General features: G+C 48.7%; 49 protein-coding genes, 1 tRNA gene and 1 riboswitch (1 of these 51 running past the window's edge). Of the genes, 18 read left to right on the top strand and 32 right to left on the bottom strand.

Annotated elements, in window-relative coordinates; all coding sequences use genetic code 11:
• On the top strand, nucleotides 1-160 hold the 3' end of the coding sequence (locus tag HMPREF9141_RS01550) for a CPBP family intramembrane glutamic endopeptidase (protein ID WP_007366642.1). Its footprint begins 668 nt before the window's first position; the window shows 160 of its 828 coding nt (coding positions 669-828); its start codon lies off the left edge, out of view; its stop codon occupies nucleotides 158-160.
• Between the two features lie 1346 nt (nucleotides 161-1506).
• Here the strand turns inward: HMPREF9141_RS01550 and HMPREF9141_RS01540 are convergent.
• From HMPREF9141_RS01540 to HMPREF9141_RS01530, 3 genes are all read right to left on the bottom strand, one after another.
• Entirely contained in the window at nucleotides 1507-1692 is a 186-nt protein-coding gene (locus HMPREF9141_RS01540) for a hypothetical protein (RefSeq protein WP_007366640.1), read from the bottom strand.
• A 33-nt stretch (nucleotides 1693-1725) separates the two neighbouring features.
• Entirely contained in the window at nucleotides 1726-2085 is a 360-nt protein-coding gene (locus HMPREF9141_RS01535; protein ID WP_007366639.1) for a four helix bundle protein, read from the bottom strand.
• Nucleotides 2086-2271: 186 nt separating this feature from the next.
• Nucleotides 2272-3462, bottom strand: coding sequence for a phosphoribosylaminoimidazolecarboxamide formyltransferase (locus HMPREF9141_RS01530; RefSeq protein ID WP_257009566.1), 1191 nt, complete (start codon nucleotides 3460-3462; stop codon nucleotides 2272-2274).
• Between the two features lie 273 nt (nucleotides 3463-3735).
• Here HMPREF9141_RS01530 and HMPREF9141_RS01525 point away from each other — a divergent pair, with 273 nt between their 5' ends.
• Nucleotides 3736-4110, top strand: a complete 375-nt coding sequence (locus HMPREF9141_RS01525; protein WP_007366637.1) for a RidA family protein — start codon at nucleotides 3736-3738, stop codon at nucleotides 4108-4110.
• 159 nt (nucleotides 4111-4269) lie between these two features.
• Here HMPREF9141_RS01525 and HMPREF9141_RS01520 read toward each other — a convergent pair whose 3' ends face one another.
• Nucleotides 4270-4902: a hypothetical protein gene (locus tag HMPREF9141_RS01520; protein ID WP_007366636.1), complete on the bottom strand. Its 633-nt coding sequence runs from the start codon at nucleotides 4900-4902 to the stop codon at nucleotides 4270-4272.
• Between the two features lie 433 nt (nucleotides 4903-5335).
• On the opposite strand from HMPREF9141_RS01520, the gene HMPREF9141_RS01515 reads away from it, so the two are divergent.
• On the top strand, nucleotides 5336-5620 hold the full coding sequence (locus HMPREF9141_RS01515) for a hypothetical protein (protein ID WP_007366634.1): 285 nt from the start codon (nucleotides 5336-5338) through the stop codon (nucleotides 5618-5620).
• 99 nt (nucleotides 5621-5719) lie between these two features.
• Here HMPREF9141_RS01515 and rplS read toward each other — a convergent pair whose 3' ends face one another.
• A complete protein-coding gene (gene rplS, locus HMPREF9141_RS01510) occupies nucleotides 5720-6088 on the bottom strand; it encodes a 50S ribosomal protein L19 (protein WP_040554333.1) in 369 nt (122 codons plus the stop codon).
• A 293-nt stretch (nucleotides 6089-6381) separates the two neighbouring features.
• Here rplS and HMPREF9141_RS01505 point away from each other — a divergent pair, with 293 nt between their 5' ends.
• Together HMPREF9141_RS01505 and HMPREF9141_RS01500 are read left to right on the top strand one after the other, a co-directional pair.
• Entirely contained in the window at nucleotides 6382-7146 is a 765-nt protein-coding gene (locus HMPREF9141_RS01505) for a 5'-nucleotidase C-terminal domain-containing protein (protein WP_040554129.1), read from the top strand.
• Between the two features lie 20 nt (nucleotides 7147-7166).
• A complete protein-coding gene (locus tag HMPREF9141_RS01500) occupies nucleotides 7167-8006 on the top strand; it encodes a bifunctional metallophosphatase/5'-nucleotidase (protein ID WP_007366631.1) in 840 nt (279 codons plus the stop codon).
• A gap of 485 nt (nucleotides 8007-8491) precedes the next feature.
• Here the strand turns inward: HMPREF9141_RS01500 and porT are convergent, their stop codons facing one another.
• Nucleotides 8492-9238, bottom strand: coding sequence for a type IX secretion/gliding motility protein PorT/SprT (gene porT, locus HMPREF9141_RS01495; RefSeq protein WP_040554128.1), 747 nt, complete (start codon nucleotides 9236-9238; stop codon nucleotides 8492-8494).
• Nucleotides 9239-9444: 206 nt separating this feature from the next.
• Here porT and HMPREF9141_RS01490 point away from each other — a divergent pair, with 206 nt between their 5' ends.
• On the top strand, nucleotides 9445-11040 hold the full coding sequence (locus tag HMPREF9141_RS01490; RefSeq protein WP_007366628.1) for a capsule assembly Wzi family protein: 1596 nt from the start codon (nucleotides 9445-9447) through the stop codon (nucleotides 11038-11040).
• Nucleotides 11041-11073: 33 nt separating this feature from the next.
• Nucleotides 11074-11523, top strand: a complete 450-nt coding sequence (locus HMPREF9141_RS01485) for a lipocalin-like domain-containing protein (protein ID WP_040554331.1) — start codon at nucleotides 11074-11076, stop codon at nucleotides 11521-11523.
• A 386-nt stretch (nucleotides 11524-11909) separates the two neighbouring features.
• Here the strand turns inward: HMPREF9141_RS01485 and HMPREF9141_RS01480 are convergent, their stop codons facing one another.
• The gene (locus HMPREF9141_RS01480; protein ID WP_007366626.1) at nucleotides 11910-13049 is read right to left on the bottom strand and encodes an MraY family glycosyltransferase; all 1140 of its coding nucleotides are present in this window, start codon (nucleotides 13047-13049) and stop codon (nucleotides 11910-11912) included.
• A 175-nt stretch (nucleotides 13050-13224) separates the two neighbouring features.
• On the opposite strand from HMPREF9141_RS01480, the gene HMPREF9141_RS01475 reads away from it, so the two are divergent.
• From HMPREF9141_RS01475 to HMPREF9141_RS01465, 3 genes are read left to right on the top strand one after another with little or no spacing between them, the layout of a single operon-like run.
• Entirely contained in the window at nucleotides 13225-13680 is a 456-nt protein-coding gene (locus HMPREF9141_RS01475) for a DUF3990 domain-containing protein (RefSeq protein ID WP_040554329.1), read from the top strand.
• The gene (locus HMPREF9141_RS01470; RefSeq protein ID WP_007366624.1) at nucleotides 13677-14150 is read left to right on the top strand and encodes a hypothetical protein; all 474 of its coding nucleotides are present in this window, start codon (nucleotides 13677-13679) and stop codon (nucleotides 14148-14150) included. Before HMPREF9141_RS01475 ends, HMPREF9141_RS01470 begins: the two co-directional genes overlap by 4 nt.
• A gap of 37 nt (nucleotides 14151-14187) precedes the next feature.
• Complete coding sequence (locus HMPREF9141_RS01465) at nucleotides 14188-14946, top strand: glycosyltransferase family 2 protein (protein WP_174256059.1); 759 nt, start codon at nucleotides 14188-14190, stop codon at nucleotides 14944-14946.
• Nucleotides 14947-15225: 279 nt separating this feature from the next.
• Here the strand turns inward: HMPREF9141_RS01465 and HMPREF9141_RS01460 are convergent, their stop codons facing one another.
• From HMPREF9141_RS01460 to HMPREF9141_RS01395, 14 genes are all read right to left on the bottom strand, one after another.
• Nucleotides 15226-17037 (bottom strand): aminotransferase class I/II-fold pyridoxal phosphate-dependent enzyme, encoded by a 1812-nt coding sequence (locus HMPREF9141_RS01460; RefSeq protein WP_007366621.1) that lies wholly within the window; start codon nucleotides 17035-17037, stop codon nucleotides 15226-15228.
• A gap of 12 nt (nucleotides 17038-17049) precedes the next feature.
• Complete coding sequence (locus tag HMPREF9141_RS01455) at nucleotides 17050-17751, bottom strand: LicD family protein (protein ID WP_007366620.1); 702 nt, start codon at nucleotides 17749-17751, stop codon at nucleotides 17050-17052.
• Nucleotides 17752-17774: 23 nt separating this feature from the next.
• Complete coding sequence (locus tag HMPREF9141_RS01450) at nucleotides 17775-18701, bottom strand: hypothetical protein (protein ID WP_007366619.1); 927 nt, start codon at nucleotides 18699-18701, stop codon at nucleotides 17775-17777.
• Between the two features lie 19 nt (nucleotides 18702-18720).
• Entirely contained in the window at nucleotides 18721-19866 is a 1146-nt protein-coding gene (locus HMPREF9141_RS01445) for a glycosyltransferase WbsX family protein (protein WP_007366618.1), read from the bottom strand.
• A 29-nt stretch (nucleotides 19867-19895) separates the two neighbouring features.
• A complete protein-coding gene (locus tag HMPREF9141_RS01440; RefSeq protein ID WP_007366617.1) occupies nucleotides 19896-20528 on the bottom strand; it encodes an acyltransferase in 633 nt (210 codons plus the stop codon).
• A 2-nt stretch (nucleotides 20529-20530) separates the two neighbouring features.
• Nucleotides 20531-21826 carry an O-antigen polymerase gene (locus tag HMPREF9141_RS01435; RefSeq protein ID WP_007366616.1) on the bottom strand — a complete coding sequence of 432 codons (1296 nt, stop codon included), beginning with the start codon at nucleotides 21824-21826 and terminating at the stop codon, nucleotides 20531-20533.
• Nucleotides 21819-23372, bottom strand: a complete 1554-nt coding sequence (locus HMPREF9141_RS01430; RefSeq protein ID WP_007366615.1) for an MATE family efflux transporter — start codon at nucleotides 23370-23372, stop codon at nucleotides 21819-21821. The genes HMPREF9141_RS01435 and HMPREF9141_RS01430 overlap by 8 nt, the downstream gene beginning before the upstream one ends.
• 14 nt (nucleotides 23373-23386) lie before the next feature.
• Complete coding sequence (locus HMPREF9141_RS14025; RefSeq protein ID WP_040554127.1) at nucleotides 23387-24454, bottom strand: Wzz/FepE/Etk N-terminal domain-containing protein; 1068 nt, start codon at nucleotides 24452-24454, stop codon at nucleotides 23387-23389.
• 95 nt (nucleotides 24455-24549) lie between these two features.
• The gene (locus tag HMPREF9141_RS01420; RefSeq protein ID WP_007366611.1) at nucleotides 24550-24786 is read right to left on the bottom strand and encodes a hypothetical protein; all 237 of its coding nucleotides are present in this window, start codon (nucleotides 24784-24786) and stop codon (nucleotides 24550-24552) included.
• Nucleotides 24783-25256, bottom strand: a complete 474-nt coding sequence (locus HMPREF9141_RS01415; protein WP_007366610.1) for a DUF3990 domain-containing protein — start codon at nucleotides 25254-25256, stop codon at nucleotides 24783-24785. The genes HMPREF9141_RS01420 and HMPREF9141_RS01415 overlap by 4 nt, the downstream gene beginning before the upstream one ends.
• Nucleotides 25253-25465 carry a DUF3791 domain-containing protein gene (locus tag HMPREF9141_RS01410; RefSeq protein WP_007366609.1) on the bottom strand — a complete coding sequence of 71 codons (213 nt, stop codon included), beginning with the start codon at nucleotides 25463-25465 and terminating at the stop codon, nucleotides 25253-25255. Before HMPREF9141_RS01410 ends, HMPREF9141_RS01415 begins: the two co-directional genes overlap by 4 nt.
• Nucleotides 25466-25565: 100 nt before the next feature.
• The gene (locus HMPREF9141_RS01405; RefSeq protein ID WP_007366608.1) at nucleotides 25566-27104 is read right to left on the bottom strand and encodes a PD-(D/E)XK nuclease domain-containing ATP-binding protein; all 1539 of its coding nucleotides are present in this window, start codon (nucleotides 27102-27104) and stop codon (nucleotides 25566-25568) included.
• 18 nt (nucleotides 27105-27122) lie between these two features.
• Complete coding sequence (locus HMPREF9141_RS01400) at nucleotides 27123-29744, bottom strand: SLBB domain-containing protein (protein ID WP_007366607.1); 2622 nt, start codon at nucleotides 29742-29744, stop codon at nucleotides 27123-27125.
• A 6-nt stretch (nucleotides 29745-29750) separates the two neighbouring features.
• Nucleotides 29751-30371: a sugar transferase gene (locus tag HMPREF9141_RS01395; protein WP_040554325.1), complete on the bottom strand. Its 621-nt coding sequence runs from the start codon at nucleotides 30369-30371 to the stop codon at nucleotides 29751-29753.
• Between the two features lie 149 nt (nucleotides 30372-30520).
• Between HMPREF9141_RS01395 and dinB the strand changes: the two genes are divergently transcribed.
• A complete protein-coding gene (dinB, locus tag HMPREF9141_RS01390) occupies nucleotides 30521-31615 on the top strand; it encodes a DNA polymerase IV (protein ID WP_007366605.1) in 1095 nt (364 codons plus the stop codon).
• A gap of 542 nt (nucleotides 31616-32157) precedes the next feature.
• Here dinB and HMPREF9141_RS01385 read toward each other — a convergent pair.
• Nucleotides 32158-33564, bottom strand: coding sequence for an ATP-binding protein (locus HMPREF9141_RS01385; protein ID WP_050788037.1), 1407 nt, complete (start codon nucleotides 33562-33564; stop codon nucleotides 32158-32160).
• Nucleotides 33565-34141: 577 nt separating this feature from the next.
• Nucleotides 34142-34217: transfer RNA gene (locus HMPREF9141_RS01380), tRNA-Lys, on the bottom strand.
• Between the two features lie 479 nt (nucleotides 34218-34696).
• On the opposite strand from HMPREF9141_RS01380, the gene HMPREF9141_RS01375 reads away from it, so the two are divergent.
• The 4 genes from HMPREF9141_RS01375 (at nucleotide 34697) to HMPREF9141_RS01360 (ending at nucleotide 39979) form a co-directional block, all read left to right on the top strand.
• Nucleotides 34697-35947 carry a phosphoglycerate kinase gene (locus HMPREF9141_RS01375; RefSeq protein ID WP_007366600.1) on the top strand — a complete coding sequence of 417 codons (1251 nt, stop codon included), beginning with the start codon at nucleotides 34697-34699 and terminating at the stop codon, nucleotides 35945-35947.
• 691 nt (nucleotides 35948-36638) lie between these two features.
• A complete protein-coding gene (locus HMPREF9141_RS01370; protein WP_503121327.1) occupies nucleotides 36639-37721 on the top strand; it encodes a cyclically-permuted mutarotase family protein in 1083 nt (360 codons plus the stop codon).
• 28 nt (nucleotides 37722-37749) lie between these two features.
• Nucleotides 37750-38976 (top strand): MFS transporter, encoded by a 1227-nt coding sequence (locus HMPREF9141_RS01365; protein ID WP_007366597.1) that lies wholly within the window; start codon nucleotides 37750-37752, stop codon nucleotides 38974-38976.
• An 85-nt stretch (nucleotides 38977-39061) separates the two neighbouring features.
• Nucleotides 39062-39979 (top strand): dihydrodipicolinate synthase family protein, encoded by a 918-nt coding sequence (locus HMPREF9141_RS01360; RefSeq protein WP_007366596.1) that lies wholly within the window; start codon nucleotides 39062-39064, stop codon nucleotides 39977-39979.
• Nucleotides 39980-40266: 287 nt separating this feature from the next.
• Here the strand turns inward: HMPREF9141_RS01360 and HMPREF9141_RS01355 are convergent, their stop codons facing one another.
• A complete protein-coding gene (locus tag HMPREF9141_RS01355) occupies nucleotides 40267-41307 on the bottom strand; it encodes an asparaginase (RefSeq protein ID WP_007366595.1) in 1041 nt (346 codons plus the stop codon).
• Nucleotides 41308-41937: 630 nt separating this feature from the next.
• On the opposite strand from HMPREF9141_RS01355, the gene HMPREF9141_RS01350 reads away from it, so the two are divergent.
• Both HMPREF9141_RS01350 and mnmE read left to right on the top strand, forming a co-directional pair.
• Complete coding sequence (locus HMPREF9141_RS01350; protein WP_007366593.1) at nucleotides 41938-42813, top strand: nucleoside phosphorylase; 876 nt, start codon at nucleotides 41938-41940, stop codon at nucleotides 42811-42813.
• Nucleotides 42814-43138: 325 nt separating this feature from the next.
• Entirely contained in the window at nucleotides 43139-44590 is a 1452-nt protein-coding gene (gene mnmE / locus HMPREF9141_RS01345) for a tRNA uridine-5-carboxymethylaminomethyl(34) synthesis GTPase MnmE (protein WP_007366592.1), read from the top strand.
• 80 nt (nucleotides 44591-44670) lie between these two features.
• Here mnmE and HMPREF9141_RS01340 read toward each other — a convergent pair whose 3' ends face one another.
• The 8 genes from HMPREF9141_RS01340 to HMPREF9141_RS01295 all read right to left on the bottom strand — a co-directional run bounded on the left by HMPREF9141_RS01340 (nucleotide 44671) and on the right by HMPREF9141_RS01295 (nucleotide 56751).
• On the bottom strand, nucleotides 44671-45438 hold the full coding sequence (locus HMPREF9141_RS01340; protein WP_007366591.1) for a thiamine diphosphokinase: 768 nt from the start codon (nucleotides 45436-45438) through the stop codon (nucleotides 44671-44673).
• Between the two features lie 136 nt (nucleotides 45439-45574).
• Complete coding sequence (gene pnuC / locus HMPREF9141_RS01335) at nucleotides 45575-46156, bottom strand: nicotinamide riboside transporter PnuC (protein WP_007366590.1); 582 nt, start codon at nucleotides 46154-46156, stop codon at nucleotides 45575-45577.
• 105 nt (nucleotides 46157-46261) lie between these two features.
• A complete protein-coding gene (locus HMPREF9141_RS01330; RefSeq protein WP_007366589.1) occupies nucleotides 46262-48646 on the bottom strand; it encodes a TonB-dependent receptor in 2385 nt (794 codons plus the stop codon).
• A gap of 25 nt (nucleotides 48647-48671) precedes the next feature.
• Nucleotides 48672-48771, bottom strand: a riboswitch (TPP riboswitch).
• 206 nt (nucleotides 48772-48977) lie between these two features.
• Nucleotides 48978-50384, bottom strand: a complete 1407-nt coding sequence (gene dnaA, locus HMPREF9141_RS01320; protein ID WP_007366588.1) for a chromosomal replication initiator protein DnaA — start codon at nucleotides 50382-50384, stop codon at nucleotides 48978-48980.
• A 373-nt stretch (nucleotides 50385-50757) separates the two neighbouring features.
• The gene (locus HMPREF9141_RS01315; protein ID WP_007366587.1) at nucleotides 50758-51738 is read right to left on the bottom strand and encodes an MlaD family protein; all 981 of its coding nucleotides are present in this window, start codon (nucleotides 51736-51738) and stop codon (nucleotides 50758-50760) included.
• Between the two features lie 10 nt (nucleotides 51739-51748).
• Nucleotides 51749-53002: an N-acetylmuramoyl-L-alanine amidase gene (locus tag HMPREF9141_RS01310; RefSeq protein WP_007366586.1), complete on the bottom strand. Its 1254-nt coding sequence runs from the start codon at nucleotides 53000-53002 to the stop codon at nucleotides 51749-51751.
• 264 nt (nucleotides 53003-53266) lie between these two features.
• Nucleotides 53267-53641, bottom strand: coding sequence for a dihydroneopterin aldolase (folB, locus tag HMPREF9141_RS01305; protein WP_040554320.1), 375 nt, complete (start codon nucleotides 53639-53641; stop codon nucleotides 53267-53269).
• Between the two features lie 512 nt (nucleotides 53642-54153).
• Nucleotides 54154-56751: an adenosylcobalamin-dependent ribonucleoside-diphosphate reductase gene (locus HMPREF9141_RS01295; protein WP_040554319.1), complete on the bottom strand. Its 2598-nt coding sequence runs from the start codon at nucleotides 56749-56751 to the stop codon at nucleotides 54154-54156.
• Between the two features lie 96 nt (nucleotides 56752-56847).
• On the opposite strand from HMPREF9141_RS01295, the gene HMPREF9141_RS01290 reads away from it, so the two are divergent.
• Nucleotides 56848-57585: a nitroreductase family protein gene (locus HMPREF9141_RS01290; RefSeq protein ID WP_007366581.1), complete on the top strand. Its 738-nt coding sequence runs from the start codon at nucleotides 56848-56850 to the stop codon at nucleotides 57583-57585.
• The last annotated feature ends 86 nt before the right edge of the window (nucleotides 57586-57671 follow it).

Raw genomic sequence — 57671 nt, 5'->3', positions numbered from 1 at the left:
CCTGATGTTCAATTTCATGCCGCAGATGAATGACGGAAAACTCATCGACCTCTTCCATGGCAGCGAGCGGATGATGTACGGCGGACTGTTCTTCTCGCTCTGTATCCTCATACCATCACTCTTCCAGCTGGGAATGCGGATGAAGAAAGTGAAAAGATGAAAAAGCTGGAATGACAGAACTGGATCCTCGACACACCGACTGTCGCATTCTATAAAATCTTCCGATAACGGATGTGTTTTTTGAGCCTTAAAGCCATTCTTCGGAGTCTCTCGGCAGAACTTCTCTGTAAGGGGACAATAGGAGATACAGCTTGTTGAGAATCAGCAACGGGTCTTTTGAACGGATGGAGTCTTGAAGATGGTCTTTTGTTGGTTGTTTCCTCTTCGCCCTGGCTGTTTCAGGGGGGATATGCTGCTGCCCGTCTTTTCCCATCTTTCAATACTGGACGAAAAGGGTACTGCTTTGTGGCGGAGTATTGTTGTATATCATAATGACGTTAGGAAAGGCGGTGATTAGCGATAGGACTGCTTAGCCATAACCATTTTGGGGTTCTTCCGTTAAATGCGTGGATGCTTTTCGTATAGCTTAACGGAAGAGCCGAAGTGATTCATTCAACAAAAACATAGCTGAGGCCGTCAGCTGTCTATCCTGTTCTCATCCTCCGATACAAAGGCCTTTTCGTTTTAATACGTTGAAATACAGACAAGGTTCTGAAAAACCATTACATAATTTCAAATCAATCATCTGCAAATAAAGAAAACACGTGCAAAAAGCAAGTTTGCAACCGGCAGTAAATCAGTTGGTTATCAAGCCGTTTGGAAAAGGTGCTCGATTGTGCTTCAAAAGGGCGTTGGTAACACGCTAAAAGAGCACCTGTTGCAAGTCAATCAGGCATCATTCAGAAGCCAGAAGGGCATGTGTCATCTTGGGCTGCATGAAAATGGTTTACAAACACCGATGATGTGGGAATAAGTTGGTTGTAGAAGACGGAATGACGTGCTGATGGACAGGCATCGTATCAATTTGCGTTTTTGCTTTTATCTTGTAGTTTATCCTCCTTTGAAGCCCCTCTGATTCTTGACGGTCATACCCTGCAAGTGTATAAGCCTTTATTCTATTTCCAATCTATGTATTTAACGGAAGCCCCCGTCTTTCCCATCTTTCAATATTGGACGGAAAGGCTACTGCTTGTGGCCGTGGTATTGTTCTATGTCATAATGAGGTGAGGGAAGGGTGGGGGATTAGCGATAGGACTGCTTATCCGTAACCGTTTTTTGATAGCGCACCCTATAGGAGTTGCTCGAATGCCTTACAGTTTACAACGAAACAACAGGAAAAGCCCATTTCAAAACTCATTTGTGAGTGGAGAAATGGGCTTTCCCTTTCTTTCAGAGAATCTCAACTTACAGATTGGAAGCTGTCAGGCCGCTGCTCCTGTCAGTACAGAGCCACATTTTCCTGTCCATGGCTCGTACTCCCGGACTTCCAATGTGGGGAAACGGATTCTATTTGTGCCGGTTGGCACGTTGCTGGCGGTATTTAGCCTTCTGTTTTGCACTGCCAGAACCGTGTGCACCGGTAACATACTTCTTCTTCTTGGCTTTGGTCTTCACTTTGTCATCTTCCTTTTTCGGTCCTGATGATCCCTTGAAGCTAATGCCATTCTCTAATATACTTTGAAAATCATCCATGAGGTTTGAGGTTTGAGGTTTGAGAATTGAGGTTTATTCTTTCGGAATTTTCGTTGCTTTGACAATTTTAACGAGTACTGCCTTAACTCGGCTGCAGTCCGCATATAGTGATTCGTATGCCTCTTTAGAAATGAATGTTGCTTCTTTCAGTAAGTCAATCCAATATTCAGATTCTGTAGCTTCTTTCAAAGCTATGTTCATTTTAGAGGAGAAATCAGCCCTGCTTTGTGCATTCTTCGCTTCATGTACGTTTGCCCCGATACTTGTTCCGGAACGAAGTAATTGTTTTGATATTACATTTTCTCTTTTCTCATTGGTTAAATATCTATATAAATGGATTATCCTTAAAGCAAAAGCCTTGGATAAAACGTATATGTCATTTTCTATTTCCATATTGATTTGAGGTTTGAGGTTTGAGGTTTGAGGTTTGAGGTTTGAGGTTTGAGGTTTGAGATTTGAGGTTTGAGGTTTGAGGTTTGAGGATTGAGGATTGAGATTTGAGGTCTGAAAATTGAGCCTGCATTATCCCGTAGGCATAAACCTCAAACCTCAAACCTCAAACCTCAAAGCTCAAACCTATCAGTGGTGGAATAAGCGGATGCCTGTAAATGCCATTGCGATGTTGTATTTGTCGCAGGTATCAATGACATGGTCGTCACGTATGCTGCCGCCTGCCTGTGCAATATATTCCACGCCGCTCTTGTGCGCACGCTCAATGTTGTCGCCGAATGGGAAGAAAGCATCCGAACCGAGTGCGACACCCGTATTCTTGGCAATCCACTCCTTGCGTTCCTCACGTGTCAGAGGCTCTGGACATTCCGTGAAGAACTGTTGCCATACGCCATCCTGCAGCACATCTTCATACTCGTCAGAAATATAAACGTTGATGGTGTTGTCACGGTCGGCACGGCGGATGCCTTTCTTGAACGGCAGGTTCATCACCTTCGGGCACTGGCGCAACCACCATTCGTCAGCCTTGCTGCCTGCCAGGCGTGTACAGTGGATGCGGCTCTGTTGTCCGGCGCCGATGCCGATGGCCTGTCCGTCTTTCACGTAGCAGACGGAGTTGCTCTGTGTGTACTTCAGTGTAATGAGCGATATGATAAGGTCACGCTTAGCCGCCTCGGTAAAGGTCTTGTTCTTTGTCGGGACGTTTCCGAAGAGTGCAGGGTCGTCGAGCTTCACCTCATTGCGCCCCTGTTCGAAAGTGATGCCGAACACCTGCTTATGTTCAACAGGTGCCGGGACATAAGCCGGGTCAATCTTTATCACGTTGTAATTGCCCTTGCGCTTGGCCTTCAGAATTTCCAAGGCTTCAGGTGTATAGTCAGGTGCAATCACACCGTCGCTGACCTCACGCTTGATGAGCAGTGCCGTCTCCTTGTCGCAGGTGTCGCTGAGGGCACAGAAGTCTCCGTAGGAGCACATACGGTCGGCACCGCGGGCACGGGCGTATGCACTGGCAAGCGGCGTAAGCTCAAAGTCGACATCATCGACGAAGTAAATCTTCTTCAGCGTGTCGCTGAGCGGCAGACCGACAGCAGCACCGGCCGGACTGACGTGCTTGAACGAGGCTGCGGCAGGCAGACCGGTTGCAGCCTTCAGCTCCTTTACAAGCTGCCAGCTGTTGAGTGCGTCGAGGAAGTTGATGTAGCCCGGACGGCCACTGAGCACTGTGAGGGGAAGTTCGCCTTCTTCCATGTAGATACGTGAAGGCTTCTGGTTCGGATTGCATCCGTACTTGAGAGCTAATTCTTTCATATAACTTATGTGGTATATGTAATTGAGTAGTGCAAATTTACATAAAAACTGTGATTTATAAGCCAGTTGGATAAAGAAAGTGTTTTTTCTTCAGAGGAAAAATAATGGAATATGATGGCACGTTCGTTGTTTTTAAGTAAATTAGCGGTATAGGTTTGTTTCTTTTGAAGAAAAGCAGTACTTTTACACTCGAATAGAAATGAACATTGGAGCGTATAGGGGGTGTCTCGCCGTCGGCCCGGCTCCCTGTAACTCCTTTAACTCCTTTAAATTCTTAAAGATATGCACGCATTACACACAGACAAGGCTCCTGCGGCAGTAGGTCCTTACAGTCAGGCTGTCGAAGCCAACGGTTTCATCTTCGCATCAGGTCAGCTTCCCATCGATCCGGCTACCAATGCCTTTGCCGAAGGCGGTGTGAAGGAACAGACCCGCCAGTCGCTCACCAATGCACGTAATGTACTGACATCAGCGGGTGTGGACCTTTCCCACGTCGTAAAGACAACTGTCTTTCTCTCCGACATGAACAACTTTGCTGCAATGAACGAAGTCTATGCCGAGTTCTTCCAGCAGCCTTATCCCGCCCGCTCGGCCTTTGCCGTCAAGGATCTGCCCAAGGGCGCATTGGTAGAAGTGGAGTGTATTGCGGTGAAATAGACTGCTGGCTTCTACCGGGACAAAGAATCCCTTTATAATGGAGGTACATAAGTGGAACTCCATTATAAAGGGATTTCTTCTTGTAATAATCAGTATCGGAGAAAGATTCCGGAGGATTACGCTGTGTCTGCTACAGACCGTGTTGCCTTCTTCGCTCTGTTATTTGTTATTCAGCAGTACTTTCTTGCCATTGACAATGTACAATCCTTTCTGCGCTCCTTGTGTCCGGTGCCCATGCAGATTGTATATTACATCCTTGTCGTGCCTGGCTGATAAGGAATTGATACCGCTCGTACCTAACTTTTTCCCTTTGAAAACATGCTTTACTTTCCTTTTAGGGTTTGTGTAGATTTCAAAAGTGAAATCCATGGTCCCGTTTTCGTAGACAAAGCAGTAATCATCAATGGGATTCCCCCATAGCTGTATGGTGTAATTGTTGTCTTTTGTCCTGAAATATTTACCTGAAAGGGGACCGGTGAAGAAGTTCCAGCCTTTCTTTTCCGGTTGGTAATACTGATCGAAATTGTCAAATACAATCTCTTCAAATTCGTAGTTGCCTAATTTGTAATCCTTTAATATCAGCTTCGTGTCATTAGCTCTTTTCACAATCTCTACTTGGAATTTCCTTTCACCAGGTTGTTTCATGCTTCCACCTGCTGTTTCGATTTCTGTCGTGGCTTTTCCGATATATACTCCGTAAATCCTGGTAAGATCGTCTTGTGCCTTTAGCGTGACAGTCTGCAGAAACAACATGGATAACAGCAGAATGGACTTGATGTTTACTTTCTTCATACTTCTTGTTTGATATTAAAATTAATAACTCAGATATTTCTCTTTTCCTGATTGAATATAAAAATCAGCAACTCAGATAATTCCTCTCTTAATAATGATGACCGTTATCAGGTTTGTTTTACTGTCCATAAAGTGATGGATGTCTTTTGCAAAGTGGGACTGAAGACATCATTTGGGCTGCAAAGGTAAGACTTTTCTGTTGTGCTTTCTGTGTATAGAACTTATTTTTGTGTTCTTTTGATTTATTTACGTTTTCTACAAGTCGTTCTGTGAATGACATTTTGGGTGTTTCGTATGTGTTTTTCCCCCTTTTCATCATTTAGGGCAAGGTAAGATTTTCTATAATCTTAACGAAGAAAACCAGTTGAACCTTATGTGGTTACGCAATCTTTTATTACTTTTGCATCACATTAGTATTTGTCGTAGATGAGAGATGAAAAAGAGCTTTAAAAGCATTATTGAGGAGCTGGGTCGTAAAACGCAGGTGCGGAAAGATCTGGCTTCCGACTTGGAGAAGTTGTCAGGTAAGTTGGCTGTCCACCACATTCATCTGGAAACTTCATCACTGAAGAGACTGACAGGTTATTTCAGGGGAAAGGAGAGACCGTCTAAAAAGACGCTGGACCGACTGGCACTCTTTGCCGGCTTTCAGAACTGGAAAGACCTGAGTGCCGCCTTGCATGGGAACAGTGACGCCAGACTGAATTATGAGGATTGAAGTCTCTGCCTCTTCTGCAAGGATTCAGCACGTAGGGAAAAGCAAAAGTCCGGGACCGTCAAGGGTCTCGGACTTTTGTTTTCCTGGATTTCCAAGGGTTTACTTCTCTGCAACAGCAGCAACGGTTCTCTTTTCCTTGATGCGTGCCGCCTTACCCGTGAGCTTGCGCAGGTAGTAAAGCTTGGCACGACGAACCTTACCGCGTTTGTTCACCTCGATAGAATCGATGTTCGGTGACTCCAGCGGGAAGATACGCTCGACACCGACGGTACCGGACATCTTGCGAACTGTAAAGCGCTTCTTCTCGCCATGCCCTGAAATCTTGATGACTACGCCACGGTAGAGCTGAATACGCTGTTTGTTACCCTCGACGATTTTGTAAGCGACAGTGATGGTGTCTCCAGCTTTGAATTCTGGAAACTGATTGCCGGTTGCAAATGCTTCCTCAGCAACTTTAATTAAATCCATTTTCTTGTTAATTAAATATTGTTTGTCGTTCCCATGCAACATAATCCATGACTCTTCCACGATCAGCGGTTACACCGGAAAGCGGCTGCAAAGTTACGGCTTTTTTCCGAACCGGCAAAGCTTTCCGCAGATTATCTTTACAACCTGCTTGGGCAGCAGCCTGTGCGACATTTCTCCTTTTTCCTGTTTAGGTAAGCGGCAAACCGCCCTCTGTGGATAATTTCATGCAGCAGACAGGTGTCCAATCATTTTTTTTTCTTACTTTTGCAACAATCAAAAGTCATAATATAAATATGTATAGAAAAATATTCTATCTGGCGGGATTGTCGGTGTTGCTCACGGCGGGCGGCTGCGCTTCTCATTACGAGCTGGCAGGCATACAGCGCACACGTGTACTGGTTGACAGCCGGTATGACGCTGCCCCTGATGCTGAGGCGGCAAAGTTCATGGAACCTTTCAGGCACAAGGTAGACTCGGTGATGGGACCCGTTGTGGGCGAAGTCGACCACGACATGGTGGCACACCGTCCTGAGAGCGATCTCTCCAACCTGCTGGCAGACATCATGGTGTGGGCTGCCCGGGACTATAATGAGAAGGTAGACTTCGGGGTGTATAATATGGGCGGTATCCGTGCGGCGCTCTCGAAGGGGAAGGTTACCTATGGAGACGTGCTTGACATTGCTCCTTTCGAGAACAAAATCTGTTTCGTTACGCTGACAGGCGGGAAGGTGCTCGAACTGTTCTCGCAGATGGCCCATACCGGTGGCGAAGCTGTCAGCCATGGCGTTCAGCTCGTCTTCACGCACGACCACAGGCTCAAGTCGGCACGGCTGAACGGAAAGGAGATAGACCCCAAGGCCTCTTACCGCATCGCTACGCTCGACTATCTGGCACAGGGTAATGACAAGATGGAGGCTTTCAAGTCGGCCACGGATGTCGTATCACCGCAGGAGATCAGCAACAACACACGTTTCATCATCATGAATTACTTCAAGGAACAGACCGCACAGGGCAGGGTTGTCAATGCACATACCGAGGGTCGCATCCGTGTGGAGTAACCCGTTAACGAAAAAGGAATATGAAAAGAAAGATATTACTGGCAGTGTTCTGCCTTCTGGCTGTTGTCGCTTTCGGACAGGACAAGCAGCTGGTCATTTTGCATACCAATGATGCGCACAGTCAGATTTACCCGCTCAATACGAACCTCGCCGATACGATGAAGGCCGGACGTGCCGGCTTCCTCCGCCGTATTGCCATGCTGAAGGAGGAACGCCGGAAACATCCTGACCTGCTGCTCTTCGACAGCGGCGATTTCTCGCAAGGATCACCTTATTATACAATGTTCAAAGGGGATGTCGAAGTGGGGCTGATGAACCGGATGCATTATGATGCCGCTACGATCGGCAATCATGAGTTCGACTTCGGCCTCGACAATATGGTACGTCTCTTTCGGATGGTCAACTTCCCGATTGTCTGTGCCAACTACGACTTCAGGGGAACTGCACTGGAAGGCCTGGTGAAGCCTTACATCATCCTGAAACGCAACGGATTGAAAATAGGTGTCTTCGGACTGGCCCCTCAGCTGGACGGTCTGGTCGTCAAGGCGAACTATGGGAAAATCGTCTACAACGATCCTGTATCGTGTGCCCAGAAGGTTATCGACGAGCTGAAAGCGAAGAAGTGCGACCTGATCATCTGTATTTCCCACCTCGGCTGGAACATCGAAGGAGTCAGCGACGAGGAGGTCATCGCCGGCACCCGCGGTCTGGATCTCGTCCTTGGCGGGCACTCTCATACCTATCTCACGAAGCTGGAATATGTGAAGGACCTTGACGGCAAGTGGGTCGGCGACGACCAGAACGGCAAGCATGCCATCTTTGTGGGGAAACTGGTGCTTGACCTGAAGAAGAAAAAGTAAAGCATACTTGTTCCCAACGCCTGGGAACAGTGTTCCCGACCGTTTGGGAATCCTGTTCCCGGTGCTTGGGAAGGGGGTTCCCGAGCGGTCGGGAAGTGTGTTCCTTTGTGTCCAGTTCGATTGGGTGGATGCAGTCTGATGTGTCATAATGTATCTTTTACTTTGCATGAATGCGAAAATGTGTTTAATAAATGATACATTACGCTGATTTTTTTTTGTAACTATCTGATTATCTCAGAATGTTTTTTCCGGTATTTTCATTGATGATAGGTCTGCCTTTCACGTAGTGCCGACGGGTCTGATGAATGCGAGATCCCCCGTGCGATGATGAATGGTGAACTTGCAGTCAGGGGTGTAGAACAATGTCTTTAAACAAAAAATCCATGTGACCTTGGGATTGAACTCCAAGGTCACATGGATTTCACGTTGTCTCTGTAAAGACCTTTCTCGGTCTGTCATCAGACAGTAGTTGTTGTTGGGGAGGTTTATTCAAAGTAGAAGGTCAGTGCAATCATCTTTGCCCGTGTTTCATCGACCGAATTGGTGTACATAAGCATGTGCTTGTCGCGCAGGTTCTTGGCGTGGCTCTTGTCGAGGCTGTTCGTAAGGCTGTACATGAACTTCAGTTCCGGACGCAGCTTGAAGTAGGGGAGATAGAAGTCGCAGCCCAGACCGATTTCCAGAAAGACATCACTCCGCTTCAGCTTGATGTAATCATTGTCCTTGCCCGAAAGATTCAGCATCGGATTGATGCCCAGCATCACGTATGGGCGGTGGTTGTTGAAGCGGGGAGCAGCGGCAATGAGGTCGAAGGCGCAGGAGACGTAGGCGGTCTTCAGTTCCTGCACCTGTTCGGTAGGCTCCCCCTGTATTGTGCGGTCTGTGAGATTGCGGAAAGTAATGTGGCGTGTGCCGAAATACATGGCCGGCGCCATACGCAGCTGGAGCGTCGAGTTGAGGCGCAGCTCGCCCAGGACACCCACCGTGAAGCCGGCATCCCACCGGTCCTGATCGGCTGAGACGGTCTTCTCGACAGGTCCGTTGCCGTCGTCAAGGTCAATCATCTGTGGTCCTACGTTGTTGAGTTCAAGGTCCTGCAGATGTGTCCCGACGAGCACTCCGAAATGGAACTCACGCAGATCCGTATAGGGACGGTTCTGCACTCTTCGCTCCTGTGCCGGGCATACGAGTGCGGCTGTCAGCAGGGTTAAGGTGACGAATATTCTGTTCATAACATCTTTCAAACGCATTCTGTCCTGTTTTATTGTCTGCCGGTTTTCCCTTTTACCGGCACGAGTCCGAAATCAAGATGCCTCTGTACCTTCTTCTTCCTCTCTGTCCGGAAGCGGAAGACGGCCCGGGCGGGCCGTTGCCTGGCTGTTCGTTTGCATAGAAGCACTTTTTTTACTAACTTTGCGCCTGATATTTACGTGATGATATGAGAAAGTTTGTTTCAGTTCTGGCTGCCTGGTGCATGGCTGCGGCAGTGCATGCCCAGTATCAGGAACCTTTGCGGCGAGACACGTCGGGATGGCAGCCGATGAAAGGTCTGGAGTACAGGGTGGAGATGCAGGGCGGTCTCTCGAAGGGGCGGACGCCCCTTTGGCTGAATGCCAACAGGTACGGACTAAGCTCGTTGGAAACGGCGAACGGCTATGTGCGAGGCGGAGTGGTGCGCCCGTTGAGCACCGACGACGGACGCAAGTTCGGACTGGGCTACGGACTGGATGTCGTCCTGCCGGTCCACTATACCAGCAAGGCGGTTGTCCAGCAGGCGTATGTCGAAGGGCGGTGGTGGCATGGAACGCTGACCGTCGGTGCCAAGGAAGAGCCGATGGAACTGAAAGATAACCGTCTGAGTTCCGGTGCGCAGACACTCGGCATCAACGCACGGCCGGTTCCCCAGGTGCGCCTGGCATTGCCCGATTACTGGACCTTGCCCTTTGCCAACGGATGGCTGCATCTGAAGGGACACATTGCGTACGGCGTGATGACCGACCAGAACTGGCAGCACGGCTTCACCCGGTGTCAGTCAAAGTATGCCGACCGGGTGCTCTATCATTCCAAGGCCGGTTATCTGAAAATCGGAAATGACGAGGTGTTCTGCCCTTGGTCTTTGGAGATGGGACTGGAGATGGTCTCTCTCTTCGGCGGTACGGCCTATCGTCCGGACGGTGCCGGAGGCATGGAACAGTTGAAGGGCGGGAAAGGTGTCCGCGATTTCTGGAATGCATTTCTTCCCGGCGGTGCTGATAACGGCGAGACGACTTATCAGAATGTAGAGGGCGACCAGCTGGGCAGCTGGTTGATGCGGCTGAATTACGACGGCGACTGGCATGGCTTTTCTCTCTATGCCGACAAGTTCTTCGAGGACCATTCTTCAATGTTCCAGCTTGATTATGACGGTTACGGGGAGGGCGACGAATGGCAGGTGAAGAAGCGACACCGCTATCTGCTCTATGACTTCAAGGACTGGATGCTGGGTCTCGAGTATCGTTTTAAGCCCGATAACTGGCTGAACAGTATTGTCTTTGAATATCTTTACACGAAATATCAGAGCGGCCCGATCTACCACGACCATACCCTTACCGTTCCTGACCATATCGGCGGAAGGGACGACTTTTACAACCATTACATCTTTCCCGGCTACCAGCACTGGGGACAGGCGATGGGCAATCCGCTCTACCGGTCGCCGCTGTACAATGAAGACGGCACGGTTGAATTTCAGGACAACCGTTTCGCTGCCTTCCATATAGGACTGGGCGGCCATCCCTCCGACTATGTGAAATGGCGTTTCCTCGGTACGTGGCAGGAGGGACTGGGAACATACGAAAAACCTTACACGAAGAAGCATCATAACGTCAGTCTGATGGGCGAAGCCACCTATACGCTGCATGGGGGGAGGCTGCCGGAGTGGTTGAAAGGTGTTGATGTCCGGATGGGAGTCGGCGTCGACTTCGGTGCCATCCTCCGCGGAAACAATTATGGCATACAGCTGACTGTCTGTAAACGGGGCTTGCTGGAAAAGCTTTAGCCTACTATATTATTATAGGATATGAATCAGAAAATGAACAGAACAAAGGTGTTGTCTTTCGTCTTTCCGCTGCTGGCACTTCTCTTCTCCTCATGTTCGTTGGAGACGGATAACGATGCCGGCAGAATGGAAGGAATGTGGCATCTTGTGCGTATCGACGATCTGACAGCCGGAACGACAGAAGACATGAGCAGTAAGACGGTCTTCTGGTCTTTTCAGGCAAGACTCCTGCAACTGGAGGAAAAGAAAGGTACACACAGCAGTTATCTTTATCGCTTCAGTATTGACGGCGACCGTCTTACCCTGTCTTCCCCTTATCTGTACGACCGTGAGAACGGCGACCGGCCGCTTTCGGTCTATGAACCTGCATTGGCATTCTTTGGCATCAGGACACTTGTCCCTGCGTTCAGGATAGAACGGGTCCGGAAAGGAGAAATGGTGTTGAATGATGGCAGTGCAAGACTCTGTTTTGACAAGTTCTAAGCTGATGCTGCCCGGAAGTATCTCCTCACGTAAGTTGATTGCAGACAGGTTCTGAAGATTCTCTTTGATGTCTTCTTTTTGTTTTTGGGGCTGGCAGATAGAATAACGTTTCATCTTTTTACTTTTCCGACAAACTCTGTGCTCTCTGTGTGAGAATAAATCCTTACGGAAGCGTCATCTTTCGGTATGTGTTCTCCCACGGAGTCACGGAACCCACAGAGCCTTTAATGGGAATCAAAGCACACAGAGAGACCTGAGGGTCAGGAGAAAGATGAGCCGGAAAGTTTACCGGTGTCCAAGGGTCCCGATAAAAACAGAAGAGCAGGAGTAACTATAGGGCAGGACTGAGAAATGATAGAATAATGTTTACCTTTTTGTTTTTACCCTTACTTTTCCCCTTTTACTTTTTTACTTTTATATTGCTCTGCAAAGGGAAGCAAGCCGTTTTTTCTGATATGGAAATCGATTGCATAATGGAAAATGGCATATAAGAGGATGTCTGTCGAGATGATCCATGTGACAGACAGATGGTTGAACAGCAAGACATTGATGAGGATGAAGCAGAACGACAGCAGGATGATGCAGAGCAGTGCCTGATGCTGTGTCAGTCCTGCCCGCATCAGCTTATGGTGAATATGGTTCTTGTCCGCGCCAAAGACCGGACGGTGGTGCAGCAGCCGGACGATGATGACCCGGAAGACATCGAAGGTGGGGACCATGAGCAGGGTTGCGGAGAGCAGGATAGAATCTTTCTGATAAGCCATGACGTGCGGATTGTACATGCAGAATTTGACAAGCAGGACACCGAGAATATAGCCGAGGGTCAGGCTGCCCGAGTCGCCCATGAAAATCTTGCGGTTATTCTCCGCCTTGCCCCAGATGTTGTGATAGAGGAACGGAACCAGTACCCCCATCAGTCCGGCGATGAGAATGCAGTAGACCCCTATCTGCTCACGGAGGAAGATGTAGTAAAGACCGGACAAGGCGATGAGTACCAGGCTGGTGGACAGGCCGTCGATACCGTCAATCAGATTGATGGCATTCATTGTGAAGACCAGGATGCCGACCGTCAGCACCATCCCCACAGACACCGGAATCTCATGGATGCCCAGAAAGCCGTAGAGGTTGTTGACATAGAGATAGGACAGGGGCAGGAGGCCGGCAACGACAATCTGCATGAGGAGTTTCACTCTTGCCCGCAGGCCGAAGACATCGTCGGCAAGCCCCGTCACGTAGATGACCGTGATGCCCACACCGAAGAAAATGCTCCAGGGGCTGACCGCGATCTTGCTGCCCTTGCTGGTGTACGACCAGACCAGCAGTGCCACGATGGTGGCTATAAGCATGCTGGGCAGGAACGATACGCCTCCCAGCCGCGGGACGGCATCCTTGTGTACTTTCCGGGCGTTCGGAGTGTCATAAAGTTCCCGCTTCCTGCAGAACGAAAGTATCTGTGGAATCATGATGAATCCGCAGGCAGCACTCATCAAGAAGGCGAACAGGCTGATCAGAATGTATGTCAACATATATCGGTAATCAATTCTTTTCTTTAACAAAACTCAATTTTTGTAATAATATTGTATTTGGATGTCGGAAAAGTGCGGCTGTACTTTCTGAAGCACCTGCTTTGTGAAATCTTCTTACCCATCATGGTTAGAATCTCGTTTTCTTTTTGTAAATTTGTGGCTAAAGAACATGGATATGGCAGAGATTTATCATGGCAGCAATGTGAAGGTGGAACGGCCGAAGATACAGATTACAGGATACAGTAAAGATTTCGGTTATGGTTTCTACTGCACGGATATAGAAAAGCAGGCACGACGCTGGGCGATGACCAAGCGTCCGGAGCACATCGTATCTGTCTATGATTACTTTGAGGATGAATCCTTGGAAAGAAAGGTGTTCCCTGATATGAGTGAGGAATGGCTGGACTTTATCGTTGCCTGTCGCAGGGGGATAGACCATCCCTATGATATTGTCGAAGGTCCCATGGCCGACGATCAGATATGGGACTATGTGGAGGAACTTGTGCAAGGACGCATCTCCCGTGAGGCTTTCTGGGTGCTGGTGAAGTTCAAATATCCAACACAACAGATAGTTTTCTGTACGGACAGAGCTTTGGAGTCCATCACCTTCAAACGTAGCTTTAGCTTATGAGAAACGTTTTTTTCAAAGAGGAATTCATTTCTGAAAACGACCTGTATTTTGTCTGTTCGATGATAGAACGCATCGCCCGGATGATAAAACAACCGAACAGGTATGTCGTCAACAAACTGGGTTATCGGGCACTGGCCGAGAAGCTGTCCTTGGCGAATGTTCTTCATGCGGAGAATCCGTTGGCTGTGGCTGATGACTGGATAGACTGTTACGGGCTGCAGTCCGGCAGCCATGACGTTACTGCCGTCAATCCCGACTATTGTTCGTCAGTTCCTACAGAGCTGCAGATGGGGAAAGTCTATATGCGTCTTATCCTGATGACGATGGACAGCGGGGAAGATTATGCCCATGCAATCCTCCGTGTATACAACAATCCCATCTGCGAAATCATCGACGATTACAATTGCAGTGCTTATTACGAACCGTCCCCTTTCATTGCCCGCAGCTATTATGCCGGGAGTTTCAATTAGGATCAATTCAACGGTGCAGAAGTCTGATACATTTTCAATGAAGATATCAATTATAACGGCGACTTATAACAGTGCGAAAACACTGCGGGACACTTTGAATTCCGTCTTGCGGCAGGATTATTGCGACATAGAGCATATTATAGTCGATGGCGGGTCGACGGATTCGACGGTCGGGATGATCCGTGAATATGCCGCTGCTGCAACCCGACATACCGTGAGATGGGTCACGGAGAAAGACCGTGGCATCTATGATGCCATGAACAAAGGCATTGCGATGGCGACGGGCGATGTTGTCGGCATCCTCAATTCAGATGACTATTTCACCGCCGGTGATGTCGTGTCGAAGCTGGCAGAACCTTTTTCCGACACAGCTCTTGAGGCGGTGTATGGCGATATTCATTTCATTCATGACGGCGAACCCGATAAGATTACTCGCTATTACTCTTCCAGGATATTTTCTCCTTTCTGGGTTCGTTTCGGCTTTATGCCGGCCCATCCGTCTCTGTATGTACGCCGGGGAGTCTATGACAGGGTAGGCCCCTATAAACTTGATTACAAGATCGGCGCCGACTTCGAGATGATCGTCCGGATGTTCTGTGTGCACAAGATAAAGGCACAGTATCTCAAGATGGACTTTGTCACCATGCGCAACGGCGGAGCAAGTACGAACGGTGTCCGTAGCCACCGCCTCCTTTTGCAGGAAGACACCCGGGCGTGCCGGGAGAACGGCATCTACAGCAATCAGTTCCTAATCTCTCTCAAGTACTTTTATAAGATCTTTGAGTTCAGATTCTAAGAAGTCGTTGCTTGCTACTTTGAACAAATTATACCTTTTGATATAGACAGATTTTTGGTAATTGGCTGTTCGACTCCATGTATGTCTGTTTATTGAAAAGATATTATCTGTTTTCAAAGTTGCTGTCACTCCTGTCACATAAATATACTTTGTAAACTTCTTATAATAAGGATATTATGTAAAATATTAAAAGTGACAGCAACTTGAATGCTCTCTGATAAAGGTTTTTTATGAGGAAACCTTAGTATGTTATTGTATTTTGTAGGTCGAATAGAATGCCTAAATACTTTTGAGTGCGGCAACTAACCTGTTGTTATCTTCTTTGGTTCGGATGGCAATGCGTATATAGTTCTTCCCTTTTAATCCATCTTTGTTGTCACAGTCTTTAATGAGAATATTATACTCATTAAGTAGTTTCTGGGTTAGCTGCTTTGATGTGAACCGACTTGTAATTTCAGTTAAGAAATAATTGGCCTGTGATGGAATAACATGTATGAAAGGTATCTGATCCAATAATCTTTTAAAACGTCGACGCTCTATGATGAACTTCTCACAAGCATGTTGGTAATCTTTGGTATATTTACCAAAGATTTGCATGTAAAATTCTGCAAAAGAATTAATATTCCATATTGCTACATCTTTTTTGACAGCATCTATTAGGTCGGAATCCGAAGAAGCCATGATTCCAAGACGTAGTCCAGGTACGCCATAACTCTTTGAAATGCTCTTTATGACTATAAGGTTAGGGTTAGATTTTAATATATCATCATGGCAAAGGCTGTTTTGAGAATAATCATCAGTAAAATCTACGAAAGATTCATCTATTATAATCCGTATGCCTTTTTCTTTTCCCCATTGAATAAGATTGATTATATCGCTGATTGGTATAAAGTTGCCAGAAGGATTATCTGGGTTGATTATAAGCAGACTGCTTATTTCCTTATGGGCAAAGAAAGCCATCAAGTCATTTATATTGTATGACATGTCCATGTTCTGAGGAAGATATGCAATTATATCATCTTTGTTTTTTCTATTAGGGTATTCCATGAAAGTCGGGTAGACAACTCCAATTTTCCCATTTATCATCCCCATCAAACTTTTGATTAATTCTGCTGCACCATTCCCTACAACTATATAACTCTGACGAATTCCCAAATATTTACCTGCCAACAGAGAGTTAACATACATTCCCGATGGATACTCTGTCAGTAGAGTGTCAAAATTGGCACGTAACTCGTCCTTCATTCGTTGTGGAGGGAAGAAAGGATTAACTAAATAGCAGAAATCTAATAATTTAGGGAATCTCCAATAACCTCCGTAACGCATCTCATATCGGGATAGGCTTTTTTCTTTTGGGGCAAAGATTGTTTCTGCAATATCAAGATCCTGTATGTCATCAATTTCATACCACTTTCTGTCTCCGATTGGTAATGCCTTGAAGTCTGAACCGTCAAGGAAAGTGATGATACGTAGTACTTGTTCATAGTATTCGTTGTTTCCTATAGCTTCGCAGTAGGCTTTGAGGAAAGGAAGAAACCTATGTTTGGAAAAATCTTTGCTGAACTTATAAATGTTTACAGTTTTGTAATACTGGTCTGCCTCCTTGTAGTTGAAGGCTTTTTTCGGAATAAAGTTTATAATATTGTTTTCGTCATCTATGCGGACGACAGTTCCATCCATCCAAGATTCCCATTTTGCGACAAGGGCAAGATTAGGGAAAGGATTATCTATGATCATTTGCAATAAACTTTCCTCGTAGATGAGATCTGATTCCAATAGAATCGTATCATCTTCAGATATTCTGTCTTGAGTAAGTGCAAGAGAATAAATATTGTTCGTCTTTTCGTAGACTGGATTGTCGATGAATTCTATTTTTAATTTGTCATTATAGCGCTGTCCTATGTGGGCAATAAGATTCTGCCCTTGGTAGCCGACTACAATGATAACACGTTTAATCTCCAGATGGGAGAGCATTGTTAAAGTTCTGTCAATCAGTTTGACACCATTGACGGACAGCATACATTTCGTATTGTCCTTTGTGTATTCTCCAAGTCGCCTACCCATTCCAGCAGCTAATATGATTGCTTGCATATTTCAATATGATTATTTGTTTAGTATAGTGTATGCTTTTTGTTTAAAGAAATTTATTCTTTTTCTACTTTTAATGTCTTGAATGAATTCTGTCATCGTATGTGGCAGTAATGCCTTGATATATTGTATAAGAAAGGCTTTTGTTCTTTCTGTCTTGCTCATTTTAAAATTAAACATGGGGATAGGGGTGCGCCAATCCTTTCCATAAAGGAAGTTTAATAAAGCTTCACTTTCTTTCGGTACAGTATAAGATTCTCCTTGGAATTCTATTTGAGTCGTATTGTTTATATATTTTACTTCGCAAAGTTCACATATACAAGTAGCTAATCTTCTGTCTTTTGCATAGGGCGTAAAAAAATAGATATCAATATATTCTCCTTTACGCATTATTGACATAAATCCTCTCCTCTCAAAACGCACGACTTCAAAACCATTTTCTCTCAATATGAAAAGTATGTCTTTAAAACGTTCTAAGTCTGTAATTGGAAGTACGATATCAATATCTTCATCATGAGAAATAAAATCATGTTCTCTCACTGCTCCTAAGAGTGTACCAAAGAAAAGAATAAATTCTAAGTTGTGTGTATTGCATATGCGTTTTAACAAAGAAAGATTTTCTTTCGCCCTTTCTTTGTTAATAGGCTTTATGCCTGGATAGATGGGCACAAAGCGATAAGAATAATTACCTTTTGATGTTGGAATATTTAATTTCATATTTATTTTCTATTATTAGTATTTTATCCTCTGATCCATTTCTTTAGTATTGTTTTTAGACTGAATGGAATGAGTTGTAGTATAGTGTTCCTAAACGTATTGTTGCTCTTGTAAAAGCCTTGTTCAAAGTCTTCGTAAGGTACAACATATTTAGGGTGTCGTAGGGGAAATTCTAATTGTCCTTCGGCTTTGGATTGTAGCTGTTTTGCTCCCGCGGTAGTATGTGTAGCATCTTTACCGAATCCAATGTTGCTTATGAGACCTATGCGTGGATAGATACTTAATTGATTATAAGCCGATAAAGTAAAGAACCATTGCCAGTCCCAGGCACTGACATAATTATTCTCAATTGCCTTTATGCGGTATCGCCAATAGTTTTTATCTTTACCATTGTAGCCATTATTATTTATGATAGATTCATAATATGGAGTGTTTTTCCAATCCATATTTAAATCCATATTTTTCCAGACACGCCTCCATGTTGCCCATCCCCATGTTGCTTTATACCTGCTAAAGCCATAAGAATCCGGGATATTAACTCCAGAAATATAATTGGGAGCTCCTATCATGCCTATCCGTTCGTCATTTCTATATTTATTTAGCAGCTCCTCTGCAAATGGGAAAAATGAAGATTGTAAAACACAATCATCTTCTATAATAATTCCTTCTTCTTCATTTTCAAAAAACCAATTTATAGCAGTGTAAACTCCTTTACCGCAACCTAAATTCTCTTTTTGGAATAATGTTCTAACATTACATTCCCAATCTATTTGTTGGAGGATAGAATCTTGAGTTGCTTTCACTAATTCGGCTTCTCCTTTAACATTTTCACGTGCGCCATCACAAGCAATGTATAGCTTGCTTGGCTTTACTTGTTTAATACGCTCAAAACTTTGTAATGCAATGTCTTTGCGTCGAAATATTATAAATAGAATAGGAATGTTATACATGTGTTGTTTCTATTATTGATTAAAATACAGATGTCTTGATTGCTTCGAGGAACTTGTGACCATATTTTAGATCAGGCTCCACATAATTGCCTTCTCCCCATTCGTTCCATGAACGGAGAAATAGTATCTTATGTTCATTTGGTTTGTCATTTATTACTTCTAATGCCTCTTCTATATGCTTCTTAAAGTTTTCAGGGGTTGAATTGATGTAGATTCCTTCATGCTTTCCTGCCCTCGGAGTTCTGTCCCATTGTGGCATAATAGTGGGGTATACGTTATCCCATCTGTCTTCGGGAGAGAAGAAATGTTTTGTTACTTTTGCATAATCATACTTAAGTGGGGGAAACCAAGATATGTTTTTTTGTAAAAGGAATCGTACTGTTCGTCTAATTCTACCTAAGGCAAGCATCTCACCTCGTGATTTCCCAAAAGAATTTAATCCATCAAAACCTAATGAAAGCATTTCTTTATACACTTCGGCACTGCTATTGGTATTTGGCAGAACCCTTTTTATACTTCCATCTGCAAGCCTTTTCATTGTTGAGGTGTTGTTGCATATAGCTATAAAATGAATTCCTTTTAACCCATTTTCTTTTGCTAAGTTTCTCCACACTTCAATAAAGTTTCTTATATCTTTAAATGAATAAGGGTCGAATATTGCGAATAAAGGTTTTCCATCAACTGTGATGTATCGATGGTCTTTAAAAGCAGGCAATACAGTGTGGAAGTGTTGTCTATAATCTTCTTCACCTGGATATAGTTGTTTTGCTATCATTGCAGGTTTACCATTATTTTTCCATGTCTTTGTGGTCCAGTCATGGTTTGCCCATGCTAAGCAGAAAGGAAAGTCTGGTTTGCCAGAGTTTAAAACTTCCTGGAAAGGTCGCTCCAATAGTCTCTTGTTATTTCCAAACCAGTAATGCCAATAGCAAAATCCCTCTATCCCAGCTTCTTTCGCCATTCGTGCTTGCTGTTCTCTTACCTCAGAGAGGCGCAAATCGTAAAATCCCAAATCAGCAGGTATTCTTGGTTGGTAATGACCCTTGAACTGAGGTTTAGCACTTGCGACATTCGTCCATTCGGTAAAACCCTTCCCCCATGCCTTATCATTTTCAGGAATAGGATGGAATTGTGGTAAATAATATGCTATAACTCTTGCTTTCATTTTTTCTATTTACCGTAACGTAATAGGTGTTATAATATGTTGTTTTGTTTGATAATTTTCGCAGGAGCACCTCCCGCCACAGAATATGGTGGAAGGCTGTGTGTAACAACACTATTGGCACCAATGACACAACCGTTTCCGATAGTTATTCCCGGAAGGATACATACATTGTTGCCAATCCATACATTATCACCAATCTTTACATCTCCTTTTGAGATAATTGGACGTTTTAATGGTGCTTCTTCTAATGAGCTTTTATCAGTGAAGCCATGTGAGTTATCTGTAATAAAAACATTTGTTCCAGTGAGGAGATTGTTTCCAATAGTAATTTTATGAACGGCCGTGATGTGTGCATCCCTACGGAAAAGACAGTTGTTGCCAATTGTGATAATAGGATCGTCAGAAACATCTGCCCATGTTGTTAGTTGTAGCCCTGTTTCAAATGTACAATTTTCCCCAATAGAAATATTTTCTAATCCATGCAGGTGGTAAGCTCTCCAAAGGAAAATACTGTTAGGACCTATTTCTCTGAACTTTCCATGCAGCAGCCCTGTATAGATATGATTTCTAAAAAAAGAACATATAAGTGCAAGTTGTTCGGCTCTTATTAGGCTAAGAAAATTTCCTAAACAATGGAGAATGTAAGTAAGTACTATTTTCATCTTTAGTTGTTTTTCTGTGAGGGGAAAGCACGTGAGAATTGCTCGTGATACCTAAGGTAAGCATACAATAGCAGGCAGTTGAGCATACGAAGATTGCCACTGACATCTGAGTAAGAGAACAAGGTCATTCCCCCTTGCAAGCTTACGCATAACGCAAAGTAAAGCAGTAATAACTTATAAAGTTTTATCTGCTGTTTTCTTTCTCTTGTCAGTCTTATGAGAGATGAATAGAATATAACAAAGATGAAGAATGCGCCAGCTGGTCCGAAGTCTAAAGTAAAGTCACCTACAAAGGTGGAAAATAGATTATCATTTATTTCCATGTTGTGATATTTGTCTCTTCGCTCCATGAAGTTTTGGGATGTGCTTGGATCTATAACTCGTTTAAAGAGGTTTATTGTCCTGTCACCATTCCTACAGCCACCTGGGGTAAGTCCATAATTGTTAAAATAGAGACTTCCTTGGCCGATATACCAATTGACAAATCCACCTATGCCACCAGTTTCACCATCAAATCTACTGACTGTAATGACAATTATAGGAAAGGATATTAATAAAGACAAGAACAATCCAATATGTCTTGATATCTTCTTGATTCTTTTTGACATGTATTGTTTGAGAAGCATATATCCTCCAGCAAGTGTAAGCAAACTTGTCACTAACCCTCCTCTCTGCCCCTGTGAAATACATATAAGGAAGTTTATGATGAAAGAGAAGATCAGTCCTGATAAAATCCATATGTTTTTTTTCTCTAAAGTAAGAAAGTAAAAGAATAAAAACACGGTGACGTCTGTGAGTGAATTAAAGATAATTGCTGGTAGGTTCCTGATGGTACTTCCAGAATCTTCTACTCCCTCTACCTGTTCTAAGTAGGCCTCTTTTCCTGCGGATGAGTCTGTAAAAATACTGATTAAACCGCTACCTGTACCTGAGATTAGGCCGGGAATGAGCATAATAGAGCTGATAATGATGATGAAAGTCAGAATGTATAGGATTTTTGTATGGGGATTTTCTATTTCTGAAGTATCAGAGCAATGATGTACTATGATGGGTGATAATGCAATTATCATCATAGAATAAAGATAAATGTATGGAAACAGCTTTAATTGATTGAAAGCAATAGAGAAGAGCGGGTCATTGAGCGTCATTATTGCAAAAACGGCATAAATGATGTATAATACAATGACAAGACTTCCTCCATCCCATCGGTTTTTAATCATTTGGTATCCGATAAGTGTTATAATCCACAAAAACAGGAACCCCAATGAGAGAATATTATTCAGAACAATTTCAGACATGTTTTTTAGAGAGGAACGAAGTTATAAATCTTTTTAATAAAATCTTTTCATTTTTGCTTATCCCAATGTTATATGCCGTCAGAAGAATGAGGGATGGTATAATTAAGAAAATGAGTATAAAGCATATGCTTAAATTTATGATATTCTTTTTTAAAAAGAAAGTGCATCCAATTGCAAGGGTTGTGATTCCTATTGCTGGCAAGAGAAAGTCTCTGATATAGTAAATATAATCGAAAGGCAGATAGTAATGTCTCAAACAAATGAGCCGAACAATGTGGGCGATAACGCAAGTTGATACCATAGCGATGAATACAGTATAACTTGGGAAATGGAGTTTAAATAGAATCCAAGTGAGTGGTAGAGTACATAATGTAATGCTTTCTACGGGAAAATGATATTCCTTGACATGTCCTGAAGCCTGCATTATTATGGTTATAGGGTTACTAATGGCAGAAATTACAATATATATAATAATCAACCTGGAAAACAAAATGGTCTCCTCATTAGCTGTGCCCAACCATATTTTCAGAATGCAATCCATTTCGGCAATGATGGGTATTGCAATGCAGATAAGCAAGTAAAATATGAACTTATTGCTTATATAAAATAGTTCATTAACATAATAATGCTTGCTTTCTGCATAAGAACGTATCATAGCCGGTCGGAAAGATAGAACCATGCTGTTGCTTAGGGCATTAAAGGCATTGCTTATTTGCATCGCAATTGCAAATGCCATGTTAGAGACAGGACCAAAGAAGAGGTTTATAAGAATTGTGTTTCCTTGGTTCATTCCCATATTGGCTAATGAGCCAAACATAGTCCATCCTGAAAACTGAAGGAGATGCTGGTAAAGAATTTTATCTTTTGTCTTCGTATAATGACACTCTTCGTATTTCCCTCCTTTCCATATATAGAGAAGTGAAACAACACCTGATTCTACAAGCAGGCCAATACTGTAAAATACAAGATGGTCAATAGATATTTTTGTTATAATAACAGCCAGTGCTAAACGCAATAAGCTGTCAACCGTCGATATGATAGCGTACACCCCCATATCCTCATGAGAAAAGATAATAGCTGTGAAAGGTATCTGTAATAAGGAAAAGAAAAAAACGAAGATGGAACATTGATATAAGCTGATGGCGGTAGTCATCCTCTCTGCGGGTATGGTCATCTGTGTGCTGACAAACCAAAGTCCAACGGTTTCAAACAGAATGATTATTGTTATGCTTAGGATAATTATTATATTCAAACTGGCAGAGAAAATAGTCTTTAATCGTTCTTCGTCTTCTTGTCCTAATGCAATAGAAAAGAAACGCTGAATGGATAAAGCAAGGACGGCACTGATGAAACTTGCGGAGGTAACAACGCCTGCAACAGCGTTGAATATTCCATAGTCGATGACTCCTAACCCTTTTAGAACAAATCTAACGGTATACAGATTTATGATGGTAAGTAACAGCATACGTAGAAACATAAGGGTAGTATTTTTGGCTATCCTTTTATTTCTTTTTTCATTGTTACTTTTCCTATCAATAATGGCCATAGATTGTCAGAGGTTTATTGTTTCCTGTTCTGTGTATGTGTAATGGTACGGAGCACATAAATTGTTGTCAAAATGAAGGAGAACAAGACTGTACCCAGTAAGAATAACATTCTTTTAGGACCTGTTGGCTTTATAGGGACGGCCGCCCCTTTAATCTGAGTAAATACGGGTGTACGTTCACGTAGCTTTGCAAGGGATAGTTGTAATTGACCTTTCAGCTGACTGTAATTGTTATACCTCAGCTGCATTTCATTTTCCATGTCTTCACCTTTCGACTGGACACTAGGTAAAGAAACATCTGTATTAGAGTCGGAGAACTCGCCGTATTTCAGTCTTTGATGCTCATAGGACGACTTTGCCTCATCCGTCAACTTTTTGTAATACTCAACGTCGCGCCGTGCCTTATCAGTACGGTATTTGGTAATGAAATCTTTCAATAGTTCTCTCGTTGAATCAGCAATTGTCTTTGCAATAAGAGGATCCTGATCTTCCGTATTGATAGTTATGGCACCAGTCTTCTTGTCAACCTTGATGGCGATCTGTTTCCTTATACTTTCGATGATGCTATTGTCCAGTTTCGTCAAATGGTAGGCATTGAAAGGAGTTCCCACTTCATATTTCCCCTCTTCAGGTTTTTTACTTGATATTCTCGTAAGCAGGCCATTTGCCAGTTTGTTCCACCATGGCACCTTTGTTGCCGTGCGTTTATAGTCATAATAAGTTCCCTTAAAAGTACTGTCACCGGTCTGCACGTGTATGGGAAGCAGCATGGATATAAATCCATTGTCATCTATAAGATCTGGATAAAGCATTGGGGTGATAGCATCTGAAGATTCCAGCGTGGACATATCTATGCCGAATGTAGAGGCAAGCGATCCTAATGTCCCTCCACCTGGAGTCTTGCTGTCCACCTCAGGGGCAATTTCCGTGCTTGAGGAATATGTCCTTGGTAAGCTAAAAATATATAGGCTGGCAAATAAAATAGTAAAGGATAAAACGGTGAGATACACCATTTTCTTCTTCCATATTGCATGGAAGACAGCAGTGTAGTCTATACCTTTATATTCATCTTGATTGTCCATAGAATGTTTCTGTTTAAAAAATATCTTTCTATTTATTGGCTTGAGATTTTTTATTTAATTCTTTTCATTCTGTAGCAAATTATTCACTTTTTATTTTATAGCCCGATAGCATCTAACTGTTTCAACTCTTCTTTCAAATAGGGATAAATATATTCAGGACTTTGAAGGTATAATCCTGTTCTTACATTTAGGAGACTCTGGTAAGTTTTTGAATTATAGACATGGTCGAATGCTGCTGCCAAAGGCATCTGACATTTCTTCTGTAGCATGGAGACGAGTTCTTCCACATCGCTGTTGATAATGAAATCAAGTTGTCTTTTGGTTATCTTCATACTCTTTGAAGTGTAGCTATTGCTTCTCCTGTCAAGAAACAGTATTGATTGTTTAATTTCTTATAAGTCAGTTCCCGTACCAATTGCTCTATCGTGATTAGCTGTTGGCGGAATAAGTTGAGCTGATACACAACGCCGTCGTCAGCGACAGGTCCGACAACGATGTCATATTCCTTTTCGTTTCTCTTTTTACCCAGCCTGTTGTCATATATAAACTGTGCCCATTCTTTACTTACGCCATCAAAGATCTTCACGTTTAATGACTGGGAAGACAAAAATGCTTCATTGAAATCATACGTTTGGACAATCGGTGTCCCTTTTTGGGTGAAGGCACATCTGCGGATTGCCATCAACAGTGCTTGTCGTTTTATCTCTGTCAAATAGAATCCTTGCCCAAAGTCCTTGTTGGGCCTGCAGACAGATAGATTAATATCTGTAAAGCCAATATTTGTCCCATGATAGAGTTTCATTCGACAGTACCTCCGTTTCTTTTGCAGATACTTATGAGGTCATTGATGGCATCGTTCAGGGAAAGTTGATGTTCGGCCTCATAGTATCTATTCAGGAAATCAATTCCTTTGTATTCTTTTAGATAATTGAATGCAATGTGCGGTTCCATACCGAACTTCTTCCCAAATTCGGTAATGCACATATTGATATATCTAATTTTATTCATCATTTTTTCCTCCTCTTATTGTATTGTGGCGTAAGAATTGGCAATGATCCTCCTTGATAGAGGATGCCCGTCTTCCAAGTGTGCCGGAGATACTTTCATGCGTCTACTGAATCTTATAGCTTTCAATTCCTCTTGTCTTCGTGGAGAAGTTGACACCTATCTTGAAGAGCTTCCTCCTGTCCATGGCGAAAGGCCGGGCATAGGCGTTGTCCTCTATCTGCCGGAGGGCTTCGTCAGCAGTCTTGTCCAGTTTGCATTCGATGATGTAGACATAGTCGTCGGTCTGGATAATGGCATCCATACGCCCGTTGGCAGTCGGGCGTTCCACCTGGATGTAGAAACCCATGATCTTGAAGATGAGATAGAGGACGTTCTGGAAATACAGCTCTGCGTTGCCGACAATTTTGTAGTCGGTATCGGCAAAGAGCGTATGTAGCCGTTCCATGAACTGCTGCGGGTTGCCTGTCTCGACATCGTTGACGAACTCGATGATGTCGAATTCGCTCTTGGCTTCGACAGGTGCATAGCTCGGTAACAGGAAGTTGAGGAATCCCTCCTCAACCTCTTTGTTGGGAAATCCCAGCCGGTAGCGTTTGAACCGTTCATTGTAGCCGGTGATGGTCAGGTAGCCGCTTTGATAGATGATGGGGACAGGATTCAGCGAAGTGGAATCGATGCTGTTCAGTACGTCTGCCGTGACCTGTTCCTTCGTGAGGTCGGGCAGCCGGTACTGGAAGTTCTTCAGCATCTCTGCGAGGAAAGTCGGTGTGCCCGTCTCAAACCAGTAGTTGTTGAACTCCTGTTTGCTGAACGTGCAAAGCACACTGAACGGATTGTAGGTGCCAGCCGAGGTGGGCGTGAAGTGATAGCCGTCGTATAGATCTTTCAGTCTGGCTCTCGTCTCCTCAATGGTAAGGCCGTTTGTCCTGGCAAGTTCTTCCACGGAATCCTTGAAGCAGGTGTCTATCTCTTCCTCCGTGATACCGCAGATCGTGGCATAGGCACGGTCCATCGAGATGTCGTTGAGGTTGTTCAGGTCGCTGAATACACTCACTTTGCTGAATTTCTTCACCCCTGTCAGCAGGGCAAATTCAATGTATCTGTCCTGTGTTTTCAGAACGGAGTAAAAAGCCTTCAGACTGTTGCGGAAATTCTCCTGCCGCACGGCATTCGTCATGTTCTGCAGCAAAGGTTTGTCGTATTCATCAATGAGGATGACCGTTTTCTGCCCTGTCAGTTTTGCAGCTCTCTCTACTATACCCTTGAAGCGGAGAGGAGCTGTCGTCTCGGAAGGTTCAGCCCCGTAGAGTTTCTCCCACTCTGTAAGCGAATTGTGCAATACGGCGTCAAGGCTGTCCGGTTCTTTATAGTTGGCGGTGTTCAGGTCAAGGTGGAGGATGGGATGCACCTCCCATTCCTTCTCCGCTGTGTCTATATACAGTCCTCTGAACAGATCCCTGCGCGCCGAGTAGTAGGCTTCGAGGGTAGAGAGGAGCAGGCTCTTGCCGAACTGGCGGGGACGGCCGAGAAAGTAATACTTCCCTTTGCTTGTCAGCCGGTATATCTCCCGTGTCTTGTCAACATAGGCATATCCATCCTGTCGTATTCTTTCAAACGACTGTATTCCTATCGGGTATTTCATTTCCTGCTCCTTTCTTTACTATTTCAAGAGGCTGGCAATCGTGGCGATGACGGCTGCGATGCTGGCCGCACTGGATCCGACACTGAGCGTCTCGGCAAGGCTCATCCTGCTCTGTATCTTCGTAGGAACGATGATTTCGCAGCCGGGACGTACCTTGGCGTTGTGTCCGACCTTGGCAAGCATCCCGTTCATGTAGAGGATGTAAGTGTTGCTTTTCTTCGCATCACTGGCAAAGCCGCCGGCCTGGTCGATATAGTATGCGACACTCTTCCCTTCAACGTAGCCGACAGTGTTCGGATACATGACGGCACCGTTGATTTTGACAGTTCCGTTGTATTGCGGGACGATGATACGGTCGCCTTCCCGAAGGAGGACATCTTCATCGCCCCCTGGGTTGGCGATGGCTTTGTCAAGTTCGATACCTACGGGATAGCTGTCGGGTACCTGGAACTTCTCCTGCGTCTTCTTGTCGTTTTCCTGTACCGCCTGTACAATGGTGGCGTTCTTCGTCTTCACAGCAAGGTCGATCATGTTCTTGCGCTGCTGTTCCTGCTGCATCTTATAGGCAGCTTCCATGCGCAGGCGTTCACTCGGTGTCGGGCGGCGTTCCAGCCGCGCGCCTTTTATATATGCCAGTTCCGTCCCGCCGCCGGCAGCCTTGAAGATGTCGCTCAGACGCATCCTGCGGGAGGTCAGCGTATAGTTGCCTGCAAACACCACTTCCCCTTCGATGCTTACGTTCTGCTGGACATTCGTGCCTGGACTTTTGCGGACATATACCTCATCGAACGGCTCGAGGACAAAGCCCGGCGCACCGTCAATGACGAATCCGTCGCGCAGGGAGAAAGAGTAGGTACGTGCGATGACAGAGTCGGGGGCAAGAGCCTGTGGGTTGCTGATTCGCCGCGACACATCTACACGAACCGTCGAGGCCGTCTGCTTCAGTCCGCCGGCCTGCAGGATGAAGTCTTCCAGCGATTCGTTGTCAGCATATTTGTATACACCGGGATAGAGCACCTCGCCGTGGATGGTGATGGTCTGCTGTTCCTGCACCTCTGTCTTGGTGGGAATGAAGAGCACATCCTCGTTCTGGAGCGGGATGTCCGCCACACGTCCGGTGAGAATACCGTCTACGTCAACGGAAATCACTTCCAGTGTCCGGTCGGCCTTTTTACGGTGCAGAACGGCATGCGGGGAAAAGGCAGCTTCCGTCAGTCCGTCTGCCGCCTCAATCAGTCCACGCACACTGTTGATGCGTCCGCCGACCTCATACATCCCCGGACGGAACACGGCTCCTTTCACTTCGACCATGTTCTCGTACCGTGGAATGACGGAGTCGACGCTGACCGAGTCCTCATCGGACACACGGAAGCTGCGCATATCGAACTCATTGACGTTGAAGATGGAGTACTGGCGGCCGGTCTTTCTGCGTACACGCACCGACCGGGTATAGGCATCGCCGGCGAAGCCGCCGGCATAACTGATCAGCGTGCCGAGGCTTTCGCCACGCTTCATCTCGTAGAACATGGGACGTTTCACCTTGCCGCTTACCTGTGCCAGCATCTCATACGGACCGACGACAATCACATCATTGTCCGCCAGCCGTACATTCCCGGTCAGATGGCCGCGGCGCAGGAAATCGTAGACATCGACCGTACTGATGAGCGATCCTCCTCTGTATACCTTGATGTTGCGCAGTGTCCCCAGTTCGCCGATACCGCCCGCCATGTAGAGTGCATTGAAGACGGTGGCAAAAGCCGACAGCGTGTAAGTACCCGGTGTCTTCACCTCGCCGACGACGTTTACCATGATGGTGTGTGTCTGGCCTACGGAGAGGCGTATGCTCGAACTGCTGTACCGCCGGCCCAGTTTCTCCCGGATGCGGCTGTTCGCCTGTGCAACGGTCAGTCCGCTCACCTGAATAGGGCCGAAGCCGTCCAGCGTGATGATGCCGTCCGGCGCGACAGTCGTCTGGTAAGATTTCTGTGATGCGCCATACACGTCGATGAATACCGCATCTCCCGGTCCTATGCGGTAATTGCGGGGCAGTGCCATGTTCATGTTCGGCTCGAACGAGAGGCTCTTGTTGTTGAAGATGTCACGCCCCCATACCTTCTTCCGGTTGCGGCTCAGCTGTTTCAGGAGGTTGTTGTACATCGTGGCCGTGTCCTGCGGCATCCAGGCGTTCATCTCCTCCTGCATCTTCAGGTATTCGCCGTCGTTCTCGTCGTAGGTATTTGTCCATGACCGGTTCGCCGACACACGCCCGTCGCTGTATCGGTTTACTTCCTGCTCTTCCGTGTTGTAGCTGTCGAGCGTGGCATCGGCAATCTGCCGTCTGCTCTTGCCCGGATGCAGCTGTCCGTTGTTCGTACGGCTCCGGTCGGCCGCTGTCTTTTCGGTTGTCGCGCCGAAGGCGGCATTGCCTTTCTGCATCTTTTCGTAGGTGTCCCTCACCCGGCGTATCTGCGATATGTCCACGCCGCTCTGCATGAGTTTCGTGACGATCTGTGCCTGGGATGTCCCCCGCTTGTGCTCTTTCTGCACAAACTCCATGACCTGTGTGTCCGTCATGGACGACTGTGCGAAGGCGTTCAGGGTGCATATCGTGAGCAATACGAACAGTATGTATCTTTTCATTTTTGTTTAGAATTTCTTTCCAGTAGCGATGTTGAGAATTGTCTTGCCGATGATGACCAGGTCGAGCCGCAGCGTGCGGTGCTCCAGATAGTGGATGTCCATCTCCATGCGACGGAGCATTTTTTCCATTGTATCGGTATAGCCGTTGTAGAGTGTGGCTTCCGATGTCAGGCCGGGCCGCATCAGGTAGATGAGACGGTAGCGGTCGGTCTGTTCCATGATTTTGTCGATGAAGAACTTGCGCTCCGGGCGCGGTCCGACGAACGACATATCACCGCGCAGCACATTCCATAGCTGCGGAAGCTCGTCCAGATGATGACCGCGCAGGAACTGTTCCAAGCGTGTGGAGTTCGTCTCATCGCATCCGGCAACGAGCTGCGGTCCCTCTTCCTCGACGACACTGCTCATCGTGCGGAACTTGAAGATGGCGAAAGGGCGGCCTTTGTAGCCGATGCGTATCTGCCGGAAGAACACCGGGCCGTTGCCCTGGTACGTAATGAGAAGACTGATGATGAGGAAGACCGGCGAGCAGACGACAATGCCTGCGAAGGCCGCCACAAGGTCGAAGCCTCGTTTGATGCAGCGTTGCACCTTTCCCATGGCATCGTGTCCGTTGTCTTCTATCATTTCCAGTTTGTCTCCTTTAGTCATTTTGTTATAATAACTCCATTTCCGTTATTTTGTTGCAAAGATACGGTTTTTTATTTATTTATCAGTCAGAAATACCTATCTTTCCTCTGTTCTCTGTATCTTTGCAGGGGAAGGACTGTGACATAATGCGCAAGATAATTCATATTGACATGGATGCTTTCTTTGCTTCGGTGGAGCAGAGAGACAATCCCGGACTGCGTGGGAAGCCCATCGCCGTGGGCTTCGACGGACCGCGCGGTGTGGTCTCTACTGCCAGCTATGAAGCACGTCCTTTCGGTGTCCATTCGGCAATGCCGATGGCGCAGGCCAGGCGGCGTTGCCCCCATCTGGTCGTCGTCCCCTGTCATTTCGACAGGTACAAGGCCGTCTCCCGGCAGATTCATGCTGTTTTCCACGAATATACCGACCTTGTCGAGCCCATCTCGCTGGATGAGGCTTTCCTCGATGTGACGGAAAACAAGAAAGGGATGGAACTGGCGGTGGACATTGCCCGGGAAATCAAGCAGAAGATTCTTGACCGCACCTCGCTGACCGCTTCGGCCGGCGTCAGCTATAACAAGCTGCTGGCGAAGATTTCCTCTGATATGCGCAAACCCGACGGCCTGTTTACGGTGCATCCCGACCGTGCGCTCGGTTTCATCGGCAGTCTCCCGGTGGAGAAGCTGTGGGGAATCGGGCCGAAGACGGCGAAGCGTATGCACGACATGGGGGTGTTCACCGGCGGACAGCTGCGGCAGGTCTCACGCCGGCACCTCGTACAGGTGTTCGGCAAGATGGGGCATGTCTACTATGACTTTTCACGCGGAATCGACAACCGGCGCGTCGTCGCTTTTCATGAACGGAAATCGGTGGGCTGCGAGCGTACTTTCCTGGAGGATATCCATGTCGAGTCAAAGATTATCATTGAGCTGTATCACATCGTTCTGGAACTTGTCGAACGGCTGGCACGAAGTGGTTTTGAGGGACGCACGCTTACGCTGAAGCTGAAATGGGATGCTGCGTCACAGATAACACGCAGTCTGACGCAGGAACGTGTCCTTCGCACCAAGGACGATATTCTGCCGCTTGCCAAGCGCCTGCTGGGAGAGACGGCATACCATGACCGGCCTGTCCGTCTGATGGGGTTGTCGGTTTCGTCGCCTGTCATTGAAAAAGCGGATGCCCCCGGCAGGCCTGTCTGGAGGGAAGGGCTGCTTCCTTTTGATGAAAACCTGTTCTGAGGTTCCTTGCCGCCGTGCCGGCATGGAAGAATCCTGTCAGCTCTTTGTTTCCCCTTTTTGCTTTTATGCTGTATCTTCGGCATTCTCTTTCAACCGTCCGGCGTGCTGTTTCCTTGCCAGGAGGAAGCAGATTCTGTCTGCCTGAAAAGTAAACTCCGTCAAAGTTTTTAGCGGTATCGGCATCGGGAAACCATTTCTCGTATGAAGGCAGTCATCCGCTTGTTACACAGTATGTCGCAATAACCAGAATAAATCTGCCGTTAATTCAATCAAAGATCATTGTCGGGGGAATAGTCTGAATGAAGCTCTTTGGAAAGATACTTTATCGGCACAACTGAAATCCTCTAAATAACAATACAAAGCTCGCCAATCCATGAAAGTTTCAAATCCCATTTTAGTTCCTTATAACAGGCAATTGTCAAGTTTTCCTGATACCTATCATTAGATATTGGCAGTGCAATGCTTTGTGAAGATTTTATACCTCTTTCTTTGCATAGCGTTTCCAGAACTTTGCAAAAGTTACCGACTAAAGAATGTTGATATCATGCTTTGTCATTTGAGGAATCTTGCTGAAGCATGGACATGATGATGTCCTTCGGATAATAACATGGCACATTGGTTTGGGTCTCAGTTTTGAGGAACAACACCGTATGTACCTTTTGCCCCTTCTTTACGAAGGGTAGACGGCTGGCACGGCTTGTTAATTGCTCATATACGCTTAGTGCCTCGTCACGTTCTCGCCATTTACATTCTGCCACGAGAATGTGTCTCTTGTCGAGTGATTCGGCTACAAGGTCAAGTTCAATCTGCTCATAATCGTTGCTATCGTCCTCTTTCGGTATGCTGCCCCACCATCGTGAAGCGATGCCATAAACTACGCCATCGATTTCATTACCTGTTACGAAGTTGCGACAGATCTTTTCCCATACCTGACCAACGTATGTGCTGAAGTCCTTACGGATTATATCCATTACGAGATCCTGACGGTCTAATTCGATAAGATATTTGTTGGGATTGATAAACCTATAATAAAAGGAAAGAAAGTTGTCACCAAGGCGATACAGTCCCTTCTTGCTGCTCTTCGGATTGTCGCCAAAGGGTATATCTTTTTCCACATAGCCCAAGTCGGTCAGTATGCTGATGGGCTGGGAAAGGTTGGTCGCAGGCTGCTGCATACGGCCAGCAATCTCTGAGATTCGGTTTACCCCATTACCCACTGTGGTGAGCAATGAGAAAGAAGTGGCCGTATCACGACGCTCATCACGGAGTAGCCGAGTTGGTTCATCATACAGTGTGCCGTAATTGTTGACTAACAGATTGCGCACCGCCTCTTCCCAACTGTCGAAGTCGGCACGAAGTTTCCAGTAGCGTGGCACGCCACCCCAAACGGCATATTCCTCAACAGCCTCCTGGTCGGAACAATGCAAGGCCTCTTTAATGTAAGGTAAGCGCAGCGGTTTCAGCTTTGGCTGCCAAGCACAGCGTTGGTACAAGGGTGATTTTTCATTGAGTACCAACGAGTGCATCATCAGTTGGGAGGAACCACAAAGAATCAGGTTGTATTTCAGTTTTTTGTTGTCCACCAATCGTTGAATGATGGAAGGCAGTGTAGGATCACTCTTGGCAAGATACGAAAACTCATCTAAGCAAACCGATGTGTTTTCCCCGACATATAGATTGATAGAGGTGAGCACCGTTTCCCAATCATGGTAGGTTACATGGTCGAATCCGTCAAACGTAAATGAAGCGGTTTTGGCAAAAGAGTCTATCTGCTGCTGCGTCTGTGCTTCCTCGCTCAGATGGTACACATCCTGTTCGGTCAGAACATGCTTGATGAGTTCTGATTTACCGATACGCCTCCTACCGTAAATCACGATAAGGACAGGTCGGCTAAGGCCCAGCGTGCGCTTGAACATAGCGGTTTCTTCTATTCTATCTATAAACTCCATGTCACGGATAATTATGTTTGCCAAACATTATGTTTTGCAAAGATAATATTTTATGTCCATATCCACACACAATATTGCCGATAATTTTAATTCTCGATAGGATTATGTTTTTGAAAGATAATGTTTGCCAAACATAATATCTGTATAGGTAGAGTGAATCCCATGAATGATGTTCCTCTTGTAAACAGATATACCTTGGAAAAAGCGATTATGCCTGCACAAACGGAAAAGGTACTCCCAAGGAAATCACATCCTATCCTGTAGCCTCCTATACTCAAAAGTTAAATAGCTGGTTGGTTGGCAGTGATTGCGGGTTTTGTTCTCTTTGCTCCATTTATTTGTCTATATTTTTGCAGCAACGAACCGTGAAATCACGAAAATGTGATTACCCAAGTGATATCGTGCAATGGAAGTAGATGGATTCTTGCACATCGTTACAGCACCTGGTAATGGGCGAATCGCCCTTACTTTGTCCTGTTAGCCCCAGGTTCAACATTCTGCATAACCATTCAGCTAACAAGTGGCTGTGTATAAACAGAAAAGAGGGTCTCATTGCTGAAACCCTCTTTTTAATATCTGGTGATCCGCATGGGGCTCGAACCCATGACCCCAACATTAAAAGTGTTGTGCTCTACCAGCTGAGCTAGCGGATCTCCCTATGCCTTTTCATAAAAGCGAGTGCAAAGGTAGTGAGTTTTCCCGACAATACCAAATTATTCCTGACTTTTCTTTTGGAATCTTAGGAATCTGTCTGGAACTCTCCAATAACCTCCGCTCCACGCACCGACGGTGTCTCCGTTATAGGGCCTTACCTCCACTTCACTCCCTGTCCCTGTTTGATATTCCATCAAAGTCATCAACGCACGAGACAAACCTCATCATTCCAAATTCCTGATGACCCTTTTGAAATTCCGGAAGAAAAACATTCCGGCAGGCAGTTGTCTCATGGATGTCCCGCAGAAAACAGCCGGGCAGAAGGATTCTTTCCTGGAATTCATGGTTTGCGGTTGGTGCATTAACGGTGTATTACACGATATTACACAAAAAAGATAGTATTAGATTTCCCCAATCCATTAAAAAGTAGTATTTTTGCGGTAAAAAATCAACAACGTTACTAAATAAAAAGAAACAAATGAAAATTAACGATTTCAACTTCGCCGGACACAAGGCAATCGTCCGCGTAGACTTCAATGTGCCTTTGGATGAGAATGGTCATGTAACCGACGACACCCGTATCCGCGGCGCACTGCCTACCCTGAAGAAGGTACTGGCTGACGGCGGTGCGCTCATCATGATGAGCCACATGGGCAAGCCGAAGGGCAAGGTAAAGCCGGAACTCTCTTTGAGCCAGATCGTCAAGAACGTAAGCGACGCGCTTGGCGTTGAGGTGAAATTCGCCAAGGATGCAGGCCACGCCGACGCTGAGGCTGCTGCCTTGAAGGGCGGCGAGGCTCTTCTGCTCGAGAACCTGCGCTACTATCCTGAAGAGGAAGGCAAGCCGGTCGGCGTTGAAAAGGGCACCCCTGAGTACGATGCTGCCAAGGCGGAAATGAAAAACCGTCAGAAGGACTTTGCCAAGAAGCTCGCCTCTTACGCTGACGTTTATGTCAACGATGCTTTCGGCACGGCTCACCGCAAGCACGCTTCTACCGCCGTCATCGCTGACTACTTCGATGCCGACCACAAGATGCTGGGCTTCCTGATGGAGAAAGAGGTGACTGCCATCAACAACGTGCTGAAGAACGCACAGCATCCTTTCACCGCTATCATCGGCGGTTCCAAGGTGAGTTCCAAGCTCGGTGTCATCAAGAATCTCCTCGACAAGGTGGACAATCTCATCATCGGCGGCGGTATGGGTTACACCTTCATCAAGGCGCAGGGGGGCAAGATCGGCAAGTCCCTTCATGAAGACGACCTGATGCCGGAGGCACTGAACGTCATGGCCGCTGCCAAGGAGAAGGGGGTCAACCTCTCGCTCTCTGTGGCTACCGTCTGCGGCAAGGACTTCTCCAACGATACGGAACGCAAGACATTCCCCATCGACCAGATTCCTGACGAGTGGGAAGGCATGGATGCTTCCGAGGAGAGCATCAAGGCCTGGAAGAAGATCATCCTCGCCTCTAAGACTATTCTCTGGAACGGCCCTGTGGGTGTCTTCGAGCTGGAGAACTTCGCAAAAGGTACCGGCGAGATTGCTAAGGCTGTCGCTCAGGCTACCCAGGAGAACGGTGCTTATTCGCTTGTCGGCGGCGGTGACTCTGTTGCAGCTGTCAACAAATTCGGTCTTGCCGACAAGGTTTCTTATGTATCTACCGGTGGCGGCGCCATGCTCGAGGCCATCGAGGGCAAGGTGCTTCCCGGTGTAGCTGCAATCGAAAAGTAAGAGGCGACGCTTTTTAAAGGCATGTCCGGATAAGCCTGCCGTGTCGGTCAGCTGCCGATATGGATGTTGTCAACGCTTTGTGCCTTTTTTGCAATTATGCGGCCTCTTCCGCTTTTTCTTTCAATTGCATAGTCCGCTATGCTCTTTCCAGGAAAAAAACGGAGTCTGTCCGTCTGAAAGGCAAAAGCCGGCAAAGGGAATTTATAGAACCTGCCTAAAACCAGTCAGGCCACTGTCTCAACATGAGATGGTGGCTTTTTGTTTTCTACATGGTTCCGGGAGGCCGGACTGCCGGGTACGACATTCCCGGCCGTTGGGAACAACATTCCCGGCCGTCGGGAATGACATTCCCAACCGGTTGGGAACAGTATTCCCAGCCGGTCGGGAGCTTTTCCCCTGTTGTCGTCTGATGTTTCTGGTTGTGTAGTTTAATGTTTTCCGGTTGACCGCCTTTCGCCTTCTTCTAAATCTGCCTGGCGGGTTAAGAACTTTTTTTAATGCTGTTGGCCGTGGTTTAAGGTCTTGGAGTCCAGGCGGCAGGCGACATCTGCCCGCCTGAAAGACGGAAGGGTCTCAATGGTATTTTTTAGGAACCGCCGTAAGTAAAAGGAGACACATGGTTGTATTATAATTGAATCTGCACTGCACTTTGACCTGAAAGATGAGATTGAAAACCCTAATCATGACAACAATGACTTTACTGACAGGACTGACATCGGGAGCCTGTGAGGCAGACAGTGTGCTTTCCGTCGACGGCTTCCCCATGGGAGAAGACGGAATAGAAAAAGGCGTGTCAGCCTGCTATGCCGGCAGAATCGGAGACTGCATCGTTATGGCGGGAGGCTGTAATTTCCCTGTAAATACGCTTGCTCCCGACAGCAAGAAGAAATATTACAAGGGAATCTATGCGGCAAGAATCGGCCAGGCAGACCGGCTGCGGTGGACACGGATCGGTGAGCTGCCGGACGCATCGGCTTATGGCGTAGCCGTAAGCTGTGACAACAGCATGATCATCGCGGGAGGCATGAACGGCAAGGGAAGCCAAAGGGCGGTATATCGCATCACCCTCGTTAATGGCAGGTCGCAGGTCGCATCCTTGCCGGCTTTGCCCTGTACGGCGGACAACATGGCCGGTGCGGTGGTCGGACGCCGTCTCTATGTGGCGGGAGGCATGATGGACGGGCGCCCCTCCTGCCGTGTCTTGTGTCTTGACCTGGACCGTCCTGATGCAGGATGGAAGGAGAGAAAGCCTTTCCCCGGCATCATGCGCATACAGCCGGTAGCCGGCAGCATGGGCGACCGCCGGTTCTGCATCTTCGGAGGATTTGCACCGGCTGCCGCCGGCGCAGAGGCTAGGCTGGCACTGGCCGGCTGTGTATATGATGAGACCACGGAGGAATGGCAACCGCTTGAGGGACCGAAGGACGCGTGCGATGAGCCGCTTTTTGTGGGAGGCGGTGCCGCCGTGCAGCTGAGTAAAGACAGTTTTCTGGTAGCGGGCGGTGTGAACAAGGACGTTTTCCTTTCCGCTGTCAATCACCCGCAGGCCGGCTATCTGAATCATCCTGAAGCATGGTATCGTTTCAATCCTTATACCTTATTATATAATAAGGAGGGCTGGAGCATTATCGGTAAAAGCAGGGAGACGGCCCGTGCCGGTGCAGCTCTGGTACCGACACGGCATGGCATCTATGTGATCGGCGGCGAACTGAAGCCAAGAGTGAGGAGCAACAGAATCGTACGAATCCCGCCCCTCTGCTGTCAGAGCCGGTAATCCTTTTCCACGCAAATCATCACCTGTTATGAAGAAATATTATCCCTGGGTACTAGTAGCCCTTCTCTGGTTTGTCGCACTGCTCAACTACATGGACCGGCAGATGCTGTCGACGATGCAGGAAGCCATGAAGGCAGACATCGCCGAATTGAACCGTGCCGAAGCCTTCGGTGCGCTGATGGCAGTCTTTCTGTGGATTTACGGCATTGTGAGTCCGTTTGCCGGCATTGTCGCCGACCGCGTCAACCGGAAGTGGCTTGTCGTGGGCAGCATTTTCGTATGGTCTGCCGTAACATTCCTTATGGGGTATGCCCGGAGTTTCGAGCAGCTCTACTGGCTACGGGCTTTCATGGGCATCAGCGAAGCACTGTATATCCCCTCCGCCCTGTCGCTCATCGCCGACTGGCACGAAGGGAAATCACGCTCATTGGCGATCGGCATCCACATGACCGGGCTCTATATCGGCCAGGCCATCGGGGGCTTTGGCGCGACACTCGCCGCCATGCTCTCCTGGCATGCCGCTTTCCAATGGTTCGGGATCGTCGGAATCGGCTATTCCCTCGTGCTGATTCTGCTCCTGAAAGAGAATCCCAGACATGGAGGGGGGAAGCCCCGTCAGGCAGGAACAAAGGCAGACTGCAATCCTTTCCGTGGGCTCTCGGTCGTTTTCTCCACCTGGGCTTTCTGGGTGATCCTCTTCTATTTTGCTGTACCGAGCCTGCCGGGGTGGGCTACGAAGAACTGGCTTCCGACGCTCTTCGCCGGCAGTCTGGACATACCGATGTCGAGTGCCGGCCCGCTGTCTACCATCACCATTGCCGTCTCTTCGTTCGTCGGTGTTCTTGTCGGAGGCGTTGTCTCCGACCGCTGGGTGCAGCGCAACCTGCGCGGCCGCATCTATACCAGTGCCATCGGGCTCGGCCTTACGGTTCCGGCGTTGATGTTCCTTGGCTTCGGACACAGTCTTGTCTCCGTGGTAGGGGCCGGTCTGTGCTTCGGCATGGGCTATGGTATCTTTGATGCCAACAACATGCCGATTCTCTGCCAGTTCATCTCCTCCAGATACCGCAGTACGGCGTACGGCATCATGAACATGACCGGTGTCTTTGCCGGTGCCGCCGTCACACAGGTGTTGGGGAAATGGACGGATGGAGGGAATCTCGGCCTTGGCTTCGCCATCCTGGGCAGTGTGGTCGTCCTGGCACTGGTGCTGCAGCTTTCCTGTCTGAAGCCTACGACGGACAATATGGAATGAAAAAGATGCGGCAGGCCGTATACCCGCTCCTCCCCGTCGGGTGTGGTCCGGGAAGGTGTCCTGTCAAGAAAAACATTATAGACTTATGGAAAAGATAATCGGTTTGATTGATGCACCGTTCACGCCATTCCATGCAAATGGCGATGTCAATCTTGAGCCTGTCGGGGCTTATGCAGCCATGCTGAAGAAGAACGGACTGAAGGGAGTTTTCATCAACGGCTCGTCCGGCGAAGGGTATATGCTTACGACCGAAGAGCGCATGCAGCTGGCTGAACGATGGATACAGGCGGCACCGGACGACTTCAAGGTAATTGTACACGTAGGCAGCTGCTGTCTGCGCGAGAGCGTCCGTCTGGCGGAACACGCTGAAAAGACGGGGGCATGGGGTATCGGTGCCATGGCACCTCCTTTCCCGAAAATCGGGCGGATCGAAGAGCTGGTGAAGTACTGCGAGACGATTGCTGCCGCCGCTCCTTCGCTGCCGTTCTATTATTATCACATTCCGGCTTTCAACGGCGCTTTCCTGCCCATGCTCGATCTGCTGAAAGCCGTCGACGGCCGTATTCCGAACTTTGCAGGCATCAAGTACACCTTCGAGAGCCTCTACGAATACAACCAATGCCGTCTTTACAAGGATGGGAAGTACGATATGCTGCATGGTCAGGATGAGACGATTCTGCCCAGTCTGGCGCAAGGCGGGGCACGTGGCGGCATCGGCGGGACGACCAATTACAATGGCCGGGAACTGACCGGCATCATCGATGCCTGGAACAGAGGCGACCTCGAGACGGCAAGGGAAAAACAGAACTTCTCACAGGCGGTCATCAATGTTATCTGCCATTTCCGGGGCAATATTGTCGGTGGGAAACGCATTATGAAACTTCTTGGCTTCGACCTGGGACCTAACCGTGTGCCGTTCCAGAACATGACGGCCGAAGAAGAGGGGCGCATGAAGCAAGAACTGGAGGAAATAGGTTTCTTCGCACGTTGCAATAGGTTCTGAGTCTGTTCCTGCGGCAGGCAGTCTGCCATGAGGCCATGGAAACAGATCGGAGACAACGGCCTCTCCATGGAGAGGCCGGCATGGGGCACGATGCTTTTCCGTCTTGTCCGCCGTATTCATTTATACAAGCGCAGGCGGGCGGACAGATTCCGTAGGGGGAAGTCTTTTGTCTTTCCCGGATGGGAACATAACTTGGAAGGGGCCGTACCAGAAGCAGGGAGTGCTTCTGGTACGGCCCCTTTCATATGGGAAAAGGAGACGGGAAGGCAGTCTGTCTGCCGGCCGGGTCAGGTCGTAACGGTTATCTCGCCGGCAATAGACCGGTTCATACATTCCCGGATATAATTCACGTCGTCGGACTTCGCCTGCAGATACATCAGTTTCGTTACGGCCGCTTCGACGGTGCTGTCATATCCACTGACCACTCCGGCATCTTTGAGCTGGTAGCCTGTGTCGTAACGGTTCATTTCGACCTGTCCGCTGATGCACTGACTGATATTCACCACAACCACGTCACGCTCGGAAGCCTTGCGGAGCAGGTTCATAAGCCATGGCTGCTGCGGGGCGTTTCCACTGCCGTAAGACCGCATCACGATGCTCCGCAGTTCCGGTGCATCGAGCATGTGGTGAATCAGGTGCTCTTCTATCCCCGGAAAGAGCGAGAAGATGATGACATTGTTGTCCAGTTCCAGATGCGGCACCATCGGTTTTGTGAAATCAGGTTTCAGGATACGGTGCTCGTCGAAAGTGAAGTTGACCCCGGCCTCGCACAGGTGAGGGTAATTGAAAGTGTCGAAAGCGTTGAACTCGTCTGCATTCTGTTTTGTTGAGCGGTTGCCTCTGAGCAGATGCCCGCTGAAGTAGATGCACACTTCGGGAACCACCGGTGTACCGTCTTTATGGTGTGCCGAAGCCAGTTCGATGCTTGTCATCAGGTTTTCCTTTCCGTCTGTGCGGAGCTGCCCGATAGGAAGCTGCGACCCGGTGAGAATGACGGGTTTCGTCAGGTTCTCGAACATGAACGACAGGGCCGACGCCGTGTATGACATGGTGTCTGTACCGTGCAGAATGACAAAGCCGTCATAGTCGTCATAACGGTCGGAGACGATCTTCACCAGCTGCTTCCAGCGCAGGTGCGTCATGTCGGAAGAGTCGATGGGAGGGTCGAACTGATAGGTGTCCACCTCTGTCGGAATCAGTTTGAACTCAGGAACATTGTCAACCAGATGACTGAAGTCTAAAGGTTCCAAAGCACCGGTACGCCGGTTGCGCCCCATGCCGATGGTGCCTCCGGTGTAAATGAGCAATACTTTGTTGGTTCTGTTCATTGTGCATTAGTTTGTTGTTTCTACAAAAGTAATATAAGCGATAGCAAAGGATTTTTGCTCCTGATTTGCCGAGCGCAGCTTTTCTTCTGCAAATTTACATAAAAACTGTGATTTATAAGCCGGTAGAATGAAGAAAATGCTTTTCCATTTAGAGGAAAGAGAGGAAAGATGGCAAAAGCATCTAAAACTTATGTGAGTTCAGGACAAAATCATCTTCCTTAGGTGTGGGGTTTCATTCTTTCCGGTATTTGCCGCAGATAGGAAAGGTACGAAGGGGTGTTTGATTTTATGGTTACGATTGCCGACTTGGTTTTTCCCGGACCTGTCTTAGAGGGGGAATCACCGGGAAGAGGGTGGATGGGATGGCAGAAATACGGTCGCCGGCAGGCTATTCCGTCATCCTCCGCATCTTCAATTCGGTGGATGGGATGGCAGAAATACGGTCGCCGGCAGGGGGGCTGATTTTCGCAGCGGCGGGTAAGCGGCCCCGTCAACTGCGGGAAGATTCTGTTTGTATAGAGTCTGTAGAATGATTTTTCCGTGCTTCTCTTGGATTTTCTTGTATTATTTATTATCTTTGCTTTCTAAACAAGAATCAATCAACTGTATTACCAATTTATCTTTTAGACTATGGAGAAAAAGTTTTTCGCCCCCTCAGAGCTGATCGTCAATGAAGACGGAAGCATTTTCCATCTGCACCTGAAACCGGATAATCTTGCAGACAAAGTAATTCTCGTTGGTGACCCTGGCCGTGTAGCCCTCGTGGCATCTCATTTTGAAGATGTAGAGTGTGAGGTGTCTAACCGTGAGTTCCGTACGATAACCGGGACTTTCCATGGGAAAAGGATCACGGCACAGAGTACCGGTATCGGCTGTGATAACATAGATATTGTAGTGAATGAATTGGATGCCCTGGCAAATATTGATTTCAAGACACGTAACGAGAAAGATACCCTGCGCCAGCTTACACTTGTCCGTATCGGGACCTGTGGCGGCCTGCAGCCTTTTACACCTGTCGGCACTTACATTGCTTCTGTCAAGAGCATCGGCTTCGACGGTCTGCTGAATTTCTATGCAGGACGCAACCAGGTGTGTGACCTGGATTTTGAAGCGCAGTTCAAGAAACAGGTAGAATGGGATATGCAATTGGGGAATCCTTACGTTGCCTGTGCCGATAAGGAACTGACGGACCGTATTGCAGGGGAGGACATGGTACGTGGCGTGACGATCGCCTGCGGCGGCTTCTTCGGGCCGCAGGGGCGTGAACTGCGTCTGCCTCTGCAGGATCCCAGGCTGAATGAAAAGATAGAGAAGTTCTCTTATAACAACATGAAGGTGACGAACTTTGAAATGGAGTCTTCCGCTCTGGCAGGTCTCTCGGCGCTCATGGGACACAAGGCGGTCACAGTCTGCATGGTAATTGCCAACCGACTTGCCAAAGAGGCGAATGCGGGTTATAAGAATACGATTGATGGATTGATAGAGAAAGTCCTTGAAAGAATATAACAGGACTTTTCTGGAAAGTACGTTGGGCGGTCGTCGATAAGAATGTTGTCAACTCTTTGTGTCTTGTCGCTTTGATGTTCTTTCAGCTGTAGGGTCTGTCAGTCTCTCTCAGGCGGAAAGCAGCATCTGTCCGTCTGAAAAACAAAAACATCAAAGGTGTTTTTTTAGTTACGGCCTATGAATAGTTGACAGTCGGGAGGTGAGAATCAGTGGTCGGGTACAATTGCGTGGAGGCTGTCTTTCTGTTGTCAGGTGACGGGCTTCCACCGGAAAAGAACAAGATTGGAAAATTAATAATGAGTAGGATTTTCCTGCAAGAAAGATAATGAGTATAGCATATAAAGAAACAGACGGAGGGCGACAGGAGAAACTGTCGGCCTCCGACTGTCAGCATTCGGCAGCCGCCTCCCATCTTCCGGCTTCCCCCATCTGCGCACCCGCAACCCAGCCGGGTGGCGCCATCGGAATTATCCGCGTGAGTGGGGTAGGGGCGATAGAAGCGACGGATCGTATATTCCGAGGGGTGAAAGGGAGGCCTCTTGCGGAAGCCAGGGGAAACACCTTGCATTATGGAGAGATTCTTGACAAGGAGAAAAAGGCTGTAGACGATGTTCTTGTCAGTGTCTTCCGTGCTCCACATAGCTATACTGGAGAGGACAGTACGGAAATATCCTGCCATGGCTCGGTATATGTTCTCAATCAGGTAATGAGGCTGCTCATTGATGCCGGCTGCAGGCAGGCACAGCCGGGTGAGTTTACCCAACGGGCTTATCTGAACGGCAAAATGGATCTCAGTCAGGCCGAGGCTGTTGCCGATCTCATCACCGCATCCAACCGTGCTTCACACCAGTTGGCATTGAGCCAGTTGAAAGGACATTTCAGTTCAGAGCTGTCTCGGCTTCGGGAGCAGCTCCTGAGGATGACATCCTTGCTGGAACTGGAACTGGATTTCTCTGATCATGAAGAACTTGAGTTTGCTGACCGTGCGGAACTGAGCGCATTGGCAGCGAAGATTCATGATCGGATAGCAAGTCTGACAAAGTCCTTCGAGACAGGAAATATATTGAAGAAAGGTGTTCCTGTAGCCATCATTGGCAAGACAAATGTGGGAAAATCAACACTTCTCAACTGCCTCCTGCACGAGGAGAAAGCCATCGTGTCCAATATCCATGGAACAACACGTGACGTTATCGAGGACACGACGGAGATCAACGGCGTTACTTTCCGATTCATCGATACGGCTGGTCTCCGTCATACCGACGACCAGATAGAGCGGTTGGGCATCAGGCGTGCCTATGAGAAGATGAAGGAGGCTGCCGTCGTACTATGGGTTAATGACCGGCAGCCGACAATTGAAGAATGTCGTGAGATGCGGCATCTTGCTGAAGGGAAGAAGTTGATAACAGTCTTTAATAAGATGGACGATATGCCTGTAAGACCCGGAAGTACGGGGCTTGAGGCGCAGACTGTCTATATATCAGCGAAGTTGAAGCAGAATATAGCAGGCTTGGAAACTGCCATCTACAATGCTGCAGGGATTCCGGAAATCGATGAGAACAGCATCATTGTCACATCTGTCCGACATTATGATGCACTTGTCCATGCGGATGCGTCCATCCTCCGTGTCATTGATGCTCTTCAGCTCGGACTTAGCGGCGACCTCGTCAGTGAGGATCTGCGTATCTGTCTTGACCAGCTTGCCGACATTACGGGCGGACAGATCACGACTCATGAGGTCCTTGATAACATCTTCAGGCATTTCTGCATCGGCAAGTGAAGTTTTTTCCCGTACGGATGAGAATACTCAGACAGGTGTGGTGATCAACTGTAAGCCAGCTGACAGAGACGTGGTAAGGACTAAATGCTGTGAGTTCTGTAAATGAGGTAGTCACCGTCTGCATGGATGGTGAATCTATCTTCGAGTGCCTCGTTAAGTGTACCTTGCCACAGTTCCTGAAAAGGATAGGCATCCCATTTTAGTCCTTCACTTGTCAGTTCTTTGCAGGTTGCGTTGTAGATGCTCACCTGCTGTCCGGGAAAGGATGCGAAACGGGTTGTACCTGATGCAGGGACAAACCAGCCATAGTCCGTTACCATCACCGGGTCGATGCCCAGCTGGCGATGGTAATAGAGCATGAGGGAGATGTTGCCCAGTGTGTGATCCTCACGTTTCCCGGTCGCCCCAAGGTAGCAGAAGCGTGGGCGGATGTGCGTCGGTGCATCCATCTGCAGATGCGAGCGGGCAAAGAGGGTCGCCTTGGTGAGGTCGTTGAATGCCTGTTCCGATATCTGATGATAGATGTGTGCGTAGCGCTGCTTCAGTCCGGCAGAGAGAGAGTCGCCGTCTCCGACGACAGCTGCCGGTTCTATCTCATACTCGATGAGTTCTGCCAATGCACCGTCACATACAACAAGGTTTCTGGCTTCCCGCAGGATTCGGAGAGGGAGAACATGATAGGGGAAGTCGCCGGCTGCAAGGATAACTGCCGAGAAACGCTCTGTGCTGGATTCATCTGTCCCTTTTGAAAGAGATCCTTTTGTCTCATCCGAAAAAAAGGAATACCTGACAGGATGGCCGTCTCCTGCTTCGGAAAAAGATTCTTTTGTTTTGTTATTGAATACCATTTGTGCTGATCCTTTTATCTGTTGGTTGAATAGGTTTTCTTCTACCCTGTCTGTCGGCTATATGATTCCCTGCTGAAGGGAATGCCAGACATTATGAATGCCGTGCTGCACATCTTCTACCAGATACTTCTCCCTTTCAGCAGGATGGTGCATCCGGGGTGGTTGGGAGACTTTTTCTCCACTTGAAGTATCCTGCCACGGCGATAATGGCATACAGGGCATACAGTCCTGCGGTAAAAGGAATCTCCTTGTATAAATACAGTCCTGACAGTTCCACATCTACGACGATCCATATCCACCATTGTTCGATGTATTTCTTTGCCAGTGCCCACAGTCCGATGAAGCTGAGGGCGTTGCTGGAACTGTCCCATACGGGGACGGTAGAATTGGTGTAATGGACAAGGACAAAATACACTCCGGCCCATAGCAGGAGAAATACGAGGATGGAGGGGAGTATCAGCCGGCGTGGGTAACGTGTGATGGGAATTTCTTTCTCCTCTTCCTTCTTCTTTCCGAATTTCCAATAAAGGAACCCATAGAGGGCTGCCAATGTGTAGTAGATCTGCATGCCGAAGTCAGCATACAGTCCGGCTTCGTAATAGACGAACATATAGATGACAGGCATGATGATGCCTGTCAGCCAGAGCCAGATACTTGCCTTGTATTCCTGATAGATGTAAATAAGGCCGACAAAGCAGCCGAGCATGTCTAATGTCATGATAAATGGAAATAAATAACGGCACAGTCAATTTTTCCACAGACCGCCAGCCAGCCTCTCCTCCTATCCCTCCCTTCTTGGGGAAGGGAGGAGAGGCTTCTCTTTCTAAAACTTCAGCGTAACATTTCCCATCATATTGAACCCGGCCATTGGGATGAATCCGATCTGCGTGTAGCGGTTTTCATTAGGATGGCCGTCATGGTCGAGGATGGAACTGTAAACCGATCCGCTGGCAGCATAATGACGGTTGAAGATATTGTTGAGGTTCACGCCGAACACGGCTTCTTTCAGGCCGGCAATGCGCCTGGCGGGACGCAGGGTGTAGCTGATATTGACGTTCGTCTGTGAATAGCAGGGCAGCGAACGGGTCATATTCTCTGTATTGTCCAGATACTGACGACTGACGAAATTCGTATGCCAGACAGCATCAAAGCCTTTATAATGGAGGTTTAGCATGCCGTTGAGGATGGCTGATGGTGAGAAGGCCAGGGTTGAGTGTCCGTAGTGGATCTTACGGAAGGAGGCTTCCCAGTCAACGCTTGCCATCTCATCGAAGTCCTTGATGATATTGCGGCTCAGGGCGGCATTCCCCTCGAAGGTCAGCCATGGCAGCGGACTCCATCCTGTCTCCAGCTCGGCTCCCATGCGATAGCTGTTTTTGATGTTGGTGGTCAGATTCGCTCCGATGTCGCTCTGTGCTCCGGTCTGCACGAACTGGTTGTTGTAATCCATATAGTACAGGTTCACACCGGCATGCCAGTTGCTGCCGTCATACTGATAGCCGGCTTCAATGTCCATCATGCGTTCCGGTGTCGGTGCCGGATAGCTGCCGTTGTTAGTGAAGTTATTGCGCTCCGGCTCGCGGTTGGCGTAGGCAATGGAGGCATACGCCTTGTGTCCGCTGCGGTAGTAGCTGATACCTGCTTTCGGATTGACGAAGTCGTAACGCTCGCTGATGTCCAGCAGCTGGTTCTTATAGCCGTTTCCGCTCTTGTAGAAACGGTCGTTCTGTCCGTCCGTCTGATACTCTACATGACGGTACTGTAGATCCATAAATACATTCCAGTAGTCTGAGAAGTGGTATTTTGCCTTGAAGAACCCGCTGTAATCATATTTATGCGCATCGGAGTCATAATATTTGTAATCGCGTCCGCCAGACCGGTACTTTGCGTCCGCCTGTTCGTTCTTTATATAGGTAAGGTAGCCGAAGTGGCTGCCACGGAACTGCTGGAGGTTCAGTCCGCCCGTCACATCCCAGCTTGCATCCCTGTAACGGCTGGTATAGACGATGCCGTAGGTGTGCTGTGTGAGCCCTTTGAGGCGTACGAAGTCAGACTTCTTGACGAACTTGCCGTTGGAATCGTAGAAGAGCAGTCCGAACTTGGCGAATTTCGCATTGGGCTTCAGTTCGCTGTAATATCCGTATCCGTAGGTGTAATGTAAGGTTACCTGATGGTTCCAATGGCTGGAAGGATGGAAAGCGAATGAGAGGAGATTGTGGTTCTGGTAGAAGTTGTCCGTCGTCTTATCCCAGAAAGAGCCGTCACGCATCGTGTAGCGTGCGGTCTGGTAATTGCCGTCCGCATCTTTCGTAAAAGCCCCGTTGGCATCTGTCAGCAGATATTCGTAGAGCGGATTGAACTTCCCGAGCCCCCTATCGTACAGGTCCTTATAGGTCATGATGCCCGTTTTGGCACCATAAGTACCTTCCATCAGGCTCAGGTCGCTGCTCCCTGTTACGACACCGTTCCATGCCTGTCCTGTCTTCTCGAAGTTGCCGATGTTCTTGTAGCTGATCCGGAAATCATCGCCCATCCAGGTCAGTCCGCCATAGTAGGATCCCGAACGTCCCTTCGTGCCGTGGACATAGCCGTCGGTGGCGGTTTCATGGTAGGCGCCGTCGAATACAAGATGGTTGAACAGCAGGCCCGTAGAGAATTTCACACCGGTATTATAGGTGTTGTAAGAACCATACGAACCGCTCACTTCCACGCTGGGTTTCCTGTTCGGTGCATGGGTCGCCAGTGATACCGAACCGCCGAAAGCACCGTCTCCGTTGGTCGATGTGCCGATACCCCGCTGTATCTGCACGCTTCCCATGAGTGCGGCATAGGAGTTCATGTTTGCCCAGAATACCGTCTGGTCCTCTGGTGAATTGAGGGCCACACCGTCCAGTGTGATGTTGATCCGGCTGCCCGCTGCACCGCGGATGCGCATGGCTGATGTACCTGTTCCAAGGCCGTTCTCACCCCAGGCCAGCACGCCCGGTGTCTGGGAGAGGAGGAAAGGAAGCTCGCGGCCGCCTTTGGAGAAAGCCTCAAGTTCGCTTTCCTTGAGATTGGCAACAGCGTACGGTGCGTTTTTCTGTACACGTACGCCTGCCACGACGACCTCGTCAAGCTGCTGTTGTTTCAGTGTGTCCGTTGTTACTTGTGCCTTTGTCGTTGCCGCACATGTCAGTGCAGCGGTAAACAGGATAATTCTTTTCATATCCCAGATGAATGATATTAAGATGAAGAATAAAGGGGAATTTCCCTACGGCGGCATTATCCGCATCAGGTCAATGGGTATGATCTCAGCAAGCCCAAACGAGCAAGCACCCCTTAGTTCCCATTCTGGAAACCTGTGCAAAGGTAATGAATTTTTGCCATATCTCCAAACAGGACAGGAAAAAACAGGAAGTGTGTTTTTGTTCGGTTGCCGTAAGAGGAGAGGACAGCTGTTCCTCATGGCTGGTTCAGCATTCTGGTGGCAGTTATCCGGCAATGTCCGGTTTACACAGAGCTAAAAGGGTCTGTTCCGGTTTGGACAGATCCTTTTATTATGCTTTCAGTTTGAAGGAGTTTTCTATACTGGCTATTTCAGCAAAGAATCCCTTGTCCATCTTCAGCCGGTCTTCTATCTTGGAGCAGCTGTGGATGACGGTGCTGTGGTCACGGTTCCCGACGAGCTTGCCAATGCGGCTTGCAGGCATCTTCGTGTATTTCTGTGCCATGTACATGCTCACCTGACGGGCCATGACAATGTCCTTCTTGCGTGAACGGGAGTTGACGGCGGTCGCCGTGACGTTGTAGTGCGAGCAGACTTTATCCAGAATGTCGTCAATGGTCAGCGGTTCATCATCTATTTTCACGGCCCGTTTGATGACGCGTTCTGCCAGCCTCATGTCGACATTGCTGTTGTAGACGACGCTGTAAGCCAGAAGAGAGTTGATGACTCCCTGCAGGTCACGCACGCTGCCATTGGCTGTCTCGGCAATGAAACGGACGACATCCTCTGGTATGTTGAGGCCGTCACGTTTGATTTTGCTGTGTAGAATATCTATGCAGAGCTGGACATTAGGTTTCTCCAACTCGGCAATCAGTCCGCAGGAGAACCGTGTCAGCAACCTGTCATTCATCCCCTTGAGGTCGACCGGCGGACGGTCACTGGCCAGGATGATGCGTCTTCCGTTGCGGAAGAGGTGGTTGAATATATGGAAGAAAGTATCCTGTGTCTTCGTCGCCGTCGCCCATTCCTGGATGTCGTCGACGATCAGGACATCAATTGTCTGATAGAAATTGATGAAATCATTGGTCGTGTTCTGACGTACGGAATCTGTGTACTGCACCTGGAAAAGGCGTGCAGAGACATACAACACCCGCTTCTGCGGATAAAGCTGTTTCGTGCGTAGTCCGATGGCATTGATGAGATGTGTCTTCCCGCAGCCTGAAGGGCCGTAGATGAACATCGGATTGAACTGCGTCGTATTCGGATGTTCCGCGATAGACAGACCGATGGAACGGGGCAGCTTGTTGCTGTCACCCTCCACGTAATTGCCGAACGACTTATGAGGGTCGAGCTGCGAATCAATATCCTGCGGTACGGCATCCAGCACGGTGGGGCTTTGGTTTCCGCGGCTGGTCGGGCGCTGCGACGAGATTTCCTCGGCATCGTCCTGCTGCAGATCCTGTGAGAGATGATGCTCCTGGTCGACCATGACACGATACGTCAGCTGTACTCCCTGTCCGAAGACACGTGTCAGAACCTTACGCAGCAGGTCTACGTAATGTCCTTCCAGATACTCATATACGAACTGGCTTGGAACCTGGACCAGCAGTGTCTTGGAAGCCGGCTTGTACGACTGGAGTACAATCGGGCGAAACCAAGTGTCAAACTGCTGCTCGGTCACATTCTCCTTTATGAGCTGGAGGCAACTATCCCAAAGATTTTTAGGACTGACGTTCATGTCGGTTATTTGATTTCTTATGCCTTTCGGTGAAACGGCGGCTTGCCGGCTGTTCCCCCATGATTTTTCTTTTGCAAAGATAGCAAATTATTTACAAAGAGCATTCAGCCTGTATGTATCTGTATCGGCGGTTGAACTCCGTAAACGGCTATTTCTGTGTACTTTGCACCTTTCTTCGTCTCTTTTGCTCCTCAATATGCGGTTGTGTAATTCCAATCTTCTGATAAACAGATGTTTCCTGCTGTATGAATCGATTAGTCCCGGGCGGGTGAAACAACGGCGGGGGTGAGTTGAAGCGGCTGATTTCCAACTTCCTTTCCCCTTTCGCCCGTGGATGTGGAACACCAAGCGAATAATTTAGACTATATTTAAATTACTTGTCTTTCTTGCCGAAGAGAGAGAAATGTACATAGCGTTTCGGATGTGCCTTGAGATTGGTGAGGAGGCTGTCTGCAGAGCGCATGGTGCTGTTGAGATTGTTGTACAGTGTCGGGTCGTTCATCAGCAGTCCCATCGTCCCCTCATTGCTGTTCAGTTTTGCCGTGAGCGTGTTCATGTGCTCCAGGGTGGCGTTTACCTTCGTCATGGTCCCCTGTACGTCAATGCCGCTCACCTTGTCGTTCAGGGTCGTCATCATCCCGTTCGCCCGGCGGATAGCCCCGCGTGCCTCGGTGATGCCGCTGTTGGCATTCGTCATCATTCCGTTGGCATTGTCCATCACCCTGCCAGCCTTGGCTGTCAGAACCGGCAGCGAACGGTCGGCCTGCGCCAGCAACCGGTTCAGCTCCTGTGTGGAAGTCGTGAGGTTGGCGGTTATCCGGTTCACGTTGTGGATAGAGCTTTTGATCGCAGGGTCGGCCAGCAATATGTTCATACTGGCGAGGATACTGTCCAGTTTCGGCAGCATCTTCTGTATGGAGGGGACCATGCTCTTCATGTCGCCCAGCGTACCGTCATTGATGCGGCCGTCAATGACCCCGTTCTCCTTCAGCATTCTGCTGCTCTTTCCGAAGACCAGGACGACCTTCACATTGCCCATGAGGTCGCTGATGATTTCTGCCTTGGTGCCTTCCGGGATCTTCATGCTCTTGTCAATGTCGACACCGACATCGATAGGCTCTCCCGGCCGTGCATAGTCGTATTCGATGCTTTTTACCGTCCCGACCTTGAAGCCGCTGGCGTAGACGGGGGTCGAATTGGACAGGCCGGTGATGTCGCTGAACATCATCCTATAGTGTGTGTCCGTCGAGAAGACCGACAGTCCTTTCAAGAACTGCATTCCGAAGAACAGTACTACGACAGCAAGTATGGCAACCAGTGCGATCTTTACCTGTGGGGTGAAAACTTTGTTCATTTTTGTCAATTTACTTTTTTCTTTTATTCTTCAGGAACTCGCCGATGGCCTGGTTCGTATCCATGCGGACACCGTCCTTGTAGGCAATCACGAAAGCCTGCGGGAAGTCTTTCTTCAGTTTCTCACGCAGTCGGGCGATCTCATTGTAATTCGTACTGCTCCCGATGGTGTACTTGTACAGGTTTCCCTCCTGGACACAGTCGATGTCTGTATGTCCGCGGAACTGTTCGCAGCCCGGTCTCATCTGACGGTTGGTGGCGAACACCTGAACCTTGAACACGGGGACATTCTTCTGCTGCTCGGTCCCCGTTCCCTTCTGCCGGGGCTGGCTGTCCTTCTTCTGTGCGGGTTTCTGCACGGCGGCAGGTGGGTTTCTCTTCGGCTGTCGCCTGCCGGTAGCCGGCGCAACAGGACGGGGGGTGTCGGCAGGAAGTGCGGGGATGGCCCGTCCGACGGCGATTCTCTTGTTGTCGGCGGTGCGGAAAGGCACTACGATGTGCGTGTCATACATGTTCTTGTATTTCACGAAGGCTTCGTAGATTCCCTTTGCCATCGCATCGATACCTCCCGGTGAGTTCAGGTATTCTTCTTCGTCAGCCGCCGTGATGAATCCCAGTTCTATCAGGCAGCTCGGCATGTAGCTCTCACGCAGGACGAGGAAGCCGGCCTGGTGTACGCCCTTGTCGATACGTCCGGCAGAGGCACAGACGGAGTTCTGTATCAGTCGTGCCAGTTCAACACTTTTCTCCATGTTCGCATTCTGCATGAACTCGAACATGATGTAGCTTTCCGATGATTTCGGGTCGAATCCCTGGTAGGTCCGCTGGTAGCCGGCTTCCATCGAAATGACAGAGTTTTCACGCATGGCGACATCCAGGTTGTCCTTGGCACGGTGCATTCCCAGTGTATAGACCTGGAAGCCCTTGGCGTAGTGTCCCGGCACGACGGAATTGGTATGGACGGAGATGAACAGGTCGGCCTTTGCCTTGTTGGCAATATCAGCACGCTGGTGCAGCGGGATGAAGACGTCGCGTTTTCGGGTATAGATTACATTCACGTCGGGCAGATTCTGTTCGACATAGCGGCCGAAGGCGAGGGCGACGTTCAGGTTGATGTCTTTCTCTTTCGAGAAGGCACCGAGGGCACCGGCATCATGCCCGCCGTGTCCCGCATCAATAACAAGTGTGAAGCGTCCGTTCGCAGCCCATGATGCAGTTGCGGACAAGATAAAGAAAACAAAGGAAATCGTTATTTTCTTAAGCATACTTAATTATTTAGAGGACAAAGGTACGGCTTTTCCTTGGGAAACCAAGATTCTTTTTCCCGGTTTTATCATTTATTAAGTAATCGGCGAACCCTGCCTAATGCCGTGGTTCTTTCCGTGAATCAGGGGGTGCTGTGTCTGCGGACAGGGCAGGTTTATCTGCCTGTCAGGAGCGGATCTCCCTCATGGACAGGGCGGGGGAATCGGTCAGGGATTGTTTTCAGAATCTGCCATGGGAGGATGTCTTCCCGCAGGCACCGGCGTTCACTGCTCCCGTCCGAAGTGCAGTTCGACACCGGCTCCGTTGCAGTCGGCTCCCATCGGGGGATTGAGTTTCACGAGTTTCAGATCGATGCTTTCAATCTCCGGGAAACGTGTTTGCAGCTTCCTGACAAGGTCGCCGGCTGCCGCCTCCAGCAGCTTTGCCGGTCTTCGCACGGCTTCTCCGACGACGTCGAACACCTCGGCATAGTTCAGGGTGTCGGCCACCTCGTCGCTCTGCATGGCATCTGCAAAGGGGTAGCCTATCCGCAGGTCGAGCACATAGTCATTGCCCACCCGCTGCTCCTGCGCCCCCACTCCGATGTATGCGTGGAAGCGGAGACCTTGCAGGAGAATGTAGCTTGTCATTGGTTTCATCATTGTCTTAAAGGCTGTATTTCCCGGCCGGCTTTCATGACAGGTGTATGTTTGAATTTCCGTGTCGGCCGGTTGCGGAGCGGAGGCTCGTCAGCTCCCGGTGTCTTCCTGCTCTCATACGGCGTATTCTGTTTCCTCTTTCCAATCGCACGGCCTGCCATGTCCTTGCAGGAGAGAGGCAGTGACGGCCCGCCTGAAAGGCAGGAATCCGTCAAAGTCCTTTTCAGGATTCACTTTTATCAATTGCTGTAAACGACTGGCCATCGGGACTTTGAGCTTTCGGAGGACGGGCGTTGAAATCTCCGATGGGTATTCGCTGTACGGAACCGTCCGGCGGGAAGGATGTTCCCGGCCGGCCGGGAACATCCTTCCCAACCGGTTGGGAATCCCATTCCCGACCCTTGGGAACAGCATTCCCGACGGTCGGTGGGTCTCGGTCTGTGTAGGCAGCGTCATCTTGTCTTGTCCCTGCTGCCCGCCGGACTGTTGCAGATCGGATTCCTCCGCCTGTCTCATCCGCAGCGGGAGGCGCCGCAGTTGGTGCAGATCAGGCAGCCTTCCTGGTAGACGAGTGTCTCCTGTCCGCAGACCGGGCACTTCTGTCCGGAGGCCTTTGTACCGTCGGTGACATACTTCTTCAGGGCACGCTCGACACCGTTTTTCCAGGTGTTGATGCTCTCGCTCTTCAGCTGCAGCGAACCGACGAGCTTAATGACATGGTCGATCGGCATACGGTAGCGCAGTACGCCCGAGATGAGCTTCGCATAGTTCCAGTACTCCGGGTTGAACTTTTCTGACAGGCCCTCGACGGTTGTCTTGTAGCCGCGCTTGTTCTCGAACTGGAAGTCGTAACGGTGGCTGCCGTCTTCGGCTGTCTGCTTGATGATTTTCCCTTTGGTGACGCTCTTCGGAAGGGCGATGCCTTCTTCGTCGTCCTGCAGACCGGTGAAGATTTCGTAGGGATAGCCGTCCAGCAGACCGACGAAGGCCACCCACTTCTCCTTGTTGTTCTGGAAGCGCACGACATCGCAGTCGAGTTCTTTCGGACGTATCTCCGTCACCTGCGGGCGTTCCAGGATGTGCGTATGGTGTTCTTCAGAGGAGTAGAGGTCTTTTCTCTTGTCCTCATCGGCGGTCTTCTCTTTTTTCTTGTCTTTCTTGGAAACGGAGATCATCACGCCCGACCGGCTGCCGTCACGGTAGATGGTGCAGCCTTTGCAGCCGCTGCGCCATGCCTCGACGTAGAGTTTGTTGACAAGTGCCTCGTCCACCTGGTTCGGCAGGTTCACCGTCACGGAGATGGAGTGGTCCACCCATTTCTGGATGGCTCCCTGCATGCGTACCTTCATCAGCCAGTCCACATCGTTGGCAGTCGCCTTGTAATAGGGCGACCGTTTCACCAGTCCGTCGATTTCTTCCTGCGTGTACCGTTTCCTGGTGTCTATGCCGTTCGCCTCCATCCACGTCAGGAACTTCCGGTGGTAGACGATGTATTCTTCGAAGGAGTCGCCTACCTCGTCCACGAAGTCGACGTGTACATCCGTGTCGTTGGGGTTCACCTTGCGGCGGCGTTTGTAAACCGGCATGAAGACGGGTTCTATCCCCGAGGTGGTCTGTGTCATCAGCGAGGTGGTGCCGGTCGGGGCTATCGTCAGGCAGGCGATGTTCCTGCGGCCGCATCGCCTCATGTCCTCATAGAGCTGCGGATCGGCTTCCCTCAGCCGGTTGATGAACGGATTGTGCGCTTCGCGGTCGGCATCATAGATGGCGAAGGCCCCCCGCTCCTTCGCCATGGTCACGGAGGAGCGGTATGCGTTCAGGGCCAGTGTGCGGTGAACGCTGACGGCGAAGTCGGTCGCCTCCTGTGTGCCGTAACGCAGCCCCATGGCCGCTATCATGTCGCCCTCGGCGGTAATCCCTACGCCGGTACGCCGTCCTTTTCCGCTCTTCTCTTTGATTTTCTCCCAGAGATGGTACTCGGTCTGCTTCACCTCGTCAGACTGTGGGTCACGTCTTATCTTTTCCATGATGAGTTCGATCTTCTCCAGCTCAAGGTCGACAATATCGTCCATGATCCGCTGTGCCAGCTGAACATGGCGACTGAAGAGGTCGAAGTCGAAGCGTGCATGGTCGGTAAACGGATCGATGACATACGAATAGAGATTCAGCGAGAGGAGCCGGCAGCTGTCGTAGGGACAGAGCGGGATCTCGCCGCAGGGATTGGTGGAGACCGTCTGGAATCCGAGGTCGGCATAGCAGTCGGGGATGCTCTCTCGGAGGATGGTGTCCCAGAACAGCACGCCCGGCTCGGCACTCTTCCACGCATTGTGTACAATCTTCTCCCACAATGCCCTGGCCGAGACGGTCTTCGCTGACATCGGCTCGCGGCTGTCGATGGGGAACTGCTGGACGAAAGGTCTGTCGTCGATGGCGGCCTGCATGAACTCGTCGGTGAGCTTCACCGATACGTTGGCACCTGTCACCTTGCCCTCTTCCATCTTCGCATCGATGAATGCCTCCGAGTCGGGATGTTTGATGCTGACGGACAGCATCAGTGCGCCGCGCCGTCCGTCCTGCGCCACCTCACGGGTGCTGTTGGAGTAGCGTTCCATGAACGGGACAAGTCCTGTCGAGGTCAGGGCGGAGTTGTTGACCGGCGAACCTTTCGGGCGGATCTGGCTCATGTCATGTCCTACTCCGCCGCGCCGTTTCATCAGCTGCACCTGCTCCTCGTCGATGTGCAGGATCGCACCGTAGGAATCGGCATCGCCGTCCAGGCCGATGACGAAGCAGTTGGACAGCGAGGCCACCTGGTGGTTGTTTCCGATGCCTGTCATCGGACTGCCCGCCGGAATGACGTAGCGGAAGTGGTCCAAGAGGTCGAACACTTCCTGTGCTGTCAGCGGATTCTTGTATTTGCGCTCGATGCGGGCTATCTCGTTGGCGATACGCCAGTGCATCTGTTCGGGTGATTTCTCGTAGATATTTCCGTGACTGTCCTTCACGGCATATTTGTTCACCCATACACGTGCGGCAAGCTCGTCGCCGCCGAAATAGGCAAGTGCCGTCTGGAAGGCTTCGTCAAAGGAGTAGGTCTGATTGGTTCCCATCTTTGTCATTTTAGAAATTTTCCGACTGCGAAGTTACGAATTGTTTTCCAAAATAGAAAACATTTGCTTAACTTTGTACCACCAAAATCATACGGAATGAAAACAGTCAATTCAAGGAGAACCATAAGAAAGTACAGCCGGAAGATTGTGCCGGAGAATTTGTTGAGGACATTGCTGGAGCAGGCCGAACGCACGCCGACGATGGGTAACCTGCAGCTTTATTCGGTTGTCATCACGCACGATACGGCGATGAAGGCAAAGCTGGCCCCGCCGCATTTCAACCAGCCGATGGTGGAGGGAGCACCGGTCGTGCTCACCTTCTGTGCCGACTTCCGGCGTACGACGCTGTGGGCGGAGAACCGCAAGGCTGCACCGGGATATGACAATTTCCTGTCGTTCCTCAATGCAGCGACGGATGCCTTGCTGTATTGTCAGACTTTCTGCAATCTCGCCGAAGAAGAGGGACTGGGCACGTGCTTCCTGGGAACGACCCTCTACAATCCCAGGGCAATCATCGAAGTCCTGCAGCTGCCGCGTCTTGTGATGCCTGTCGCTACCATTACCCTTGGCTGGCCCGACGAGCATCCTGCCCAGCCGGACCGGCTGCCGGTAGACAGCCTCGTCCACGATGAGACCTACTGCGACTACACCCCCGACCGTATCGACCGGTTCTATGCGGAGAAGGAGAATCTGGAGGCAAACAGGCACTTTGTGGAACTCAACGGAAAGGAGACCCTCGCCCAGGTCTTCACCGATCTCCGTTATACGAAGCGGGACAACGAGGCGATGTCGGCCGGCTTGCTGGATGCCTTGAGGCAGCAGGGATTCCTGTAAGATTGTAAGATGCGGTAGAGAACAATCTGTCGGCGGCAGGGAGACCGTAAGAACAGATGCCCTCGGCCGTCCTACGAGCAATCTTT

This window comes from Prevotella multiformis DSM 16608, from assembly GCF_000191065.1.
Taxonomy (GTDB): domain Bacteria; phylum Bacteroidota; class Bacteroidia; order Bacteroidales; family Bacteroidaceae; genus Prevotella; species Prevotella multiformis.
Note: the sequence above shows the minus strand (reverse complement) of the source record. Positions and strands in the feature narration are given on the sequence as shown.

What these genes read in the sequence shown, in the direction of transcription:
- HMPREF9141_RS01540 (WP_007366640.1), bottom strand. Translation starts at nt 1,692, where the DNA reads ATGGATGATTTTCAAAGTATATTAGAGAATGGCATTAGCTTCAAGGGA.
- HMPREF9141_RS01535 (WP_007366639.1), bottom strand. Translation starts at nt 2,085, where the DNA reads ATGGAAATAGAAAATGACATATACGTTTTATCCAAGGCTTTTGCTTTA.
- HMPREF9141_RS01525 (WP_007366637.1), top strand. Translation starts at nt 3,736, where the DNA reads ATGCACGCATTACACACAGACAAGGCTCCTGCGGCAGTAGGTCCTTAC.
- HMPREF9141_RS01520 (WP_007366636.1), bottom strand. Translation starts at nt 4,902, where the DNA reads ATGAAGAAAGTAAACATCAAGTCCATTCTGCTGTTATCCATGTTGTTT.
- HMPREF9141_RS01515 (WP_007366634.1), top strand. Translation starts at nt 5,336, where the DNA reads ATGAAAAAGAGCTTTAAAAGCATTATTGAGGAGCTGGGTCGTAAAACG.
- rplS (WP_040554333.1), bottom strand. Translation starts at nt 6,088, where the DNA reads ATGGATTTAATTAAAGTTGCTGAGGAAGCATTTGCAACCGGCAATCAG.
- HMPREF9141_RS01505 (WP_040554129.1), top strand. Translation starts at nt 6,382, where the DNA reads ATGTATAGAAAAATATTCTATCTGGCGGGATTGTCGGTGTTGCTCACG.
- HMPREF9141_RS01500 (WP_007366631.1), top strand. Translation starts at nt 7,167, where the DNA reads ATGAAAAGAAAGATATTACTGGCAGTGTTCTGCCTTCTGGCTGTTGTC.
- porT (WP_040554128.1), bottom strand. Translation starts at nt 9,238, where the DNA reads ATGAACAGAATATTCGTCACCTTAACCCTGCTGACAGCCGCACTCGTA.
- HMPREF9141_RS01490 (WP_007366628.1), top strand. Translation starts at nt 9,445, where the DNA reads ATGAGAAAGTTTGTTTCAGTTCTGGCTGCCTGGTGCATGGCTGCGGCA.
- HMPREF9141_RS01485 (WP_040554331.1), top strand. Translation starts at nt 11,074, where the DNA reads ATGAACAGAACAAAGGTGTTGTCTTTCGTCTTTCCGCTGCTGGCACTT.
- HMPREF9141_RS01480 (WP_007366626.1), bottom strand. Translation starts at nt 13,049, where the DNA reads ATGTTGACATACATTCTGATCAGCCTGTTCGCCTTCTTGATGAGTGCT.
- HMPREF9141_RS01475 (WP_040554329.1), top strand. Translation starts at nt 13,225, where the DNA reads ATGGCAGAGATTTATCATGGCAGCAATGTGAAGGTGGAACGGCCGAAG.
- HMPREF9141_RS01470 (WP_007366624.1), top strand. Translation starts at nt 13,677, where the DNA reads ATGAGAAACGTTTTTTTCAAAGAGGAATTCATTTCTGAAAACGACCTG.
- HMPREF9141_RS01465 (WP_174256059.1), top strand. Translation starts at nt 14,188, where the DNA reads ATGAAGATATCAATTATAACGGCGACTTATAACAGTGCGAAAACACTG.
- HMPREF9141_RS01460 (WP_007366621.1), bottom strand. Translation starts at nt 17,037, where the DNA reads ATGCAAGCAATCATATTAGCTGCTGGAATGGGTAGGCGACTTGGAGAA.
- HMPREF9141_RS01455 (WP_007366620.1), bottom strand. Translation starts at nt 17,751, where the DNA reads ATGAAATTAAATATTCCAACATCAAAAGGTAATTATTCTTATCGCTTT.
- HMPREF9141_RS01450 (WP_007366619.1), bottom strand. Translation starts at nt 18,701, where the DNA reads ATGTATAACATTCCTATTCTATTTATAATATTTCGACGCAAAGACATT.
- HMPREF9141_RS01445 (WP_007366618.1), bottom strand. Translation starts at nt 19,866, where the DNA reads ATGAAAGCAAGAGTTATAGCATATTATTTACCACAATTCCATCCTATT.
- HMPREF9141_RS01440 (WP_007366617.1), bottom strand. Translation starts at nt 20,528, where the DNA reads ATGAAAATAGTACTTACTTACATTCTCCATTGTTTAGGAAATTTTCTT.
- HMPREF9141_RS01435 (WP_007366616.1), bottom strand. Translation starts at nt 21,826, where the DNA reads ATGTCTGAAATTGTTCTGAATAATATTCTCTCATTGGGGTTCCTGTTT.
- HMPREF9141_RS01430 (WP_007366615.1), bottom strand. Translation starts at nt 23,372, where the DNA reads ATGGCCATTATTGATAGGAAAAGTAACAATGAAAAAAGAAATAAAAGG.
- HMPREF9141_RS14025 (WP_040554127.1), bottom strand. Translation starts at nt 24,454, where the DNA reads ATGGACAATCAAGATGAATATAAAGGTATAGACTACACTGCTGTCTTC.
- HMPREF9141_RS01420 (WP_007366611.1), bottom strand. Translation starts at nt 24,786, where the DNA reads ATGAAGATAACCAAAAGACAACTTGATTTCATTATCAACAGCGATGTG.
- HMPREF9141_RS01415 (WP_007366610.1), bottom strand. Translation starts at nt 25,256, where the DNA reads ATGAAACTCTATCATGGGACAAATATTGGCTTTACAGATATTAATCTA.
- HMPREF9141_RS01410 (WP_007366609.1), bottom strand. Translation starts at nt 25,465, where the DNA reads ATGATGAATAAAATTAGATATATCAATATGTGCATTACCGAATTTGGG.
- HMPREF9141_RS01405 (WP_007366608.1), bottom strand. Translation starts at nt 27,104, where the DNA reads ATGAAATACCCGATAGGAATACAGTCGTTTGAAAGAATACGACAGGAT.
- HMPREF9141_RS01400 (WP_007366607.1), bottom strand. Translation starts at nt 29,744, where the DNA reads ATGAAAAGATACATACTGTTCGTATTGCTCACGATATGCACCCTGAAC.
- HMPREF9141_RS01395 (WP_040554325.1), bottom strand. Translation starts at nt 30,371, where the DNA reads ATGATAGAAGACAACGGACACGATGCCATGGGAAAGGTGCAACGCTGC.
- dinB (WP_007366605.1), top strand. Translation starts at nt 30,521, where the DNA reads ATGCGCAAGATAATTCATATTGACATGGATGCTTTCTTTGCTTCGGTG.
- HMPREF9141_RS01385 (WP_050788037.1), bottom strand. Translation starts at nt 33,564, where the DNA reads ATGGAGTTTATAGATAGAATAGAAGAAACCGCTATGTTCAAGCGCACG.
- HMPREF9141_RS01375 (WP_007366600.1), top strand. Translation starts at nt 34,697, where the DNA reads ATGAAAATTAACGATTTCAACTTCGCCGGACACAAGGCAATCGTCCGC.
- HMPREF9141_RS01370 (WP_503121327.1), top strand. Translation starts at nt 36,639, where the DNA reads ATGACTTTACTGACAGGACTGACATCGGGAGCCTGTGAGGCAGACAGT.
- HMPREF9141_RS01365 (WP_007366597.1), top strand. Translation starts at nt 37,750, where the DNA reads ATGAAGAAATATTATCCCTGGGTACTAGTAGCCCTTCTCTGGTTTGTC.
- HMPREF9141_RS01360 (WP_007366596.1), top strand. Translation starts at nt 39,062, where the DNA reads ATGGAAAAGATAATCGGTTTGATTGATGCACCGTTCACGCCATTCCAT.
- HMPREF9141_RS01355 (WP_007366595.1), bottom strand. Translation starts at nt 41,307, where the DNA reads ATGAACAGAACCAACAAAGTATTGCTCATTTACACCGGAGGCACCATC.
- HMPREF9141_RS01350 (WP_007366593.1), top strand. Translation starts at nt 41,938, where the DNA reads ATGGAGAAAAAGTTTTTCGCCCCCTCAGAGCTGATCGTCAATGAAGAC.
- mnmE (WP_007366592.1), top strand. Translation starts at nt 43,139, where the DNA reads ATGAGTATAGCATATAAAGAAACAGACGGAGGGCGACAGGAGAAACTG.
- HMPREF9141_RS01340 (WP_007366591.1), bottom strand. Translation starts at nt 45,438, where the DNA reads ATGGTATTCAATAACAAAACAAAAGAATCTTTTTCCGAAGCAGGAGAC.
- pnuC (WP_007366590.1), bottom strand. Translation starts at nt 46,156, where the DNA reads ATGACATTAGACATGCTCGGCTGCTTTGTCGGCCTTATTTACATCTAT.
- HMPREF9141_RS01330 (WP_007366589.1), bottom strand. Translation starts at nt 48,646, where the DNA reads ATGAAAAGAATTATCCTGTTTACCGCTGCACTGACATGTGCGGCAACG.
- dnaA (WP_007366588.1), bottom strand. Translation starts at nt 50,384, where the DNA reads ATGAACGTCAGTCCTAAAAATCTTTGGGATAGTTGCCTCCAGCTCATA.
- HMPREF9141_RS01315 (WP_007366587.1), bottom strand. Translation starts at nt 51,738, where the DNA reads ATGAACAAAGTTTTCACCCCACAGGTAAAGATCGCACTGGTTGCCATA.
- HMPREF9141_RS01310 (WP_007366586.1), bottom strand. Translation starts at nt 53,002, where the DNA reads ATGCTTAAGAAAATAACGATTTCCTTTGTTTTCTTTATCTTGTCCGCA.
- folB (WP_040554320.1), bottom strand. Translation starts at nt 53,641, where the DNA reads ATGAAACCAATGACAAGCTACATTCTCCTGCAAGGTCTCCGCTTCCAC.
- HMPREF9141_RS01295 (WP_040554319.1), bottom strand. Translation starts at nt 56,751, where the DNA reads ATGGGAACCAATCAGACCTACTCCTTTGACGAAGCCTTCCAGACGGCA.
- HMPREF9141_RS01290 (WP_007366581.1), top strand. Translation starts at nt 56,848, where the DNA reads ATGAAAACAGTCAATTCAAGGAGAACCATAAGAAAGTACAGCCGGAAG.